Here is a 56,312-nt window from a genome sequence, read left to right as displayed (position 1 = left end):
TCTTGTCCTTATATTCCTCGGCGGTATCCACCAGCGTCTTGGCGACGAGAAGACCCTTGCCGCTCAGATATTTGCGCAGGATGTCGGTCACGCGGTTGTCGAAGTAGCCATTGACGTCGCGAGCCACCAGATATTCCAGCGTCTGCGGATTGCCGCCGCTCATGGCGTAGATCAATGCGGCATCGACGTTGCGATCGTCATCGAAGACAGCCGGATCGACGGCGCGCAGGCGCTTGTCGATGGTGCCGAGCATGAAGCGCTGCATCTCGCTGGCAGAATGGTCGCCAAGCACGACGGAATCCTGCACGAACTGCAGGGAGCGCAGCATCTTGTAGGGAACGGTGTCGCCGCCATCGTCCTGCGGCACAACAGGCAGCGCCTCGGCCGTCGATGTTGCAGCGCCATGCGCGGCGGCAGGGGCTTGCGCTTCGGCAGGTGCAGGCGTCTCGCCATGCCCTGCCGGCGCCTCGGCATGTCCAGCCGGCGCCTCGGCGTGGGCGGCGGGCGGCGCGGCTTCTTCCGCGCGCACAACGCCGCTCGCCGTCAGCGCAAGGCTGAAAGCGAGGGGCAGGAGATGCCTGTGCTGCCGGCGCTTCATCGATTATCCCTGATCGGCCTGGAGAAGAATTTCGATACGACGGTTGGACGCGTTGAACGGATCTGCGGCGTCCTTCAGCTTGCGGTCGGCGAAGCCGGAGACCTGAGAGACGCGCTTCTCATCGAGCCCGCCGCGTACCATCATGTAATAGGCGGCCTGGGCGCGATCCATCGAAAGACGCCAGTTCTCGTTCTCGCCCTTGTACTGACGGCCGTCGGTATGCCCGCGGATGGCCACGACGCCGTTCTTCGCCTTCAGCACCTCGCCGATCTTCTGCATCGCAAGGACCATTTCCCTGCGCGGCACGGCGGAGCCGACGTTGAACATGGAATCGTCGCTCTGGTCGGAGATGCTGACCAGGAGACCACCTTCAGCTGGCGTCACCGTCAGACCCTCGGCGAGCTTGCCGGCGATGCCGCCGATCTGCTGGGCGATCTGCTGCTGGAGATCCTTGGCTTCCTGCTGCTGCTCGACCGCCTTTTGCTCGGCGGTCTGCGTGTCAGGCGCTATGCCATCCTTGTCGGCGGTCTTGTCATTCGTCTGATCACTGGTCTTGTCCGCCGTTTCAGGGTTCGCGGCCTCAGCGGCCTTGGCTGCGGCCTGCTCAGCCTTCGCGTCTTCGGCCTTGGCTAGCTCGATTGCCTCCTTGGCCGGATCGTCCGGCTGCGTCTTGTCGGCGCGAGTCACCTCGATCTGCTTCGTCCAGAAATCGGGATCGAAAGGATCGCGATAGGCTTCACCGCCATCGGCGCCGGTCGCGGGGCCGGAGTCGGCCGCACCGCCCTCGCCCTTGGCGCTGACATTGGCCTGCTGGCCGACTTCCTGGGCGATTTCGGCGAGAACCGAATAAGGGTTCTCGAAGAAGTCCGCTTCGGAATAGTTCTTCTGGTCGCCCGATGTCGAGGTCTGGTCCTCACCGCTGGCGGCGGCGGCACCCTGGTTCGGCTGGTCTTCTTTTTCCTTCGACTTGTCGGCCTTTTCCTGCCCGTCGGCCTGATCGACCGGCTTCTTCAAGCCCTTCTCGGTCGGCTTTTCATCCGAGAGCTTGATCGGGTTGAAGTAGGTGGCGACGGAAGCCTTGGTCTCTTCGTTGGCGGCATTGACCAGCCACATGACGAGGAAGAACGCCATCAGCGCGGTCATAAAGTCGGCATAGGCGATTTTCCAGGCGCCACCATGAGCACCATCGTGATCGCCACCACCATGTCGCTTGATGATGATGACCTCGTTCTTGCCGTGGTGATGATTTTCGCTGTCGCTCATTCCAGAACTTTCTTGACGCTCGCCGCCCAGGCAGACATGCGGGTTACGAGTACCGAGTCATCAAACTCGGCGATCAGGTCGATGTCGTCGTTTTCATGATGGCGCAGCAGGTCCGCCTTCTCGCCGAGTTCGTTCTTCAATATATTGAAGAGCGTTTCCGGGCCCTTGACCGTGATCGTGCCGGTCTCGCCTTCCAGAACGGCATCGCGAAGCTGTGCGGCCAGTTCGACGGCGGCCTTTTCAGCCAAAGCCTCGGTCAGGACGGGAGCCAACGTGCGGGCGACCGTGGCGCTCACAAGATCGGCGACCTCGGTGGAGATTGCCTTGATCCGCGAGGCAACAAGCTCGGCGATCTCGGTCTCGTACTTGTTGCGAAGCTCTTCGATCTCGCGCTGGTGAACGAGTGCAACGGTCTGCGCTTCAGCCTCGAATTTCTCGGTGAGCTCGGCGGTCGCCTTGGCCTCGCCCATGGCGTTTGCATCACGGCGCTCCGCCTCGATATCAACCACCGGCTCGGGGGCGATGTCGTCGAAACCACCGAAACCGCCTAAATCGTCGGAAAACGATGTTTCGACCACGGATGGGGCGACGACGGCGGGTTCGCCAAAGTCTTTCAGACGAGACAGCAGCGCGCTCACTCAACCCACCTCTTATCAGCAGAAGCCTGCGACATGCCGCGCCTCACATTGCACCAAACAAATATTTCGCGCGGTTTCGCACCACGCCTGTTGTCCCTGACCCTAGGAGGCCAAACTTGTGCGAAGATGAAGGGCGCCGCCGGGCGGCGCGCAACCGTGGCCCGCAATCACTGCAGCAGCACGAGAACCTTGCTGGCGGCGGTATTGAGGATGGAAACCGCCTGCACGCCCATCTTCTGCTGGGTCTCCAGAGCCTTCTGGCGCACGGACGCCTCGTCCATATCCGTATCGACAAGCGCACCGACATTCTTCTCGATGATATCGGCCATGTTGGCGGTGTAGTCGATGCGGTCGTTGATGCGGGCGCTCATCGTGCCGAGGCCGGCCGCGGTCGTGGTCAGCGTCGAGAGAAGATTGTCGACGACAGCCATCATGTCATCGACCTGCTCGGTCGTGGTGTTGTTGTCGAGCTTGATCTCGTCGCCATCGGCGCCGGTGACCGATCCGGCACTGAGCAGATAGTAGTTGCGTGGCGCGGTCGAACCCGTGTCGTTCAAGGTGCTTGCGTCAACAGTCTTGGTCAGCAGGCCGCGATTGGCGTTGCTGGTGTCGATCATGACGGTCTGGTCAGCCGGGAAGGTGATGTTCTGTGGCTGATATTCGCCGGTCGGCGCCCGGGTGAAGCCGCCGATGACCGAGCGCGAGGTGGTCAGCGTCGCATCCTGGTTGAACAGCCAGTTTTCGCCGGCGATGCTCGTCGACTGAACCGTCGTCTGCATCTGCTGCTTGAGCTGCTCGATCGTCGTGTTGAGCTTTTCCTTGTCGACGCCGTCTTCCTTGGCGCTGACAAGCGTTGCGCGGATGCTGGTCAGCTGATCGATCAGGCTATCCATCGCGGTGTAGGCGGTGTCGACCTTCGAGGCACCAACGCCGAGTGCATCGTGGATGTTGGTCATGGAGCTGCCATCGGAGCGCAGAACGCTCGCGAACGACCAGTAGGTCGCGTCATCCGCCGCCGTTTCCACGCGCATGCCCGATGATACCTGCTGCTGGGTGGTCGCTGCTTCCTTGTTGATGATCCGCAATGCGGCGAGAGCGTTTACCTGGGCGGAGCTGGTGATTCGATAGGTCATTTTTTGGAGCTCTATGGTAGAGGAGAGGATAGACCGGACCGCCGGCAGCGACAGGCGTGGCTTCATGCCGCCAACCGGATTTTTCCGATCGGCTCGTCGCTAAACAAATCAATTCTTAAGAGAAGTTAACCAAGGCCTACAGCCAGCGCAAGTAGCCGACAAACGGTCTCGCAAGCCTCGCGCAACCTTAAATCTCTTTTCAAAAACAAAGAGAAAGCCGCGTCTTGCGAGACGGCTTTCAAGGCTTTCACGATTGTCTTCAGGGCGTTTGCAACGCCGCTTGACCAGCTTAGTTCTGGAACAGCGTAAGGACGTTCTGGGCGCTCGAATTGGCGATCGACAGCGACTGGATCGCCAGCTGCTGCTGGGTCTGGAGCGCCGTCAGCCTGCTCGATTCCTCTTCCATGTCGGCATCGACGAGACGGCCAACGCCTGAGTCGATCGAGTCACTGAGATTGGAAACGAAGCTGTCCTGAAGGTCGATGCGGGTCGAGATCGAGCCCAGCTGCGATGCCGCCTTGGTAAGCGCGCTAAGGCCGGTCTCGACGTTGCCAAGCGTGGTGTTCAGATCTTCAACGCTGAGCTGCGAGATGTCCATGTTGTAGATGGAGCCGTAGGTACCGAATTCCGAGCCGATGACGCCGGTGGTGGTGTCGATCTCGCCGGTTGCCTGCATGCCGAAGAGGACGTTGCCATCGGGGTTGTCATCGAGATTGTAGTCGGTCGTCTGAACCGAAACCTCGCCATTGGCGCCGCGAACGAAGGACGACACGACACTCTTCGTGCCGCTGCCGGCGACCCAGTTCTCGCCCGAGAAGGAGGCGGACTGCGCGACGCTCAACAGCTGCTGCTGGAGCTGGCCGATCTCGTCCTGGATCTTCGTCTTGTCGACGCCGTTTTCGGTGGCGGCGACGACCTTGGCCTTGATCTCGCTGACAATGTTGATGGCGTTGTCCATAGCCGCATAGGCGGTGTCGACCTTCGCCGCACCCAGACCGAGCGCGTCGGAAACGGCCGAGAGAGCCTTGTTGTCCGAGCGCATCGTTGTCGCGATCGACCAGTATGCGGCGTTGTCCTTGGCTTCGGCAACACGGTATCCGGAAGACACATTGCCCTGTGTCGTCTCGAGATTGGTGTTGATGCCGCGGAGTGTCTGAAGCGCGGCCATGGCCGCAACGTTGGTCAAAATGCTCGTCATGAAAAGAGCGCCCCTTGTTGGCAAACTTTTAAAAAGGGACATCCCGGTCTACCGCCGGGAACGGTTCATCAGCCTCATGCCTGCTAACCGCTTCTTAAGCTTGGTTAACATACCGTTTAATGATGGCCACAAGACATGAGTTTGGTTAACAAAAAGTTAACGGCAATAAAAAAGCCGCGCTCCGGAGAGCGCGGCTTTCGAAAACCACCCGCCGAAGCGGCGGCGTATTCCTTTGCGGGCGCCTGGCGCCTGCGATCTTAGCGGAACAGCGAGAGGATGTTCTGCGAAGAGGAGTTGGCGATCGACAGCGACTGAACAGCGAGCTGCTGCTGGGTCTGGAGTGCCGAAAGCTTGCTGGACTCTTCTTCCATGTCCGCATCGACCAGACGGCCAACGCCGGAGTCGATCGAGTCGGAGAGCTTCGAAACGAAGTCCGTCTGCAGGTCGATACCCTTCTGCAGCGAGCCGAGCTTGGAGCCGAGCGAGGTCATGCTCTTCAGAGCGCTTTCCGCGTCGGTGATCAGTTCATCGATCGCACCCTTGGTGTCGGTCGAGGTGATCGAGAACTCGGAGATCGAGTCGGTGATGAGCGTGCCGGAGCCCGGGCGATCCAGGATGCCGGTCTGGTCGTCGCTGAAGAGCAAATCGTCGGCCAGAGCGGAGTAGCCCGAGGTGCTGACGCTGACGCCGCCTGCAGTACGGATGAAGGAGGAGACGACCGACATGGTCTGGCCAACGGAGCTGGAAACCCAGTTTTCGCCGTTGAACGAAGCCGAAGCCGAGATGCTCTTCAGCTGCTGCTGAAGCTGCTTGATTTCGTCGTTGATCTTGCCCTTGTCGACGCCGTCTTCGGTCGCGGCAACGAGCTTGGCCTTGATTTCGGATACAACGTCGATCGAGCTCTGAACGGCGGTGTAGGCCGTGTCGACCTTGGCGGCGCCCATGCCCAGTGCGTCGGAAACGGCCGAAAGGGCGCCGTTGTCGGACTTCATGGTCGTTGCGATAGACCAGTAAGCAGCGTTGTCAGCTGCCTTGCCGACGCGGAGACCAGACGACACAGCGCTCTGGGTGTCCGAGAGGTTGTTGTTCACGCTACGCAGCGTCTGAAGAGCTGCCATTGCGGAATTGTTCGTGAGAATGCTGGTCATTTTAAAAAGCCCCTTTTTCGGCAATTTTTCATACGAAGGGACATTCCGGACTATTACCGGAAACGGCGGTCAGCGTCATGCCTGTTGACCGTGCATTTGCTGATCAACTCACCGTTTCGATGAGCCCATATGACGGCAACATGGTTAAGAAACACTAAACCCCGCGGGAAGAAATTTAAGAAATACCCGAGACTTAGCCGAAGCTACCGTACCGCAATAAAAAATGCGGCCGGGAAAGCCCGGCCGCACTGAATTTCAGATGTCTTGCGTTTTCCGCTATTAACGGAAGAGCGACAGGATGTTCTGCGAAGAGGAGTTCGCGATCGACAGCGACTGGATCGCCAGCTGCTGCTGGGTCTGCAGTGCCGAAAGCTTGCTGGACTCTTCTTCCATGTCCGCATCGACCAGACGGCCAACGCCGGAGTCGATCGAGTCGGAGAGCTTCGAAACGAAGTCGCTCTGCAGGTCGATACCCTTCTGCAGCGAACCGAGCTTGGAGCCGAGCGAGGTCATGCCCTTGAGAGCGGTTTCCGCGTCGGTGATCAGGCTGTCGATGTCGCCCTTGGTGTTGGAAGAGCTGATCGAGAATTCAGAGATCGACGCGCTGACCGTGCCGCTGCCGTCACGATCGAGAATGCCGGTGCCGCCAGCGAACAGCAGATCGTCTGCCGACGAGGTGTAGCCGGCCGTCGAGACGCTGACGCCGCCTGCGGTGCGGATGAAGGACGAAACAACCGACATGGTCTTGCCAGCGGCCGAGCTGGAAACCCAGTTCTCGCCGTTGAACGAAGCCGAAGCGGAAATGCTCGTCAGCTGCTGCTGGAGCTGCTTGATTTCGTCGTTGATCTTGCCCTTGTCGACGCCGTCTTCAGTCGCGGCAACGAGCTTGGCCTTGATTTCGGTTACGACGTCGATCGAGCTCTGAACGGCGGTGTAAGCCGTGTCGATCTTTGCCGCACCCATGCCCAGTGCGTCGGAAACGGCCGAAAGAGCGCCGTTGTCGGACTTCATGGTCGTTGCGATCGACCAGTAAGCAGCGTTGTCAGAAGCCTTGCCAACGCGCAGACCCGACGACACAGCGCTCTGGGTGTCAGAAAGGTTGTTGTTGACGTTACGCAGCGTCTGAAGAGCCGCCATTGCGGAGTTGTTGGTGTTAATGCTTGTCATGGATCCGTCCCCGAAATTCGATACCAATGGAGGACATTACCGGACTTATGTACCGGCAATGACGGTTCGGCTTCATGCCACTTGGTCATTCTGCATTGGGACCAAACCCGTCATGTCGAGGATGACTTTCGCAGCAAAACCTTGCGGACTAATTAATGGCACTCCGCCATTTTCCGAACGAATACAAATGGTTAACTAGTCGTTAAAGCAGGACTTAAACAGTTTAACGGCATTTTCGGGATTACTCATCCCCCTGTCGCTTCCTGCCTCAGGCAAGGTTCACGTGTCATTCTGCGCCATAATGGCCTCATTGGGTCCGCGGCAAACCGGCCGGCGGCACCTGGTGTTTGCCGCGTAAAGAACTGAACGAGGTTTGAACGTGAATCGTGTGGTTTCGTTTTCCGCAGCATCAAAAGACTATCAGAGCGGGCGCTATACCAAGTCGCTGGAAACGCTGAACGCGTTGCTCGAAACACAGCAGGATGCGAAGACCTACGCCCTTTTGGCCCGCACGCTGTTGCAGCTGGGAATGAAAGCCGATGCGGCAATGGCCTTCGCGGTGGCCGGCGAGAAGGCTGGACAAAGCGGATCGGAATTTTCCCGCAAGGCAGCACTGCTCTATTTCGAGGTCGGCAATCACGACGAGGCAATCAGGCTTGGCCTGCGGCATATGCTGAACCAGAGCCTCGATGCGGAGCTCGCCTATGCGCTGGCCTCGATCTACAAGAAGCGCGGCCAGGAAGAGTTGCTCAGCCCCTTCGTCAAGGTGCTCGCGGAAAGCAGCAACAGTGACCACACGCTGCTTGCCATCCGGTTGCTCAAGAACGACCCGAGCGACGAAACCCAGGCGCTGCTGATCCGCAACCTGTTCAAGCGCTTCCCGAAGCTGGTACCGCTGCGTTTCCTCTATCTGATGTTCGCCAGACATGTCAGCGATCTCACCAGTATCAAGCTGCACAAGCAGATCATCGACGAGTTGATCGCCAATGGCCAGACCGCGTTCCTGCACCATGAGAGCGAATTCTATAATCTCCAGTGGTGTGGCGACGAATCGCTCAATCGCATGACGTCGAGCATGAACAACGCCGTGACGGCCGAGCAGACCACCGCACGACGCACACGACCGCATCAGTGGGCGGACAAGATCCGCGTCGGCTACCTCTCCAACGACCTCTTCGAACAGCACGCGACCATGAAGCTGATGGGCCGTGTTCTGGAGCTGCACGACAGAGACCGCTTCGAGATCACGCTCTATTGCCATTCGCGCGCCTCGAACCTGGAGCACAATACATTCGACCGAAGCCTCTGGGGCCGGGTTGTCGAAGTGGGCGATCTATCCGACGCGGCGATGGCCGAGCGGATGCGGGCCGACGGGATCGATATTCTGGTCGATCTCAAGGGGCCGACATTCGAGACGCGCTATCACGTTTTGAACAAGGGGCCCGCCCCGATCCAGATTTCCTGGCTCGGCTTTCCGGGCAGCGCCACGAACACGGATGTCGACTATATCATCGGCGACCGGTTCGTTCTGCCCGATTCCTCGCGCCCGCATTATCATGAGAAATTCATCCGGCTGCCGGACACCTACCAGCCGAACGACCCCTTCCACCGGCCGACACCCGGCTTCGTGGACCGCGGCGAATTCGGCCTGCCCGACGACAAGTTCGTCTTCGCCTCCTTCAATGCCAGCCGCAAGATCACGCCGGAAACGGTTGACGTCTGGTGCAACGTGCTTCGCAGGGCGCCGAACAGCGTGCTTTGGATGATGGCGGTATCGAAGCAGACGGAAGCCAATCTTCGCGAATATTTCAAAAGCCGCGGAATTCCCGCCAAGCGTCTCGTCTTCTGCGGGCACGCGGACTATCGCAGCCACATCGACAGGCAGCAGGCGGCCGATCTGGCGCTCGACACCTGGCCCTATAACGGCCACACCACGACGTCGGAGCAGCTCTGGGGCGGCTTGCCCGTTCTGACGCTGAAGGGCACCAACTTCGCCTCGCGCGTAACCGAGAGCCTGCTGAACGCGATCGGGTTGCCCGAGCTGGTGGCCGACGATGCGCAAGGTTATGAGGACATGGCTGTCGCGCTCTACGAGAACCCCGAGCGCATCGCCGAATTCAAGCAGACGATCGACGACAACAAAATGATCAAGCCGCTGTTCGACGCGGAACGCTTCTGCCGGCACCTCGAGACGGCCTACGAGATGGCCGTCGAGCGCGCCAAGCAGGGGCTGGAGCCCGACCATCTGGACGTACCCGCCCTGCCCGCCAGAACCACGCCGTTCTGACCCAGCTTGCGGCGGGTTCGCGATCTCTTAAAACATCAAAACAAAAGGCTGGCGATCTGATCGCCGGCCTTTTGTTTTGAAAGCTTGGACGGTGTCGTCCTCGTGTATTGCGTCAGTTGAAGGATCGAACCAGGCTGCCGACGAGCAGATTCCAGCCGTCGATCAGGACGAAGAACAGGATCTTGAACGGCAGGGAGATCGATGTCGGCGGCAGCATCATCATGCCCATGGCCATGGTGATGGTGGCGACGATCAGGTCGATGACCAGAAACGGGAGCACGACGAGGAAGCCGATTTCGAAGCCGCGCCGAATTTCCGAGATCATGAAGGCGGGAACGAGCACGCGGTAGTCGATCGTGGCGCCGGTATCGACCGTCTGGCCGCGCTCACGGGCGAGATCGACGAAGAGCGCCAGATCCTTGTCGCGGGTGTTGCGGGTCATGAAGGTGCGGAAGGGCTCGGCGATCCGCTCCACCGCCTGCTGTTCGTTGATCTGGTTCGACAGGAGCGGCTGAACGCCATCTCGCCATGCCTGATCGAAGGTCGGCTGCATGACGTAGAAGGTCATGAACAGCGACAGCGACAAGAGGATCATGTTCGAGGGGGTGGAGGCGAGGCCGAGGCCGGTGCGCAAAATGGAGAAGGCGATGACGAAGCGAGGGAAGCTCGTCACCATGATCAGGATGCCAGGCGCGACCGACAGAACCGTCAAAAGACCGAAAGTGCGGATGATCCATGCCGCAACCGAACCGTCCACCGGCAGGTTGAGCAGGTTCGACGGGAGCTGCTGCGCATGCGCCAGCTCCGGGACCGCCATCATGGCAGCCAAGATCACTAGGAATCGAATCATTCGATGACGAAGGTCCTGAACATGACTTTCGATACGCGTCCCTGCGCCCGAAGGTCAACACGCTCCTGGATGTCATCCCTAAGATATTCGAAGCCGCGCGGGCCCTCGATCTGCTGCAGCGAAACCGTCCGGATATAGGCCATGATATCCTGGTGGATATCCTCGGCGAGCTTCACGTCCGGCGGGCCGGAGAACAGCAGCGCCACTTCGAGGCGCACCCAGTTCTCGGAGGGATAGGCGAGGTTCGAGGTGATCGGCTCGAGCTGGACGACGTTGTTGGCTTCCGTCGAGATCTTCTGGAGCCCGGTCTCGCCAGCCTTTGCCTGTTCGGCCGCCGCAGCGGGCTGTTCGGCCTCCTGCGCGGATTTCACGCTGGGCGCGATCATGCCGCCGACGACCCAGCCACCGCCGCCGCCAAGGAGGGTCAGGACGGCGAGGCCGATGATCGTCATCATCATCGCCGACTTCTTCTTCGGCTGGCCCTCGGTGCCTTCTGCGTCTGCCATTGTGCCGGACCTTAGAGTGGCGAGAGGATATCGACGGCCTGCTGGCCGCGCGGGGGCTGCTGCACTTCCATCAGGCGGCCGCGGCCGCCATAGGAGATGCGCGCTTCGGCGATCCTGTCGTAGGAGATTTCGTTGTCGGCGGTCACGTCCTGCGGACGCACGATACCGGCGACGTTCAAGATGCGCAGTTCCTGGTTCAGGCGCACTTCCTGCGAGCCGCTGACAACAAGGTTGCCGTTTTCGAGGATGCCGGTGACGACGGCCGCGACCATCAGGTTCAGCTTGTCGGTGCGCTCGATCTTGCCCTTGCCATCCGTGCTCGTGTCGGAACCATAGGTGACGTCGGTTTTCGACGACGGGTTCCAGCCGAGGATGTTGGCCTGCGCGTCCCAGTTCAGCCCGCTGCTGTTCTCGCGACTGCGCTTGCTGTTGTTTTCGAACGAACCCTTGTCGTTGATCGAGATGTTGACCGTCAGGATGTCGCCGACGTTGAGCGCGCGAGCATCCTTGAACAGAGCGGCCTTGGAATCACTCCAGAGCGAGTAGCCCTGGGCGACCTGGCGCGGCTGCTTCGGATACATCGACATCTGCTGCGTCTGGCCATAGGCAAGACCGCTGCCGATCGGGCTCATGGCAGGCGCACGGCCGATCTCGTTGATCGCCTGCGGGGATTGGCAGCCGGCCAGAATGGCTACTGCGGCAATCGCGACCGGGAAACGCTTGTTCATGAGGGGTCCTTCGACGTATTGGGATCGGACGCGCTGGCGATGATGTTGGCGATAACCGCAGCTCTCTGCGGATCCATCTCGTTCAGGATCAGGCTCGACTGGGTGGCGTTCAACCGCATGATCACGGCGGCCGCCACTTCGACCTTTACTTCCTGAAGCTGCAGCGCCGCGGCGTCCGGCTTCATCTTCTTGTAGATATCGGTCAGCCCGGCCTCGGCCTGCTTCAGGAAGTCGTTGCGACGCTTCAGCCAGTCCTGATACTCGTCGCGGCGCTTCGTCATTTCGGCCATGCGGCTATCGACGTCGGCCCGGAGCTTGTCGAGTTCCTGCTTCTGTAAAAGATAGCGCTGGTCGCGGGCGGGTTCGGCGATGTTGCTGCAGAACTGCTTGATTTCTTCCTCGGAGGTCAGCTCGCCGCCTGCCGAGGTGCGTGCTTCCTGCGCGAAGGCGCCGGGAATGGTCAGCATGACGACGGCAGCCGTGGGCAGGACCAGGCGTTTCGCCAGTTCCGAAACCGTCATGTTCGCGAAAGAGATCTTCGTCATTGCAGGACAAGCTCCGCTTGCAGCGCACCGGCCGATTTGATGCCCTGCAGAATGGCGATGATGCCATCCGGCTTGACGCCGATGTTGTTAAGGCCGGCCACGAGGGTCTTCAGGTCAGGCCCGTCGATGAGAGCGACATTGCCGCCCGTCTGTTGAGCCGTGATATCCGTCTGCGGCTGGACGGCGGTGACGCCGCGCGAGAAGGGCTCGGGCTGAATGACCTGAGGCGTTTCGCTGACCTGGACGGTGAGCGTGCCATAGCTGACGGCAACAGGTGAGACGCGGACATCCGCGCCGATGACGATCGTGCCCGTCCGCTCGTTGATGACGACCTTGGCGGGCGTATCGGTCTCGACGGCCAGATTTTCGATATCCGCCATCAGACGCGTAAGATCCGCTTCCCTTGGCTTCTGGACGATCACTTCCTGCGCGTCCTTCGCCTCGGCGACAGGGCCGCCAAAGCGGCCGCGCGCGTAGCCGTTGACCACGTCGGCGATGCGAACGGCGGTGGAGAAATCCGGATTGCGCAGTTGCAGGACGAGGTTGATCGAATCCTTGAAGCGCGACGGAAGCTCGCGCTCGATGATGGCGCCGCTCGGCACGCGACCGGACGTGGTGACACCTTCGGTCACGGTCGCGGCCTGGCCCTGCGCGGTGAAGCCGGAGACGACAACCGAGCCCTGGGCGACGGCGTAAATCTGGCCATCGGCGCCCGACAGCGACGTCATGATCAGCGTTCCGCCGCGCAGCGATGTGGCATCACCCAGCGAGCTGACGTTGACGTCGAGCCGGCTGCCGGGGCTTGCAAAGGGCGGCAGGTTGGCGGTGACCATGACGGCCGCGGTGTTCTTGGCGTTCGACTGACCACCCTGCGTGGAGATGCCGAGGTTCTGTAGCATCGCGCGCATCGACTGCTCGGTGAAGGGCGATGAACGGAAGCCATCGCCGGTCCCCTGGAGACCGACGATAAGGCCGTAGCCGATCAGCTGGTTGTCACGGCCTGATTGCAGCGACGCAATATCCTTGATGCGCGAGCTCATCGCCGACGCTGGCGTGACAGCCACGACGTTCGGCGCAAGCATTGCAAGTGCGATGAAAAGACGAAATAGGATCTTCATTTTGCAGCCACGTGTATGGTGCCGTTCGCGAGCACGGTGCCGCTAACGATCACGCCGGAGTCCATGTTGCGCACACGGATCATCTGGCCGGTCATGCCATCTTCAAGCGGAGAGCCGGCGGCCGAGATTGCCATGGCGCCGACCGTGAAGATCAGCCGGGTCGAGGAGCCGCGCGTGACCGTATAGGGCTCGCGCAGGGCCGAGATCGAAATCGACTGGCCGGGAAGCAACGTTCGCTTGGAAATCATGCCGTCCACCTGGCCGATGGATTTGGCGTAATCGCCCTGCAGATTGGGGTTGGTGACTTCGACTTCCTGCAGCTGGGCGCTGGAGATCGTTTCGCCGGGATAGATGATGGTGGTCGGAATGACCGCGTAACCCATGTCGGCGGCGGCAAAAGCCGTCGGCGCCGCAAGGGTCATGGCCGCAACCAGTGCGGCTTTCGCCCATCCACGAAGATGTTCTACCCGGCAAAACGTCATGTTTCGGCCCTTCCCTGTTACTTCAGGTTCTTGCTGACGATGGAGGCCATTTCGTCGGCGGTGGTGATGACTTTGGAGTTCATTTCGTAAGCGCGCTGTGCCGAGATCAGCTCGGTGATTTCCTTCACCGGGTCGACGTTGGACGATTCCAGATAGCTCTGCTTGAGATAGCCGTAACCCGGATCGTCGGGTGTGCCGACGACGGGCTGGCCGGAAGCCGGCGTTTCCTGGAAGAGGTTGTCACCGAGCGGCTTCAGACCGGCTTCGTTGACAAAGTCGGCGATCTGCAGCTGTCCGAGAGTCGTGGGCACTGTCTGGCCCGGCAGCATTGCCGTCACTTCACCGGAGCGGCTGATGGTAAGCTGCGTCGAACCGACTGGAATGGTGATGTTCGGCGCGACCGTGTAGCCGTCGACGGTGACGATCTGGCCGGTCTCGTTCTTGTTGAACGCGCCGGCACGGGTGTAGAGCGTCGTGCCGTCTGGCGCCTGGATCTGGAAGAAGCCACGGCCGATCAGGGCGACGTCGAGGTCGTTGCCGGTCTGGGCAAGTTCGCCCTGGATGTGCAGGTTGCGGACAGCTGATGTCTGGACACCGAGACCGATGTTCGCACCCTCGGGCACGATCGCCTGATTGGCGCGGTTGGAAACGCCCTGCGCGCGTTCGGTCTGGTAGAGCAGATCCGTGAACTCGGCGCGGGCGCGCTTGAAGCCTGTGGTGTTGATGTTCGCGATGTTGTTCGCGATGACCTCAAGATTGGTCTGCTGGGCATCCATGCCCGTTGCTGCAATGGCAAGCGCTCTCATGGCTCAATCCTTAAAATCAACTACATCTGCATCTTGGTTACTTCGAGGAAGGCCGAAACGACCTTGTCTCGAATGGCAATCGCGGTCTGAAGGGTCTGCTGCGCCTGCATCACGGCATCGACGACTTCACGCGTCGTCGCGGTGCCCTTGATGCCTTCGAAGGACATGTTTTCAGCGCCCTTGATCGAATTGACAGCGTTGGTGGCCGCATTGCCGAGGACAGATGCGAAGCTGGCGTCGTTGGTGGCACTTTGGGCGGACGACGAGGCCTGGGATTTGCCGAGATCGACGCCGCTCAGATCACGCGTTACCGACAGGGAGCTGAGGCTGTTTATGCTGTTAATCATTATTGGCTCTTCAGAAGGTCGATTGTCGATGAAACGAGATCGCGGGTTTGCTTGATGACCTGCAGATTGGCGTCGTAGGAGCGGTTTGCCTCGCGCATGTCGGCCATCTCGACCAGCATGTTGACGTTCGGAAGCTTGACCACGCCCTTGGCGTCCGCAGCAGGATTGTTGGGATCGAATTCGGTGCTGAACTTCGATTCATCGACGCCCAGTTTCTTGACGTTGACCGTCGTTACGCCCGTTGCGCGATCCATGGCTTCGCCGAAGGTTATGGTCTTGCGGCGGTAAGGATCAGCGCCAGGGGTATCCCCCGTGGAGCGAGAGTTTGCGATGTTTTCCGAGACGATGCGAAGACGCGTCGACTGCGCCTCCAGGCCGGAGGCTGCGATTTTGGAAGCGGCTGACAAAGGATCCATGTTTTTAGCTCTTCACCGTCATAAGCATCAATCGGTTGAAGGACCCCACGAGCGAGGTGTTCAGCTCATATTGGCGCTTGATTTCGCCAGCCTTGGAGAGCTCTTCGGCGAGACCAACCGTGTTGCCCGATTCCTGCACGCCCATTTCCTCGTCAAGCGCGGCATCCTTGACGTCGATGTCGTTCTTGGTGCTGAGATCGTTGCCGCTCAAATGTGCGGCGTTGGTCCGCGCCATCGCCACGTCCGAATTGTCGAGAACAGCCTGGAAAGGCGTGATGTCCTTGGCGCGATACTTTGGCGTGTTGGCGTTCGCGATGTTGCCGGCAACGACTTCCTGACGAATCGACAGCCATTCCGCCTGCCGCGAGGCCAAGTCGAACAGTTGAATCGGTTGCATGGAACTCTCCTTTTTACTGCCCCGAACCTAGGTCGGTAATCTTGCGTCAGACTTACGGAGAATGCGTTCTTGCTTCATAAGGGCGAGCTGGGATCGGCAGAGACGAAAAAGGCTCCTCCGCTGGGCGGAGGAGCCTTGAAAAGCCGATGCTGGCCCGACGTCCACGACGTCAGTAAACTTCACCCCTGGACGTGATGATCACCCATTTTCCATCGCGCTGCTCGAGCGTGGCGAGACGGCTCTCGTCCGGCAGGATCGAGCCGACGCGAACGACATACATGCCCGATGTATCCTCGATCAGCGCACGGCCGTTGGCGACATGCAGCAGTCGGAAGGCCGACTTGCCGGGGAACGGCTGATCTTCGGCGGGGGCGCCCTTGTTGTCTTCCTTGCCGATGGAGGAGACCGTTGCCGTCGTCAGCGGATCGACAGGGACCTCTGGCTTTACTTCCGGCGGGTTCCTGTTGGCCATCGCTAGCGGTGAAACGCTGAAGACATTGCGCGCCGGCCAGTTCGGCAGGTCGCGCGTGCGGTCGCCCTCGGCGACGTTGAGACCGAACTTGTTTTCGTTGAAGAACACGTACCACGGAAAGATCGCGGATGCGCCGGCGAGCAGCAGACCCGCGACCGTGAGAACGCGATCGTTGAACGTCGACCTCCGACGGCCCTGCGGCTTCAGCGGCGGAATCTTTTCGTCATCGTCGAAATCGGTCACATCTAGTCTTTCTATCTTCAAGCGTCGGCTATCTTCTAATTCGCTATCTGCGTACCGGCTGGTTGCCGATGCCGGCAGCCGCCTTCAGGGCTCCCGCCAGATCGGCGAAGGAATCCGGGGATGGCTGATCGCCGGGGGATTGCTTCAATACGTCGTAAATGACGGGCACCTGCTTGACCGCCATGTCGAGATCCGGATCGGCGCCCTGCCGGTAGCCGCCGATCAGGCGAAGATCGCGGGTTTCCTCGTAGCGATGCACAAGCGCCTTGAGGCGCGAGACGAGCTTCTCCTGATCCGGCGTCCAGGCCTTGCGGGCCAGACGCGAGATCGATGCGAGCGGATCGATCGGCGGATAGCGACCTTCGTCAGCGAGGCTGCGCTGGAGAACGAGGTGGCCGTCGAGAATGCCGCGGGTGGAGTCGGCGATCGGATCGTTGTGATTGTCGCCATCGACCAGGATCGAGATGATGGCGGTGATTGTGCCGGTGCTCTCGGGGCCGGGGCCGGCGCGCTCGAGCAGGCGCGGCAGTTCGGTGAAGACGGAGGCCGGATAGCCGCGCGCGATCGGCGGCTCGCCGGAAGCTGTCGCGACTTCGCGGATCGCGTGGGCGAAGCGCGTGACGCTGTCGACGATCAGGAGGACGTTGTCGCCCTGGTCGCGGAAATGCTCGGCGATGGTGATGGCCGTCAGCGGCGCCATCTTGCGCAGCATCGGGCTTTCGTCGCTGGTCGCAACCACCACGACCGATTTCTGCATGTCGGCACCGAGCGTATCCTCGATGAATTCGCGCACTTCGCGGCCACGTTCGCCAACGAGCGCGATCACGACCTTGTCGAAGGCGTCGGCGCGGGCAAGCATGGAGAGCAGCGTCGACTTGCCGACGCCCGAGCCGGCGAAAATGCCGAGGCGCTGGCCGAGGCATAGCGGTGAGAAGATGTCGATCGCGCGCACGCCGGTCTTGAAGCCCTTCTCGACGCGCTGGCGCGTCATCGACGGGGGCGCGGTGTTGGAGATAGAGCGGCGCTTCAGTCCCTCGACGACGGGGCCCTTGCCATCGATCGGCTCACAGAGCGAGCTGATGGTCCGGCCGCACCAGCTGTCAGACGGCGCGATGCGGAAGGCGCCCTTGCGGATGACGGTATCGTGAACGCCGATCGGCTCGCCCGGCTCAATGGGGCAGACATAGGCAAGATCCGGCTCGACGCGCACGACTTCACCGAGATGCACGCCGGTCGCCGACTTGTGGGCGACGAACTCTCCCAGACGCAGATGGCGCGACAGGCCCGTGACCGTGTAGTGACCGGTCGCGATGGTCTGCACATGGCCGCCGGGGGCGATCATGAAATCGGGATTGGCGTAGCGTGCGGAGAGCGCTTCGAGATGGGTGAGCTTCTTGGAAAGCGCCGCCTCGGTCAGCTGTTCATTGCCCATGGATCAAACCTTCCGCTTAGCGGCTACCGCCCAGCGTCTTGATGGCTTCGCCGAAGGAGGATTCGCTGTCCTTGGTGAGCGAGGTCATGCTTTCAAAGGCACGGTTGACCTCGATCAGCTGGGTGATTTCGCGCATCGCGTTGACGTTCGAATTTTCGAGATAGCCCTGCTGGACGCCGACATTGAAGCGGTCGACAACGGCGGTCGGCGTCTGGGTGGTCATGATGCCGCTGTTCTCATAGCGGAGATAACCCTTGGAGATATCCGCCTCGAAGAGGCCCAGCGCGGCGACCTGCCGGTTGTTCTGGTAGATCATGCCGTCGGCGCCGACCTTCGGCTCGCCAGCGGTTCTGTCGAGCATGATCGGCCCGCCGCCGGTGTCGAGCACCGGATACCCGCGCACGGAGACCAGCTCACCGTTATCGGTCAGCGTGAAGCGGCCATCCTTGGTGAGAACCCGGCCGGCCGGCGTGTCGAGCGAGAACCAGGCATCGCCCTTGATCGCGAAATCCAGCATGTTGCCGGTGTGGTTCATTTCACCGTTGTCGGCGGACAGGTAGTCATTGCCCTGCGAGACGTATGCGATCTTCGCGTTGAGCTTGTTATCGGTATCGCCAATCAGCTGGTTGAACTTGACCTCGGTGCCGCGGAAGCCTGTTGTGTTCACGTTTGCCAGGTTGTCAGCGATCGTGTCGAGGCGACGCATAAGTGCCATCTGCGACGACAGCGAAACATAAAGACCGGATTGCATCGGGGTAGGCTCCTGGCATTGGCGATGAACGTTACGAAACCAGGGCGTTTGCAGTGTGTTCGACCCCGATCCCGCTGAGGCGGCATCTCAGACATGGGCATGGTGGCCCATTCGTCACCAATAGATTGTCAGCAAATCCTTGCGCGAAGCTGGCATCTGGAATGCTTGGCAAAAAGCTTGCCGGAAAGCTTAATCGTCAAGGCAAGGATCAGCCTCACGCAAGCCAGCCCTCCTATCCCTTCGGTTGAAGATAACGATCAGGTTTGGACTGGCGATGAATATCATTATCGGATTTGTGATTGTCTGCGGCTGTATCGTCGGCAGCTTCATGGCCATGGGCGGTCACATCGACGCGCTCTGGCAGCCCTTCGAGCTCGTCATCATCGGCGGCGCCGGCATCGGCAGCTTCATCATGGCCAACCCGATGAAGGTCGTGAAAGACTCGGGCAAGGCGCTTGGAGAAGCCTTCAAGCATTCGGTTCCGAAGGAGCGCAACTATCTCGATACGCTCGGCGTTCTCTATTCGCTGATGCGCGACCTGCGCACGAAGTCGCGCAACGAGATCGAAGCCCACATCGACAATCCGGCCGAATCGTCGATCTTCCAGTCCGCGCCGACGATCCTGAAGAACAAGGAAATCACCGCGTTCATCTGTGACTACGTTCGCCTGATCATCATCGGCAACGCCCGCAGCCACGAGATCGAAGCGCTGATGGATGAAGAGATCAACACGATCCTTCACGACAAGATGAAGCCTTACCACGCCATCCAGACGATGGGCGACGCGTTCCCGGCAATCGGTATCGTCGCGGCCGTTCTCGGCGTCATCAAGGCCATGGCGCACATCAACGATTCGCCGGAAGTTCTCGGTCACCTGATCGGCTCGGCGCTCGTCGGCACCTTCCTCGGCATTCTGCTTTCCTATTGCGTGTGCTCGCCGATCACCTCGCAGATCAAGATCGTGCGCTCCAAGCAGCACCGCCTCTACGTCATCGTAAAGCAGACGCTGCTTGCCTACATGAACGGCTCCGTTCCTCAGGTCGCTCTCGAATACGGCCGCAAGACGATCTCGGCCTACGAGCGTCCTTCGATCGACGCCGTAGAGCAGGAAATGATGAACCCCGGTGGTGAGAACAAGGCGGCCTAAACGGACATGAACGCTCAACTCCAGAAACCATTGATGGACGACGCGCTGCTCGCGAAGCTGACAGGCCGGCTGGGCGACAAGGCGACGGTGGAAAAGCTCTGCGCCGCCTTCGGCGACGTCTACCGGGTATTTCTCCCCGATGTCATCAAGAGCGAGACCGACCTCGACGTGCAGGTCAACTATCTCGGCTGCCACGCCGGCTACAAGCACGACCTGGTCGCCGATCTTGGAGAGAGCGTCACGCTGGTCGACGGATCGCTTCGCAACTGGTCGCCCGACTTCACGCTGTCCTGCGGCAACGGTTTCGTCATCACGCTGATGGAGCATCTGCTCGGCGCATCACCCGAGACTGTCGAGCAGCCGGCGGACCGCCTGCTCTCGATCATCGAGCTGGAGCTGGCCGTCACGGTGTTCGAGAAGATCGCCAACGTCCTGCGCTCGGCTGTCAACGCGCCAGGCGGGTTCGAGCCCAGCCTCGAGCTGCCGCACGCTGCCGAGACGCGACCAAAGGCGCCGGACGACAAGCCGGATGAATTCGCCGCCGCGATCAACATGTCGATCACGCTGTCAGGCATCACATCGGAATTCTCGCTGATCGTTCCGCAGGCAGCGCTCTTGAAGACGACCGTTGTCGTGCCGCGCGCGAAGAACGCATCGGCCAATTCGTCGGAATGGACGGAGCAGATGAGCGAGCAGGTTCGACGCTCGCAGGTGACGCTGGAAGCAAAAGTCCGCCTTCAGGAGCTGACGCTGCGCACGATCTCCAAGCTCGCGGCCGGCGACGTCATTCCCTTCCTCGACAGCGGTGACGTCCGCGTCGATGTCAGTGCCAACAGCAAAGAGCTCTATGTGTGTGAGTTGGGGCGCTCGGGCGAGAATTATACCGTCCGGGTGAAGGATACGATCAACTCGGATGACGACCTCATCCGCTACTTAATGAATTAACCGATTTCGGCCCCTGCCCCTCAAGGCAGGTTGAGGCAAGTTTCAACTGGAATAGTGATTTCATGGCGACGAAAAAAACAAAGAGCACCGATCTCGAGCAACCAGGCAACGAAGCCGAGCTTGATCAGGCTATCGATGACCTGCGTGGCGTTTTGAAGACCGACGCGGACGGCGGCATGCCCGACTTCGGCGGCGGCGACCTCGACGCGTTTGGCGGCGGCACCGATCTGTCGGCCTTTGGTGGCGATCTGGACACCGGCACCGACACCGACTTTGGTGGCGGCGATTTCGGCGGCTCCTCCGACTTCGGCGGCGTTTCCGATTTTGGTGACAGCTCGGCGACCCCTGGTGTCGCAGCCCCGCTCGGCAGCGCGATGCAGTCGAACATGGACCTGATCATGGACATCCCGATCGATGTTCAGATCATGCTCGGCAGCAGCCGCATGCAGGTCTCGGGCCTGATGAACCTGAACGAAGGCGCGACGATCGCGCTGGACAAGAAGATCGGCGAGCCGGTCGAAATCATGGTGAATGGCCGCAAGATCGCGCGCGGCGAGATCACCGTTCTCGAAAATGACGACACACGTTTTGGCGTAAAACTGATAGAAGTTTTAGGTACTAAGAAAGCCTGATCCCGCTGTAGGGACGGAGAGGTTAGACCATGATGGACTTTGACGATTTCGGCGGCGCTCTTGCCGAGAAACCGTTGACCCAGGCTGAGAAAGCAGCGGCCGTTCTCCTCGCGATGGGGAAAGGGGTTGCTGGCAGACTGTTGAAGTATTTCACGCAGGCCGAACTGCAGACGATTATCGGATCCGCGCAGGCTCTGCGCGCGATCCCGCCGGATGAGCTGCTCGGCCTCGTGGCCGAGTTCGAGGATCTGTTCACCGAAGGTGCAGGTCTGATGGACAACGCCAAGGCGATCGAAAGCATCCTCGAAGAAGGGCTGACGCCCGACGAAGTCGACAGCCTGCTTGGCCGCCGCACGGCGTTCCAGGCCTACGAAACCTCCATCTGGGACCGGCTGGGCGAAGGCGATCCTGCCTTCATCGGCAAGTTCCTGCTGCGCGAACACCCGCAGACGGTCGCCTACATCCTGTCCATGATGCCGTCCTCCTTCGGCGCCAAGGTGCTGATGCAGATCCCCGACGGCCGCCGCGCCGACATCATGAACCGTACCGTCAACCTGAAATCCGTCAGCCCGAAGGCCGCGCAGATCATCGAAAAGCAGGTCATGACGCTGCTCGCCGAGATCGACGCCGAAAAGAATTCGATCGGCTCGACGAAGGTTGCCGAACTGATGAACGAGATGGACAAGCCGCAGGTCGATACCCTGCTGACGTCGCTCGAATCGATCAGCCGCGAATCGGTCAACAAGGTTCGTCCGAAGATCTTCCTCTTCGAAGACCTGATGATCATGCCGCAGCGCAGCCGCGTCATGCTCTTGAACGACATTTCCGCGGATATCCTGACCATGGCGCTGCGTGGCTCCTCGTCGGAGATGAAGGAAGCCGTTCTCGCCTCGATCAGCCCGCGTCAGCGCCGCATGATCGAATCCGACCTGCAGAGCGGCACGACGGGCATCAACCCGCGCGAGATCGCGATCGCACGCCGCGCCATCGCGCAGGAAGCGATTCGTTTGGCCAACTCCGGCCAGATCCAGCTCAAGGAAGGCGAAGCCGAAGGTGCGGCCGCCGCCTAAGCCGCTGTTACTGTGTACAGATAGGCCCGAGACGAACGCCGCGATTGATCGCGGCATTCCCGGGGACTACAAAAGCAAGGGTCGCGCGCTGGCGCGGCCTTTTCTTTTGAGTAGGAGTCGCGACCGTGGCGGACGACGACAAGGACAGTAAAACAGAAGCGCCTACCGCGAAAAAGCAAAGCGACGCGGCTGAGAAAGGCAATACCCCCTTCTCGCGCGAACTGCCCCTCTTCGCCACGGTTCTCGCCACTTACATCTATCTGATCTTCTTCCTGCCGAACGGGCTCAGCGCCGTCGGGGCTTCGCTGAAGGATATTTTCGAGCAGCCGGACCAGTGGAAGATCGACACCGGCCCTGATGTCCTTTCGCTCTTCGTCCACCTCGGCTGGGTCTGCGCGCAGTTGCTCGCGCCGGCGATGATTCTCTTCATGGTTTTCGGCGTTGCCGCTTCGATCGGCCAGAACCTGCCGGTGCCAATTCTCGAGCGGATCAGGCCGCAATGGTCGCGCATATCGCCGGCCAAGGGCTGGTCGCGGCTCTTCAGCCTGCAGGGCCTCATCGAGTTCGGCAAATCGCTGACGAAGATCGTCATCGTCGGCGTTGTCATGGTGCTCATGCTGCGCAGCGACTACTTCGCGTCGATCGATGCGATATTTTCCGACCCGACGACGATCTTCACCCGCATGATGTCTGCCATGCAGAAGATCACGCTGGTGGTTCTGGTCGCGACCGCGCTGGTGGCGATCGTCGACTTCTTCTGGACGCGCTATCACTGGTTCACCGAGTTGAAGATGTCGCGTCACGAAATCAAGGAAGAAAACAAGCAATCGCAGGGCGACCCATTCGTGAAGGGCCGCCAGCGCGCGCTGATGCGCGACCGCGCAAGGCGCCGCATGATCGCCAACGTGCCGCGCGCCACCATGGTCATCGCCAACCCGACCCACTTTGCCGTTGCGCTGCGCTATGTGCGCGAGGAAAACGACGCGCCGATCGTCGTTGCCAAGGGCCAGGACCTAATTGCGTTAAAAATCAGAGAGATCGCCGAGACGAACGGAATACCGGTTTTCGAAGATCCGCCGCTTGCGCGCTCCATGTTTGCGCAAGTCTCGGTGGATAGTGTCATCCCGTCAGTATTCTACAAGGCCGTCGCGGAGCTCATTCATCGGGTGTACGCGGCGCAGGCCAAGAACAACCGGGTAAGATAAACGAATGAAAAAATGCCCCTACTCTGCCCAGCGCGAGAAGATTCTTGCCGAAGCAATCAGCCCGGTCGCCACCGAATTGCGGCTGCTTGATGCTTCTGACCTGATTTCGATCCTGCGATTTGAGTATTACGGCAATCTTTCAGACCTCGTTTCCTCGGCAGCCGAGATGTTCTTTCATCCCGGCACGGTCAATTTCGGCCATGGCGGCAGCTATACGCTCGAATGGGGCGGCAAGCCCGAGGTTGTCATCGACCTGGAGATCAAGCCGCGCGGCGTGACCGTCTACGCGCAGCTGACGCTCGCCGCCGAGCATGCCGGCATCGAGATCAACCACATCGCTTTCGAGAACCCTTCGGCGAATCCGCACGAAAACACGGCGTTTCTCGAGCACAGCCTCAACCAGGCGCGCTACAATGTGCCGCCGCTTCAGGCGCTCGCGAGCTAACTATTCCGCAGAAAGCACGTCTCAGCTGATGTAGCCGAGCCGGATTGCCTTGGCGATCGCCTGGATGCGGTTGACCGAATCCAGCTTGATCGTCGCCGAGCCGAGATAGGCGTTGACGGTGTGCACCGACAGGCCGAGCTTGTCGGCGATTTCTTCGCTGATGCGACCGTCGCCGGCGAGCTGCAGGCAGGCGATCTCGCGTTCGCTGAGCGCTTCGGCGGCGGCGACGCGACGCTCGTCGAGCGACAGCAGGTCGATCATCACCTGGCAGGCGCGGCCGTGCAGCTCGACGACCATCTCGTTCGGCGGATCGAGATCATCGCCGGTGAAGACGACGAAGCCATTGCCGATCGCGCCGAGACGAACGGGGAAAGCCAAGCCCGAGAACGGCACGAGGCCATCTGGAAGACGCACGACGAATGGCGCCATGCCGATGGCGCCGGGGAAGCTGCGATCATGGCTGCCGGCCCAGGCGAGCGGCAGGAGCGACTTCTCGACGTGCTCGATCAGCGCGTCGCCATAGGCATCGACAAAGTTCTTGTGCAGCGAGGCATTGGCCGAACCCCAGTTCTCCAGCTCGCAGATCAGGCGCTGCTTGGCCGGGAGGCCGGAGCCCGACATGCGGTAGACCGCGAAGTTCTGCGCGTCGGCGAGCTTCTGCATGGCGACCAGACGCGGGAAGAGATCGGATCGGCTGCTGACCCTGTTGGCGCGCGTGGAGCGCGAGATGGTGTCGGAGCTGCTGATCGACCGGCCCGATGCATATGCCATGAGCGCGCCCTCCTTACACCAGGTTGTTTCTGACCGCGAAAGCGATGGCTTCGGAACGGGTCTTCGTCGCCGTCTTGCGCATGACGCTGGTAATGTAGTTGTTGATCGTGTTTCGCGAGATGCCGAGGATCATCGCGATTTCGTCGCTGGTCTTGCCTTCGGCGATCCAGAAGAGACACTCGAGCTCGCGATCGGTCAGTTCGAAATCGCGGTCCGATTTGGTGCCGCTATATTGCAGCAGGCTCGTGTAATAGGCCGTCAGCAGGCCAACATCCCTGAGGCGCTCCTGCGAGAGGATGAAGCCATCGTCGAACAGGAACATCAGCGCCAGGCGCGAGCGCCCGATATTGAACATCAGCGAGCAATATTGGCGGCTTGCACCATCGGGAACGTCAGCTGTGTCAGGCAAGACGGCGAAATGCGGCTGGAAGAGCTGCATGCACTTCTCAAGCTCGGTGGCGCGACCGAAACCGCCCACGAACGCCTCTGCGAGATTGGTGACGAGATCGAATGGCCAATCGGACGAGACCACGAAATCGAGGCCTGCTTCCTGCAGCAGATCAGCGCGCGCCAGGAGATAGTGCGAAGCCCCCACGTAATCGGTCAGGATGCGCAGCCCCGGCTGCAACCTTCCCGTGCCCGCTATCTCACACAGCTGGGCAATGAGTTCCGAGCGCGATGACAGGTTGGTCGCAGCAATCCCGACGAAGTTCCCTGTCCTCGTTTCGCTCTTGAGAGCTTGCAATATCTGCATGTCCATTGGCAATTCCTGAGGCTGAGAACCTATCACGAAAAAAGCTTGATCACGTCTGTCAGCAAAGAAATGCACCTTCCCCGCGAATCATCCAAGGTTACGTCAATGAAAGCAAATCACCATCTCCGAGTTCTGGGGATTTACTTTTGTCGCGAACTGTGCGGCGATTCGCACAAGGAATTCATCTCTTAGAAGTTATAGTAAGCTAAGATGATTCGAGGCCATATGGCAATACGATTCGCGTCAAACGCGAGTCATGCACCGTTTTCGTGCTTGCGATGTGCCAAAAAAGATAAGGGCCGGTTTCCCGGCCCTTTTGTTATGCGGCGTTGTCGACCGCCCATTTCCTGAGGATTTTCGCTGCGCGTTCCTCGTTGATCTCGACCATGCGGGCGAGCTTGCGCTCCGGCCCTTCCTTGACCCGGCGATTGAAGCTGCCGTCGTCGTCGCCGAGGCTGAGGAGATCTTCCGTGCTGTCGAAGCCGAAGTCCGAGCCGAAGCCGTCCATGAGGGCCCCGCCGCTGGCGTCGCCAGCAGGCGCGAAGTCCGGAAGTTCGAGGCCGGCGCTTTCGATCGAGGTATCGCCAGCGATTGCGGCACCGCCACCGTTCATGCTGCGGACCATCGGACGGACACCCATCCAGATGACCAGGAAGGCGACGACCACGAAGGCGAGCGAGTTGATGATGCCGGCGAGGTTGCGGCTCAGCATGTCCATGACACGGACGCCGGAACCGGTTTCCTCAAGAAGCTGGTTTTCGAGGAAGTCCATGGCCGTGACGGTGACCACGTCGCCGCGATCGGTGCGGATGCCGGAAGCGGACGCAACGATCTTCTGCATCTCGGCGAGATAGGCATCGATCTTGGCCTGGTCGACAGGCTCGCCGACCATCTTGGCGATACGGCCCTTGTTGACCACGACAGCGATCGACAGCTTCTCGACCTTGTAGCTGTTACGCGTGGTCGCCGTGGTCTTGCTATTGATCTCGTAGTTGGTCTGCTCTTCCTTCTTGTCGGACTTGTCCTGCGAGGCCGGTCCGCTTGAGCCACCAGTCGGAGGAGCGGCCTGCGGCACGTTCTGCTGGACGGTGGTGGCGTTGTCGTTGGCTGTCTGCTGCGACTGGGCCGCTTCCTTCGTGGAACGCACGGAGCGCTCGACCTTGGATTCCGGATCGTAGACGGTTTCCTGGATCTGCTGGGCGTCCGTGTTCAGGTCGGCGGTGACGCTGGAACGGAAGTTGTCCATGCCCAGGAACGGGGCGAGCGCCTTGTCGATGTTGGATTCGATCTCGGACTGAACGTTCTGGACGATGCCGAGCGAGCGGTTGAGGTTGCTGTTGCTGGCCTCGTCGCCAGAGGCGAGCAGCTGGCCGGCGGAATCGAGAATGGTCACGTCACCGACATCGAGCCCCGGCACGGCCGAGGCGACGAGGTGACGGATGGAGCTTGCCGCGGCGCGGCCGGTCGAGGCACTCGCTCGAAGCATGACGGATGCCGTCGGCTTCTGCTCGGCGCGGCGGAAATTGCCGACCTCTGGCATGACGATGTGAACGCGTGCCGCCGATACGCCGGAGATGGATTGGATCGTGCGGCCAATCTCACCTTCCAGCGCGCGAACGCGGGTGACTTCCTGCATGAAGGAGGTCAGGCCGAGCGAGCCGACCTTGTCGAAGAGTTCGTAGCCGGCATTGTTGCTGTTGGGCAGACCCTTTTCGGCGAGCAGCAGACGCGACTTCCCGGTCATGCCGGCAGGCACGGTGATGCTCGAACCGTCGGAACCGACCTGGAACGCAATGTTCGATTCTGCGAGCGCAATGCTGATCTGGTTCAAATCGGACGAATCAAGCCCGACATAGAGCGTTTCCTGAGCGGGTTTATTCACCAATAGAGCGGCGCCGAGAATAAGCGCCACGGAAACCACCCCGATGCCGGCCAACGCCAGCAGGCGATTCCGCCCAAGGGAACTGAAGTTCCTAATAACCGGAAGTAATTGATTTAACAGATTCATTCTGTTCTCGCACGATCTTTACAGACAAAGCAGGCCTATCGCCTAATTTGACCTATAGAAGCCGAAACTTGTGCGAGCGTTTCGTATTGACGTTTAAGTAAGAAGGCCGGCCAGAGCTTTCCCGATAGGCCTGAAGCCAACCAGGAAAGGCGCTAGAAGAAATCGAAGTCGCCGGCTGCCTTGTTGATCGGCTGGGAATGACCATGGCGCATGCCGCCACCGCCCAGTGCGCGCTGCATCTCGCTGAGCTTCACGAGGCTGAGCGCGGTTGCGACGTCGACCATCCATTCATTGGAGATCTCGCCGGTTATCGTGTCGATGAATTCGGCAATGCCGCGCGCCTTCTGCACGGCAAGATCGATCCCCTGCAGGACCTTCATGCTCTCAGGGGCGTTCAGCAGATTCTCGCCGCCGATTTCCAGAAGCTGAGGCTCGATCCGTTCAATCAGATAGGCGACATCGTGCAGCTCCGACACGACCCGCATCAGGATATCGGGCAGTGCTTCGACCGGCGACGGCTGATCCGCCTGCGCATTCACATTCATTAGGACCTCGGCTCAGAAGAATTCGATACTGGTTTCAACTGGCTTCTGCGGAGCAACCGGACGCTGTTCAAGCGCGACGGTCTTCTGGGTTTCGGCACCCGTCAGCGGGTACTGTCGAGCGCGACCGGACACCGGCCAGAACTCGAGTTTGCGCCCGTGGTCGCCGCCGGTGCTTGAACCGACGATGGGGATGCCTTCATCCTTCAGAAACTGCGTGGCAAAAGCGGCATTCTGTTCCCCGACATTCGAGAATGTCGAGATCGTCTTCGCTCCTCCGAAGATCTTGGCTTCCAGGCGGTCGCGACGCGCGCCCTGCTTCAAGAGACCGTTGATCAGCAGTTCCATGAGATGCACGCCATAGCGTGTGGCATCTCCCCCCGTCATAGGCGTCGTGGCGTTGCCCGGCAGAAGGAAGTGGTTCATCCCTCCCACGCCGGCCACAGGATCCCGTAGGCATGCAGCCACACACGAGCCAAGAATGGTCGTCAAGACCGCGTTCGGATCATTCAGGACCTTCCATTCGCCCTGAATGATATGAACACGGCGGGCCGCAACCTCGATCGTCATTTCAATGCTCCAAATACGGCCTCGATGGCCGCCTTCATCTTTTCGATCGTGAAGGGCTTGGCCAGGACGTTGTTGGCGCCGAGTGCTGCTGCCTTGGTGACCAGCGCGCGGTCGCCCTGCGCGGTCAAGATGATAAAGGCCGCCTTCTTGGTCGTCGGATTGCTACGAACAGCCTGCAAGAAGCCGAGACCATCCATGTTGGGCATGTTGAAGTCGGAGATGACCAGGTGATGCGGCTGCTGGGCCATGATCTTCATGCCCTGCACGCCATCGCCGGCGGCGGTGATCTGCTTGAAGCCGAGCTGGGTCAGCGCGTCGCTGAGCAGCAGGCGGCTGGTGACCTGATCGTCAACGATCAGAACTTTGATTTTCTCTGCGAGTGACATTAGTCAGTTCCTTCCTTACGGGCGGTCATCTTCAAGATTTCTTCGCCAATGGCGTTGAGTGGCAGCTGTTGTTCGACAGCCCCGAGTTCGAAAGCTACCCTCGGCATCCCGTAGACCACCGAGGTCTTTTCGTTCTGTCCGAGGGTACGGGCGCCTGCATGGCGCATTTTCAGGAGACCGGCGGCGCCGTCGCGGCCCATTCCGGTCAGGATCACGCCGACAGCATTGCGACCCGCAAGCTCGGCGACCGAATCAAAGAGAACATCGACCGAGGGGCGATGGCCGTTTACCGGCTCGCGCTCGACAAGGCGGCAGCAGGGCGCCGACGGATTGACCACCTGCAGATGCCGCTCGCCGCCGGGGGCCAGATAGATCTTGCCGATTTCGAGCCGAGCGCCATCCGTCGCTTCCTGCACGACAGGAGCGCAGAGGCGGTTCAGCCGCTCCGCGAAGCTCTTGGTGAACGTCGACGGCATGTGTTGCGTGATCACGGTCGGCGGGCAATTGGCCGGGAATTTCTGCAGCACGGTGATCAGCGCTTCCACGCCACCGGTCGAGGAACCGATCGCGACCACCTTGCGGCCGACGCGATAATCGGCAACCGCGGGCGGCGGTGTTACGGGCTGCGGGGCCATGATCGGGCGGCGCTGCGAGCGGGCGGCGGCCTTTACCTTTTCGGCGAGGTCTGCGAAGGGGCGCATGTCGCCCGGCTGTGGCTTGCTCACGCAATCGAACGCGCCTATCTCCAATGCCGCCAATGTGGCGTTGGTGCCGCGATGCGTCAGCGTCGAGACCATGATGACGGGCATCGGGCGCAGACGCATGATCTTCTCAAGAAAATCGAGGCCGTTCATGTTCGGCATCTCGATATCGAGCGTCACGACATCGGGATTGAGCTTCTTGATCGCTTCGCGCGCTTCCATGGCGTCGCCGGCCTGGCCGATAACGTCGACGTCAGGATCGGACTGCAGCACGGCGGTGATGAGACCGCGCATGGTGGGAGAATCGTCAACAACGAGAACACGTGCCGCCATGCTCATCCCCTCCTCCCAAGGCCTTTGGTCGTATAGCGGTACGTGGTGATACCGATATTGTCGAAGACATGCTTGGAATCGCCGGACACCCGCTCGGAGTGACCGATGTAGAGATGACCGCCCTCGGGCATGAGCTCGGCGAAGCGCGACCAGATCTTCATCTGGGTCGGTTCGTCGAAATAGATCACGACGTTGCGGCAGAAGATGATGTCGAACTTGCCCTTGAACGGCCACTGGGCCATCAGGTTCAGCTCGTTATAGGTGATCAGCCGCTTGACGCGGTCATCGACCTGGAACTTGCGGCGCCCGTCGATATTGACTTCGCTGAACCACTGCTTGCGCATGGCGGGCGAAACGGTTTCGAGCGCGTTTTCGTCGTAGGCGCCGGCGCGGGCGATGGCGAGGATCTTCGGATCGATGTCGGTCGCGAGGATCTTGAAATCGTAGTCGGCGACATTCGGCATCATCGACAGCACCGTCAGCGCGATCGAATAGGGCTCCTGGCCATCCGACGAGGCCGCGGACCAGATGCGGACGCGGCCGCCCGACTTGGCACGCTGCAAAAGCTCCGGCAGCACGTGATCGCGCATATGCTCGAAGTGATGGTTTTCACGGAAGAAGCGCGTGAAATTGGTCGTCAGATGCGACAGCATTTCGCGGCGCGGCCCAGCACCCGCCTGCGAAGACACCAGCGAACAGTATTCGCGGAAGCCGGACAGGCCGAGATTGCGAATGTGCTTGGAAAGACGCGAATAGACCAGCGATGCCTTGGTCTCGTTGAGGAAGATGCCCGCATCCGAGTAGATCATCGCGGCGATTTCCGTGAGGTCGCGGCGCGTCAGCGGGTATTCGCCGCTCGCCAGAACCTCGTCGGGGCTCCCCGGTCTTACATCTTTTGCACTCAAGACACTCATGCAGCTTCGCTTTCCGCGTCAGGGAATATGGCTTCCAGTTCCAACAGGCAGATCAGACGTTTTTCGATCGCCATGATCCCGCGCGCGAACTGACGCTGCAGTTCGGACGCGATCTCGGGCGTTGGCTGTACGTTGTCTTCACTAACAGTCAGTATATCCGACACCGCATCTACAAGCAGACCAACTACTTTTCGGTGAACTTGGGCCACAATAATGACATGGCGCTGCGTCGGCTCGGTCGGCTTCATGCCGAGACGGGCCGATAGATCGATGATCGGCAGCACCGCGCCACGCAGGTTGATGACCCCTTTCATGTAGGAAGGCGAGTGCGGCATGGCCGTTGCCGGCGTCCAGCCGCGGATCTCGCGAACCGACATGACATTGACGCAAAACTCCTGATCGCCGACGCGGAACGCGATCAGCTCGCGGTGCCCTTCGCTCAGATTTTTCACGATATAGGACATGACTTAACCCGCCGCCGCCAGGGATACTTCCTGTCTCAGCGCCTGGCCGCGCGAAGCGCCCACGACTGCGTCGACATCGAGAATGAGCGCGACGCGACCGTCGCCCAGGATGGTTGCCGCAGCAATGCCCGGAACGTGGGTGTAGTTCGCCTCGAGGCTCTTGATGACGACCTGACGCTGACCCTGGATCGCATCGACCATCAGCGCGCGCTGACCGCCGCCTTCGGATTCGACGAGCAGGGCAACACCTTCGACCGGATTGGCCTGGGTGGCGCGGAAGTTCAGGATGCGACCGACATCGACCAGCGGGCAGAAGGAGTTGCGGATCGAGATCAGGCGATGGCTGGCGCCGAAGGAGTGGATGGCCGAAGCCTCCGGCTGCAGCGTTTCAACAATCGCCGTCAGCGGTACGACGAGTGTCTGGCCAGCGACCGTGACGACCATGCCGTCGAGAACGGCGAGCGTCAGCGGCAGGCTCATGGTGAAGACGGAGCCCTGGCCCGGCTTCGATGTGATGCTGATGCGACCACCGAGCGCCTGAATCGAACGCTTGACGACGTCCATGCCGACACCGCGACCGGAGATGTCCGAGATTTGGTCTGCGGTCGAGAAGCCCGGCGCGAAGATCAGGTTGTCGATCTCCTCGTCCGTCAGATTGGCATCCGGCGAGATCAGGTCATTGTCGATGGCCTTCTGCTTGACGCGTTCGCGGTTGATGCCGCCGCCGTCGTCCTGCAGTTCGATCAGGATGCGGCCCGAACGATGCTTCGCGGTGAGCTTGATCGTACCCTCGGGATCCTTGCCGGCGGCGGTGCGCTTTTCAGGGCTTTCGATGCCGTGGTCGACGGCATTGCGGATCATGTGCGTCAGCGGCTCGGCAATCTTGTCGATAACCGTCTTGTCGACTTCGGTGTTTTCACCTTCGGTGACGAGGCGGATCGACTTGCCGACCATGTCGGCGACTTCGCGGACGATACGCGACATGCGCTGGAAGACGGGCTTCACCGGCTGCGCGCGGATCGCCATGACCGAATCCTGGATCTCGCGGGTGAGCTGCTGCAGCTCCTCGAGGCCCATGTTGATTGAGGACGTGCCGGTCGTGTCGTTTTCGATCACGCTCTGGGAGAGCATCGCCTGGTTGATGACGAGCTCGCCGACGAGGTTGATCAGGCGGTCGACGCGATCGAGATCGACGCGGATGGTCTGGCCGGCGCTGTTGGCGGCGGCATTGTTCTGGGCGGCGGCGGCAGCAGCAGCGTTGGCTGCAGCGGCCGATTCCTTCTTTTCGACGCGGGCAGCGGCGGACGCGATCTGCGTCACGTTCGAAGCCGTTTCGGCAGCAGCAACTGCAGCAACTGCATCGTTCTTTTCAGCGGCCGGAGCTTCCGGGCCGTCATCCAGCGCCGAGAGGTCGAAGGGCACGGGCACCATCGGCAATTCCTCGGCCGGAGCGGCTTCGGTTTCGGCGGCGACGGTCGTGATGGTCAGCTCGCAATCCCACTCGGCGAATTCGAAGACCGCGCGGATCGCTTCTTCGCCCTTGTCGGTCTTGAGCGTGATGTTCCAGTAGAAATAGGCGGCTTCGGGATCGAGCTCGTCGACACCCGGCAGCGCATCCATGTTGCAATAGATGCTCATCTCGCCGAGGCGGCTCAGATCGCGCAACAGCAGTGTCGCGTCGTTGCCCTTGGAATAAAGCTCGAAGCGCGGCTTGAAGGTGATCTCGAAGGTCTCGTCGTCGCTGAAGTCGTCGAACGAGAACGGGATCGGCTCGAAGCCGCTCTCGTCGGTCGGCTTGACGGGTGCTGCGGCGACCGGTGCCGGAGCTGCTGCAGGCGCTTCGGAAGCGGCCGACGGCGATGGGAGTTCGCCGTTGGCAAGCGCTTCCAGCTCCTTGACGAGGCCGCGGCTGCGGCTTTCGTCGACGCTGCCGCCGTCGCGGGCGGCGTTCGTCAGGTCCGCGAGCACGTCGGCCGACTTGAGCATGACCTTCAAGACGTCCTGGGTCGGCTCTAGCTTGTTGGAACGAACGCAATCAAGTGTGGTCTCGAACACATGGGCGAAGGCGACGAGATCGTCCAGACCGAAGGCGCCAGCACCGCCCTTGATCGAGTGAACGGCGCGAAATACCGCGTTGACGGTTTCCGGATCACGATCGCCATCATTCATTTTCAGAAGACCGGATTCCAGTTCCGCGAGCTGTTCCTCGCATTCCTGGAAAAAGATCTCTTTGATTTCGTTCATATCCATAAAAGAAATTCCTGAGTTTAAGCGGTTACGCGCTCAATGGCATCGATCAGCTTGGCAGGGTCGAAAGGCTTGACGATCCAGCCGGTGGCGCCGGCCTGGCGTGCGCGATTCTTCTTCTCGGCATCGCTTTCGGTCGTCAGGACCAGGATCGGAATGGCGCGGTACTTGTCGTTGCGGCGAACGCCTTCGATGAAGCCGAAGCCATCCAGGCGCGGCATGTTGATGTCGGTGACGATGACGTCGGGGTGGGATGTCTCCAGAACCTCGAGACCTTCGACGCCGTCTTCCGCCTGGATCGTCTCGAAGCCCGCATTGTTGAGGGTCACGAGAAGCATGTTGCGGATCGTCCGTGAATCATCCACGGTCAGCACTCTTTTCTTCATTACTAAATCTCCTTGGCGAGCAGCGGTTGGACGTCCACACCGATCAGCTGCATGGTTTTTTGAAACGCGTCCGAAACCTTGGTGAAGGTGAACGCATGCTTGTCTTGATCCCAGGTCTTGGCGGCGGACATCAGCACCTGTGCGCCGAGGGCGCCGATGCGCTCGACGGCCGATGCGTCGATCGACACGGCGCTACCGCGCATCGACAGGAACTTGTCGCGCAGAGCCGACGCTTCATTGAGGTCAATGGTCGCCGCCAGATTCAGCGTCTTCCCACTCTTTTTTGCTGCCATCAGACTTTTCCTATCTGCTGATTGGCGCCCAACGAATGTGAGCCGCCGTCATAATTCAGTGCTTCAGTAAGCATTTCGTCCGCCTCCGAGACTTGCGAGCGGAGGGTTGAAATCAAATGCCGCGTCGCTTTCCTCGACAGCCCGGCGGGTGGGCTGGACATCGACGGCGCGCACAGGGCGACGCTCGGCTGCCTCGGCGCGATTGCGGGCAATGCGGAATTCGCGGACCGTGCGGCCAAGCTCGACGATGACGGTATGGAGATCGTCTGCGCCATCGGCTGCATGCGATGCGGCGCCTGCGCTTTCGGCAACGCGCGCGCCAAGACCCTTGACGTCGGTGGTGACCGCGTCGAGCACCGAGGCGTTGTCGCTGGTCTGGCTGGCGACCGAGGCGATGGCGGCGTTGATATCGGTGACCTGGCGCACGATGCTGCCGATCGAATCCTGCGTACGGCCGACCATCTGCACGCCGGCATCCACCTGCGACTTGGTGGTGGTGACCAGCGTCTTGATTTCACGGGCAGCATCGGCCGAGCGTTGTGCTAGCGCGCGGACTTCCTGCGCGACAACAGCAAAACCACGGCCGGAATCGCCGGCGCGGGCCGCTTCGATGCCGGCGTTGAGCGCCAGCAGGTTGGTCTGGAAGGCGATCTCGTCGATAGCACCGATGATCTGGCCGATGCGCTCGGCGGACTGCTCGATATCGGCCATGGCGGAGATGGCGCGGCCGACGACTTCACCGCTTGCTTCGGCTGCCGCGCGCGTGGATGCGGCTGCGTCCTCGGCCGCGCGGCTGCCCGCGACGCTGCGCCGCACGTTTTCGGAGAGATCGGCGAGTGTCGCGGCTGAGGCCAGAAGCTGCTCGGCGTGACCGGTGGCGTGGCCGGAGAGATTGCGGGCGGACTGGCCAAGCACCTGCACCGACGCCTCGGCCTTCAGGGTCCGTTCGCTGATCGCGCCGAATTCGGTCTGCAATGCTTCCAGCGCGCCGTTTAGCGCCAGGGCGACATCATTGTGCGGACCGTCCTCGGTGACGACGGCGCGGACCGTCAGGTCGCGGGCGGCGAGACCTTCGATAACGTCGGAGAAGACACGGGCTACTTCGGCCTTGTCGCTGTTTCGCTGATCTGCGATCTGGCGCTGCTGCGAGGCCCGCAGGGAATTGAAGCGCAGCGACACGGCAATCTCGACATCGACCATCACGAGGCGGATGAGCGCGGTCATGAGATCGGCGATCTCGCGCTTGCGGCGCTTGACGCTCGGCAGGAAAGAGGAGCCGGCGAGCTCATCGGCGAGGCCGGCGATGACATGCTCAAGGACGACGCCGTGGCCGGCGACATGCCAGCGAGGGTCCAGTCCCATCTTGCTTTCGGAATCCGACAGGACCTTGACGCGCTCGGCGTAGAGGCTGTCGAAGCGCGCATCGGTCAGCACATCCCAGTGGGACGTCTGCAGATCATGGAGCCGATCGACCTGACGCTCGCTCTCGAAATTGCGGGCGGCATCGGGGAAAGACTGGAAACGCTGAAAAAGATCGCGAAGGCCTGAGGTCAGGTGCTGCTGAAGCGCCGGGCGATAGCGCCGCACCATCTCGCACTGCTCGGCATCGAGGCCGGCAAAGCGCAGGCGGTCACGCAGGCTGCCCGCCTGCGCTCCACGATCCTGATCCGATGGCATATTCTGCCCCACGCCTGTCCCCAACCAATGCCCGGGCCTATCGCCCGAAGAGAAATCAAGCCTCCTGACATCGACACGGATAACGATCGGACCTGACGCGGGCTAACGCCGGCGCTCAGACCTGTCGCGATCAGTGCGGACTATCTTAGAGCTACTTGAGAGATCGATACCGGATTAAGCCGGTACGGCGGTTCGGCGTCATGCCTGCTAGGAACGCTACAATTTTCCCATTCCGACGTGTATTGCAATGTTTATGGTTAATTCCTTGCCTGAAGGTTAATACCCATTTTATGAATGTCGGCTTTCGGAGCAACGCGAATAACCATCCATGAAATACTGGTGTGACGTTGCGTCGCTGCTACAAGTTCGAAGCAAGCTTCGTGTTATATCCCCGGCAAATCACGACATGACGTCATAGGGATTGAGCAATGATTGTTCTGGGTTTGGGTGCATGTTTTCTTGCTGTGTCTGTTCTCACAGCCGTCGCACTTCTCGACCGTATTGAAGCGGGCCGCGTTGCCATGCCTCTGCGGGTGCTTTGAATTCCCGTCATAAAACAACAGTAATGGGCGTGTTTAACCACTGAGCCGGCGAAGCGTTGCGCATCGGCCGGAGGTAGTTTGTCCAGCTTACGGAATCAGACGCATGTCCCCACGCCTCGGTATCCTCATCATTATCGGCGTGACGCTTTGGCGCATCGTCACCTTGCACTTCGACACGACGGATCTGTTCGTCGACGAGGCGCAATATTGGTTCTGGTCGCAAAATCTTGACTTCGGCTATTATTCAAAGCCGCCGATGATCGCCTGGGTGATCCGCGCGATGACCGAGCTTTCGGGATCGACCGCGATCTTCTGGATCCGGCTCTGCGGCCCCCTTGTTCACATGGCGACCGCTTTCGTGCTGATGAAGATCGCCAAGCGCTTCGTCAGCCCTGAGATCGAGGGCTGGACGGGGGTGACCTACATAACGCTGCCCGGCGTCGCGCTGTCTTCCGTCTTCTTCTCGACCGACGTCATCCTGCTCTTGTTCCTGGCTGTCGCGCTGTTTGCCTATTTCGGCCTGACGCGCCAGCGCTCGATCAACCTTGCGCTGCTGATGGGCGTGGCCTTCGGCTGCGCCTTCCTGTCGAAATACGCGATCCTGTTCGTCGTGCCCGGCGGCCTGATCGCCCTGCTGCTTTTGCCGATGGCGCGGATCGGCTGGCGCGACTTCTTCATTTCGGCCGTGACGGCCATTGTGGTGGCGGCGCCGAACCTCTGGTGGAACGCCACCCATGACGCAACGACGATCAAGCACACGACCAGCATCGCCCACTGGAGCGGGCTGAGCCTCAATATCGGGCACGGGATCGAGTTCTTCGCCGCGCAGTTCGGCGTTGTCGGCCCTATCGTGTTCTTCGCGATCCTCTGGGCGGTCTACCGGGCTTTGAGAGGGCAAGGCAGCCCGATCGAGAAATTGCTGATCTGGCTTTCCGTGCCTGTCGTGCTCCTGATCACCTTCCAGGCGCTGATCGCCAAGGCCTATGCCAACTGGGCGGTGACGGCCTATGTGGCCGGCACGATCCTCGCCGTCTGGCTGCTTCATCGCGTCTGGCCCAAGGGGCTTCGCGTGTCGTTCGCCATCAACGGCACGGCCAGCCTGCTCTTTCCGCTCGCTGCCATCTTCGCGCACCAGCTCGTGCTGCCGAATGGAAACGAGGTGATGAAGCGCTATCTCGGCCGCAGCGTTATCAGCCGCGAAGCCGGCGACCTGGCGCGGCAGGCGGGTACCGCGATCATCGTCAGCGACAGCCGCGATATCGTGGCGGACATGTACCATACGCTCAGAAACGAGCCCTTGAAGATCTATGCGCGGCCGCCGACGGAAGCGCCCGACAACTATTATGAGCAGACCTTCGCGCTGCCCAATACTGTCAGCGACGACGTGCTGTTCGTGACCACGCAGCCCTTCGAGTGCGCCGAGACGCCGCAGACCATCAAGTCATGGCAGCCGAGCGAAGGTTATTATCGCGGAAATATGATCTATGCCTACAAGGTGAAGGCCAGCTGCCTGGCCGCGGCGAAGTAGCGTATCATTCGCTTGCGGGCCGCAGGCAGATACAGGTGCCCTTGCCTTCGACCTCGATGAAGGCGACGCCGCCATTTTCGAAGGCCAGCCGCAGCTGCGCTTCGGTGGCGCGATGCAGCTCGTGGTGCTTGCCTTCATAGTCGCGGATCGTGCTGCGGGAAACGGCGGCATGGTCGGCGAGGTCGACCTGCGTCCAATCCAGCAGACCCCTGGCCGCACGGCACAAAGCGGGGGTGAGAATTGTTTCCTTCGCGCCTTGACCCATAGTGCCAAACCACCCATATTGGTTGATATTAGCCATATATGTCATAATTTAATCAGGATTTCCAGTCGGGGAGACCGCGTATGCCGCACGATACACCTTTGATTTCGACAATCGTCGGGGGTCTCGTGCTTGCGTTCATCCTCGGGGCTTTCGCCAACCGGCTGAAATTGCCGCCCCTGGTCGGCTATCTCATCGCCGGTATTCTGGTGGGCCCGCATACGCCAGGCTATGTGGCGGATCAGAACCTCGCGCCCGAGCTTGCCGAGATCGGCGTTATCCTGCTGATGTTCGGCGTCGGCCTGCACTTCTCCTTGAAAGATCTCCTCTCCGTGCGCGGAATCGCGGTGCCGGGCGCGATCGTGCAGATCGGCTTCGCCACCCTGCTCGGCTGGGGCCTGGGCGCGCTGATGGGGTGGCCGACGGGCGGGAGCCTCGTCTTCGGGCTCGCTCTCTCCGTCGCGTCGACCGTTGTGCTCCTGAAGGCTTTGCAGGAGCGGCGGCTCGTCGAGACGGAGCGCGGCAAGATCGCGGTCGGCTGGCTGATCGTCGAGGACCTTGCCATGGTGCTGGCGCTCGTCCTCATTCCGGCAGCCGCCAGCATCGGCAGCGGCCACGGAGCCGTCGAGCCGCTCTCGGCGGCGGTGAACCGCATATTCGGGCTCGACATGGGCATCGGCGGCATCATCGGCATGACGCTGGTCAAGGTGGCACTCTTCGTCGGCGTGATGCTGATCTTCGGCCGGCGCGTCATTCCCTGGACGATGCACCGCATCGCCCACACCGGGTCTCGCGAACTCTTCCGCCTCGGCGTCCTGGCAATCGCGCTCGGCGTCGCCTTTGGCGCATCGAAGCTCTTCGGCGTGTCGCTGGCGCTCGGCGCTTTCTTCGCCGGCATGGTTCTCGCCGAAAGCGAGCTCAGCCATCGGGCGGCGCAGGAAAGCCTGCCGCTTCGCGACGCCTTCGCGGTGCTGTTCTTCGTTTCCGTCGGCATGCTGTTTGATCCGAACATCCTGATCGAAAAGCCGATCCCGCTAATCGCCACCATCTTCATCATCGTCATCGGCAAGTCGGTCGCCGCCTTCCTCATCGTGCAGCTGTTCCGCAAGCCCGTGGGAACGGCGCTGACGATTTCGGCGAGCCTTGGCCAGATCGGTGAATTCTCCTTCATTCTCGCCGCTCTCGGCGTCGATCTCGGACTGTTACCGGAAGAAGGCCGCGACCTGATCCTTGCCGGCGCCATCATATCGATCATTCTCAACCCGCTTCTCTTCTATGCCTGCGACAAACTGCGGCCGCTGCTGGAGCCGAAGCGCGAGGAGCCCCAGCCCGAGCCGGCGGCCGAGACCGAAGTGGTGGAAGAGCCGCCGGTCGTGGCGGACGAAGTGCATGCGACCAAGCTTTCGGGCCACGCCATTCTCGTCGGCTACGGCCGGGTTGGCAGCATTGTCGGGCAGAACCTGAAATCCTCGGGCACGCCCTTCCTCGTCGTCGAGGATTCCGACCACAGGATCGCAGCACTTCGCGACCAGGGCATCGAAGTGATCGGTGGCAACGCCGTCACGCGCGAGGTGCTCGATCTCGCCAATCTCAAGGGCGCGCGAAGTCTGGTGATTGCCATTCCCAACGCATTCGAGGCTTGCCGCGTGGCCGAACAGGGGCGCGAGGTCAATCCCGGCGTGCTGATCGTTGCGCGTGCGCATTCGGATGCCGAGGTCGAGGAACTCAAGCAATATGGTGCTGATACCGTCATCATGGGCGAGCGCGAAATCGCCATGGGCATGCTTGACCGTCTCTCTCAAGTGCATCATGACAGTTCACCCTATGAAGTCGAGACCGAGGCTGGTATAAGCGCGGCCGAGGAAACGCCTTCTCCCGAGAAGCAATGAGAGAACTTTGCGCCGTTGAGCCGGTTCGAGATTGAAAATCCGCAGGACGACCAGATGAGGTTCGATACGCGCCGCATGACCGGTCGCGTTGCCGTCTCGCTGGCCGTTGCGATCTTCGCCTATCTCGGCCTGTTGTTCGGCGGCAATCTCGTGCTCGGCCCCACGCGCGGCCCCAATAACGCATTTTCTTCTTCGAGCAAGGATAGCCAGCCGCTGCAGCTAAGCGCACGCGACGTCGTGCGCGGCGTGCTGGCAGCCGACCGGAAGGTCGCGCAGAAATACGCGACCTATGCTTCCGGCGATGCGGCTACCGCTGACCTGCAAGTCTTCGAGCGCTCGTCGCTCGGCTTCCTCCGGCTTTCGCAGTCCACTTCGCCCGCCTTCTACGCGGCTGACGCGAAGCCCTACGATTCGCATGGACCGCCCGCTTTCGCGGCCTGACGACACGCGCCTCGGCGCCTTCCATTGCATTTACGACACGCCTGCCTGCGCCTGAAGCGCAGGTTCAAGCGTTATCAAGGATAGACAACACAATGCGCACCTCACCATGGCTGGTGGCCACCTATACGGTGATCATTCTCCTCGGCATTCTGATCGCACTGCCGAATGCCCTGCCGCAATCCACATTGCAGCGCCTTCCCTCGTGGCTCCCGCACCAGCAGGTCTCGCTCGGCCTCGACCTTCGCGGCGGCTCGCACCTCGTTCTCGAAGTCGATGAAGCCGACCTGACGCGCGAGCGTCTGCAGTCGCTTCTGCAGGACGCGCGCCGCGTACTGCGCGAAAAGAACATCCAGCCGAAGTCGGTGGTTCGCAACCAGAACCAGATCGTCGTGACGCTGAACGACCAGGCGCAGACTGACGAAGCCGTGACGCAGCTGCGCACGCTGGGCAACACGATCGCAACAGGCATTTCCGCCGGCCAGTCGGACCTTTCGGTCACGACCAGCGGCGGCAACATCATCGTTGCCTTCTCGGCCGCCGGCATCTCCAGCAACGTCGACAGCGCCGTCCAGCAGAGCCTTGAAGTCATTCGCCAGCGCGTCGACCAGGTCGGCGTCGCCGAACCGACGATCCAGCGCATCGGCGGCAACCGCGTTCTCGTGCAGCTTCCGGGCGCGCAGGATCCGACCCGCCTTCGCCAGCTCCTCGGCTCGACCGCCAAGATGTCCTTCCACATGCTCGCGCCGAACAATGCTCCCGGCCCCGGCGTGACGATGCTGAAGGACGATGAAGGCAACACCTATCCGGTTCTCGACCGCGTCGAAATCTCTGGTGACCGTCTTTCCGACGCCCGCGTCAGCTTCGACCAGAGCCAGCAGCCCGTCGTCAGCTTCCGCTTCGATAGCGCCGGCGCGACCCGCTTCGCGGACATCACACGCCAGAATGTCGGCAATCCCTTCGCCATCGTTCTCGACGACAAGGTGCTGAGCGCTCCCGTCATTCGCGAGCCGATCACCGGTGGTTCCGGCCAGATCTCCGGCAACTTCTCGACGGATACGGCCAACACGCTTGCCGCCATGCTGCGCGCCGGCGCCCTGCCCGCCAAGCTCACCGTCATCGAAGAACGCACTGTTGGTGCCGACCTCGGCGCCGATGCGATCCAGATGGGTATCTATTCCGGTCTCGTCGGCTTCGTCCTCGTCGCGGCCTTCATCTTCCTGCTCTACGGAACCTGGGGCATTCTCGCCAACGTCGCGCTTCTGATCCACACGATCCTGACCTTCTCGGCACTGACGCTTGTCGGCGCCACGCTGACGCTGCCCGGCATCGCCGGCGTCGTGCTCGGCATTGGTCTGGCGGTTGACGCCAACGTTCTGATCAACGAGCGTATCCGTGAAGAAACCCGCAAGGGCAAGGGCTCGTTCGCGGCCATCGACACCGGCTTCCGCCGCGCCTACTCGACCATCATCGACGGCAACATGACGGCGCTGATTGCCGCCGCCATCCTGTTCTGGTTCGGCACCGGCCCGGTTCGCGGCTTCGCCGTCACCATGGCGCTCGGCCTGATCATCTCGATGTTCACCTCGGTCGCCTTCGTTCGTGTTTCGATGATCGAGATCACCCGTCGCTTCAAGCTGAAGACCATCAACATCAAGCCGCTGCTGCCGGTCTTCTACCCCTACGACAAGCACATCCAGTTCATGAAGGCGCGCTTCTTCGGCGTGACCGTCTCGGCGCTGCTGTCGGTCGCATCGGTCGTGCTCTTCTTCCACCCTGGCCTCAACTACGGCGTCGACTTCCGTGGTGGTATCCAGATGTCGGTGAAGACGCAGGAAGCAGCCGATCTCGCCAAGTTCCGCGAAGGCCTGAACAGCCTCGGTCTCGGCGAAGTCTCGCTGCAGTCCTATGGCGACAACAACACCATGGCCGTTCGCGCTCAGCGCCAGGACGGCGGTGAAGAGGCGCAGACGGCTGCCGTCACCAAGCTGAAGGACGAGATCGTCAAGATCGATCCGTCGGCAACCGTGACCGGCACCGATGTCATCGGCCCGAAGGTCAGCGGCGAGCTTGCATGGGCGGGTATCCTGTCCGTCGTGATCGCCAGCCTCGCGATGCTGCTCTACATCTGGTATCGCTTCGAATGGCCGTTCGCGGTCGGCGCCATCGTCACGCTCATTCTCGACGTGACGAAGTGCATCGGCTTCTTCGCTCTCACCGGGCTCGACTTCAACCTGACCGCCATCGCGGCGATCCTGACACTGGTCGGCTACTCGGTGAACGACAAGGTCGTCGTCTACGACCGCATGCGTGAAAACATGCGCCTCTACAAGTCGATGCCGCTGCGCGAACTGATCGACAAGTCGATCAACGAAACGCTCGCCCGAAGCATCTACACCAACGTCACCGCCTTCCTCGCCCTGCTGCCGATGGCAATCTGGGGCGGCAGCGCGGTCGAAAGCTTCGCGATCCCGATGGTGTTCGGCATTCTCGTCGCCGCCGCATCGTCGGTGTTCATCGCGGCGCCGATCCTGCTCTTCCTTGGCGACTGGCGTACGCGCCACCGCGCCGCTGTTTCGAGCAACGACGACAAGGTCGACATCATTCCGCCGAGCTCGCGCAAGTCGGCAGGCTGATAAAGGATCGACCTTTTCAGGTTGTTTCGTGAAATTGATGCGGGCGCCGGTTGCAGAACCGGCGCCCGCTTTCTATTCTCCGACCGGGCTTAAATCCGGCGGACGAGACATGTCACCATCAACGACAGAGACCGACGAAACGCGCATCAAGCGCTTTCTCGCCATTGCCTCACACGACCTGCAATCGCCGCTCAGGCACATCGCGATGTATGCGGAGATCCTGATCGACGAGATCGGCGACAGGATCGATGCCGAGCACCTGGAATATCTGAACACCATTCTTGCCAAGACACAGGCCGCCCAGGAGCTGACGAAGGGGCTGATCAACTTCGCTTCCGGCGCGCCGAGACTTGTGATCAGCGATGTCGATACCAAGCTGCTGGTTGCGCAGATCTGGGCCGAGCTGCGCTTCGAGGTCGACGCACCGAAGGCCACGATCGAGACAGGCGACCTGCCGGGCGTCCGGACGGATGCGGGAATCCTTGGGCTGGTGCTGAAGAACGTGATGGCGAACGGCCTTATGCACCGCACGGATGCCGACGAGGCATGCCGCCTGACGGTCGAGGCGGAAGTCGATGCCACGCATTGGACGATCCATATTTCAGACAACGGGCCGGGCATCGCGCCGGAGCATCAGGAGAGCGTGTTCACCGCCTTCTGGAGCCTGCTGCCGGAAGGTGCTGCGAAGAGGCCGGGCCTCGGGCTGGCGGCCGCTCGGGAACTGGTGACAGCGCTTGGCGGCACGATTTCACTCACATCACCGACTGAGACGGGAAGCAGGTTCACGATCCGGCTGCCGGTTTGATTGCACGTCAGATGTTGTAATCGTCCTTCCAGACGTCGGGCATGTCATAGCGAACATATTCGCGGATGATGTGCTGCAGCGTTTCGACGTCGATCTCATCCTTGCCGATCCTGAAATCGACACCATACTCCTGGAACTGCTGGAAGTAGCTGTCCGACACATCCATCGATATCACGCCGATCGGGCCGGTGTAGCTCGCGGCGCGCAGCTTCGGCACGGTCTCGCGAAAATCCGCATTCGGCAGGAGGCGGTTGTCGAGAAGGATCAGATCGAACCTGTCGCCGTCGAGCTTTGCCAGCGCATCGCTGACCGATTGCGCGTAGTCCATCTCCACCTTCGGCTCGGTGAGCGACGCGACGGTCTTCTTCAGGGCGCGAAATTCGATGAATTCGTCATCGACGAACAGGATCTTGACGGCCTCGCCGCGAGCCGTCTCTGGTTTCACTTCAGCGTTTTCGGTCACGAAACAAGTCCCATGCGCAACGCCATCGCCACCATGTGCACGCGATTGACCGCGCCGAGCTTCCTGACCGATGCCGCGATGTGCGAATTGACGGTGTGTTCCGACAGGCCGAGGATGATGGCGATTTCCGCCGATGTCTTGCCTTCACTGGTCCAGCGAACCACTTCACTCTCCCGTTGGGTCAAACGCCCGGACATTTCGTTGACCAGGATTTCCTCGTAGAACTTGTCGAATATCCGCATCGTGTCGAGCAGGATATCGGCGACCTCGCCCTGGTCCGGCTGCTGGCGCTTGCCGCTGAAGGCGACACAGTAGCGGCGCCCCTCGGGCGTGAAAAGCGGGATGAGCAGAAAGCTGTTTGTGTCGAACTCGTTGAGAACGAGATCGGGAGGATAGCCCTCAAGATTGCTGGCCTTGCCGCTCATGGGGGTCGCCAGGAACTGCGCGGCCTTGGATTTAATGAAGCCGAGCGCGCGGCCCATGGCATAGACGAAGAAGCCGGTCTGGCGCTCGGCGACATTGGTGATGATGATATCGCGCGCGCCGAAGGGCTGCGACGCCTCGGAGATGCGGGCAAGCGCGAAGCTATCGAAGCCATAGTGATGCGCGGCCGCCTTCAGAAGTCGAAAGAAATCCGTGCGGTTGATCGCCCGCCCCAGTTCCGGGCCGGCGTGAAATGGAAGTGCCATCGCGCTACTCATTCCGCATTCCTGCTTGGCTCCTACGTGCCTGTGGTTACCGGTTGAGCGGCATCCCCGAACTCTGGAGACGCGCGCCAGACTGATACAGTTAATGACCGAGTGCGGAGTTTCGAGGGAAACCGCCGCCACACGCCGATCACAAAATCGGCATGCGGCCTCCGTTTCCGCCCCCTACCCTCGGCATTCGCCTGTCCTACGCCGCCGGCGACGCGCTTCGCGCGTCAGCGGGACGACAGACTTCATTCACGGATTTTGCCGGGTTGTTTTCGTCAACAAAGTCAAACGGCTCTCCCCAGCATCGTCTCACACTGCTTCATGCGTATAGTGTGAAATGTAGCCAAAGTCGTGTCAATGAGACTTGCAACCATTGCGTCATAAATACCTAAGAAAGTCGATTGTCTTTGATGGACTATTGCCCGAGACGCACGAGTGCACTGAGGTCGATCGGTTTTTCGACGTATAGATCCGCCCCGCAGGCCAAGGCCCGCTCCCGATCCGCCGTCGCGTCCGAACCGGAACAGACAGCGATTCGCATCGAGGCGAAGCGTTGATCGGCGCGCAGGCGCGTGACGAGACCGATGCCGCTATCGACAGGCATATAGAGATCGACGACCAGGAGCGCGGGCAGCGTCGCGCCTTCCGCGGCGCATAGACAGAGCGCTTCGAAGGCGGCATCGGCGGCCTGGAAGCAGGAAAGAGCGATGTCGGGGCGTTCCTTGCGGCAGACATATTGCGCGTAGAACAGGTCGTCGCGGCTGTCGTCCACATAAAATACCGCCGGCATTGCCACCCTCCCGTGCTCGCGCCGGCGCTCCGTTCGACCGCAGAGCACAGCATCCGTAACAGGCATATTGCCGGTCGGCGCCGAAGCCGCAACTATCGCGGCAGATGTATATTGAATAATTTTCAATTCTGGAAATAGTAACCGCCGGACGGGAGAGCAACGCGTGGTGAAGCCGATCATTGGTCGAAGGACGAGTGCCCCCTGGCGCCAGGAACGACACCGTTTGACGACGATCGTGCTCGGCGTGCTGCTGCTCATGCTGGGCGCCGTGATCCTTCTCGCCTGGGTGCGGCAGATCGAGCCTCTTCTTTTCCTGATCCCGGATTCGCCTGCGATGGCGATCAACACGGCGATCTGCTTCTGCCTCACCGGGATCGCGCTCGTCATTTCGGTCTACACCAGCGCCAACGCGCGGCTCGCGGCTTTCCTGCTGTTCTCGCTCGCCGCCGCGATGAGCGGTGTCCGGCTCATCGAACTGACATTCGTCGGACGGCAGCCGCAGATCATGGAGCGCTTCCTGGCCGGCATTTTCGTCGATCCGGCATTCTTTGCCCGCATCGGCGGCGGCATGGCGCTCAATACCGCCGTGATCATGTTCTTCTCCAACCTCGCTCTCGCGCTCACCCCGCCGGACCAAAAGGGCAAGGCGCGACTGTTCGAGGAGCTCGTCGGTTATGTGGTGATCGGCCTTGGCATCGCGGCACTTGCCGGATACGCGATGCATACCGAGCATATCTATCGCTGGGGATCGAACATCGGCATGGCGGTGCACACCGCGGCCGGCGTGACGCTGCTCGGCTCGGCGATGCTGGTGCGGTCCTGGTGGCTGCAGCCGGATCATCATGGCGGCATGCCCGTCTGGCTGCCGGGTGCGCTGTGCTTCATCGGGCTGATGATCGATCTCTACACCCCGCTCGGGGTGGTGAACGGCATGATCTATGTGCCGCTGATCCTGACCTCGCTGTGGTTCAACAGCCGCACTGCGCCCTTCAACCTGGCCTTCGTCTGCTCCATCCTGATCCTGCTCGGCTTTCTCGCGGTCGACCGGCATGGCGAAGGCTATGGCTACGAGGCGACGAACCGCGCCATCACCGTCGGTATGCTCTGGCTGGTTGCGACCTTCGTGTTCTTCTTCCAGCGCAAGAGCGACAGCCTGGATGCCGAGCGTATCCGTTTCGACACGGTGACGCGCAACACGCCGAACGCGATCGTCGCCATGGACCCGCAGGGCAAGATTTCGCTGTTCAATCCGGCAGCCGAGGAGATGTTCGGCCGGACGTCGAGGGAGGCGATCGGAGAGAGCGTCCATATCCTGCTGCCGGAGACCTTCCATGCGGGCCTCGACGACTATTTCCGGCGATCGCTGCTCTTGAGCGAGGAAGGCGGGACCGGGACAACGGGTACGATCTCCGGCATCAGGCGCAATGGTGAGACCTTCCCGCTCGACGTATCGCTCAGCGCCTTCCGGACCGGGACAACGGTCACCTTCGTCGCCATTCTGCGCGACATCAGCCTGCGGGTGCAGCAGGAGGAACAGCTGCGGACGATGTTCCGCCAGCTTCAGGCCTACACGGCTGATCTGGAACGCAGCAATTCCGACCTCGACGAGTTCGCCTATATCGCCTCGCATGACCTGAAGGAGCCGCTGCGCGGGATGCACAACCATTCCCGCTTTCTGCTTGAGGACTACGAGACGGTGCTCGACGAGGACGGCGTGCGTCGCATCAACCGCATTGTCCGGCTCAGCCAGCGCATGGAGAAGCTGGTCAACGACCTGCTCTATTTCTCGCGCATCGGGCGGCAGCAGCTGGCGGTGAAGCGCACCGACGTCCATGCCATCGTCAAGGACGTGGTCTCGACCATGGAGCTTTATCTGGAAGAGCGGCGGGCGAAGGTGCTGGTCGAGGGCCAGCTTCCCGACGTCGTCTGCGATTCGCTGCGGCTGACTGAGGTCTACCGCAACCTGATCACCAACGCGGTGAAATACAACGACAAGGCCGAGCCGGTCGTGACCGTCGGCCACCTCGCCGAGTTTACCGGCGAAGACGGGCGCCGGACGAGCGACGTCTATTTCGTGCGCGACAACGGCAAGGGCATTCCCCGCGAGTTTCACGAGGATATCTTCCGCATCTTCAAGCGGCTGGAAAAGACGCAGGAATCGGACGACGGCACCGGCGCCGGGCTGACCTTCGTGCGCAAGATCATCGGCCGTCACGAGGGCGACGTCTGGCTGGAGTCAGAGGTTGGCCAAGGCACAACCTTCTATTTTACATTGGGTCACAAGCGCGAGGGGCAGCATGCAGCACCGTGAGTCACAGCCGATCCTGATCGTCGAGGACAGCGAGGACGATTACGAAGCAACGATCCGCGCCTTCAAGCGCGCCAAGCTCAAGAACCCGGTGCAATGGGCACCGTCGGGCCAGCAGGCGCTGGATCTGCTGGCGACGATGGAAACGCGGCCGGGCCTCATCCTGCTCGACCTCAACATGCCAGGGCTCGATGGCCGCAAGACGCTGGAGGCGATCAAGTCCAACCCGGCCTGGCGAAAGATCCCGGTGGTCATCCTGACCACGTCGGACGACGAGCGCGATATCGAGGGCTGCTACGCGCTCGGCGCCAACACCTATGTCCAGAAGCCGGTCGATCTCGATGGTCTGTTCGCGGCGATCCAGAGGCTTAAAGAATACTGGTTCGAGATCGCCATATTGCCTCTGGAGGGGTGATCATGGCCGAGGGCAGCGCGGTACTTATTATCGACGACAATATCGACGACCGCGAGGTTTACCGGCGAATGCTGGCGCGCGTGCCGGGCGCGAATTACGTGGTTTACGAGGCTGAGAACGGCGACGAGGGCATAGCGCTCAACGCGCAGAAGCGGCCGGATTGCGTGTTGCTCGACTACTCGCTGCCGGGCCGCGACGGCGTCGGTGTGCTCGAGGAGATCTTGAAGCTCGATCCTTCCGCCAACGTGATCATGCTGACGGGCCAAGGCAGCGAGACGATCGCGGTCGAGGTGATGAAGGGCGGCGCGCGGGATTATCTGACCAAGGACACGCTTTCGCCGGAGACGCTGCACCGCTGCATCCAGAGCGCCATCATGCACGGCGATCTCGCCGCCAAGCTGGAGCAGAAGCAGCAATCGCTCGAGATCTTCACCCGCGCCATGGCTCATGACCTGAAGGAGCCGCTGCGGACGATCAAGTCGTTCAGCCGGCTGCTGCAGGCATCGCCCTCGCTGGCGCATGACGATCACGATCTGCTCGGCTACGTGCTCAGTGCGGCCGACCATATGGAGGAGCTGATCGTCAAGGTGTCGGGCTTCTCCAAGCTCGAGGCCTCCGGCGATCTCGAGGCCAAGCCGGTGTCGCTGTCGGCGATCGTCGACCAGGTGGAGCGCAATCTGCGCGAACAGATCAGCAGCCGTGGCGCCGAGATCGAGCGCGGCCCCTTGCCCCAGGTGATGGGCGATGGGACGCTTCTGGTGCAGATGCTGCAGAACATCATCTCCAATGCCATCAAATATTGCGAGGCCGGGGTGCCGCGCGTGCGGATCTCGGCACAAGGCGAAGGCACGCTCTGCCGGATCGCCGTCAGCGACAACGGGCCCGGCATCGCGCGCGATCATCGCGAACTGATCTTCCAGCCCTTCAAGCGGCTGGTTGGGCGGGGCATCGAGGGAACCGGCCTCGGGCTGGCGATCTGCCGGCGGATCGCGCAGCTGCATGGCGGCGCCATCTGGTGCGAGGATGCCGATGGCGGCGGCACGACATTCATCATGGAGCTGCCGCTGGCCTCGAGTGAGACGGACAGGGCGCCCAAGGGCACGGCAAGCCCGCGGCAAGAAGAGCAGCGCGCCGATAGGATCGGCCGGGTGGCCGAGGTTCTGCTGGTCGAGGACAGCCCGGCCGATGTGCAGCTTTTGAAGATCAAGCTGATGAGGCGCGAGAAGGTGACGTTCAACCTGCATCTCGCTTCGAACGGCCGCGAAGCGATGCGGCTTCTTCAGGAGCGGGCAACCGGTGGTCACGATCCTTTGATCGACCTCATCCTGCTCGATATCAACATGCCGATCATGGATGGGTTCGAGGTTCTGGAGGCACTTTCGCGCGACGCGCGGCTGAAGACGATACCGGCCTTCATCCTAAGCACATCAAGCGATGAGGACGACATGGAGCGCGCCAAGAGGCTTGGCGCGCGGGCTTACATGATCAAGCCGCCGACGCGGCAGCAGCTGGAACTTGCGCTGCGGGATGTTCAGACTTTGGATTTGCAGCCTTGCGGAGATGCCCTAATTCTTTATGGAGAGCAAACAAGGCACCAAGCAAACGCAACGATATGACTGTTATCCTCACCTTCATCTCCGCGCTTCTTCTTTACCCAATGCAATCCGGGCTCCCGTCTATGGCTTCAGGCATACACCACATCACGCTGCTGACCCGAAAGGTACAGGCGAACGTCGACTTCTACGCTGGCTTTCTCGGCATGCGGCTGGTCAAGCAGACCGCCGGTTTCGAAGACGCGACGCAGCTGCACCTCTTCTATGGTGACGCGGAAGCCACACCAGGCTCGCTCGTGACATTCCTTGTCTGGGAAGACGGCGCGCCTGGCCGTGCCGGCTTCGGGCAGCTCAGCGAACTGGCGCTGGCGATCGACCCTTCCAGCATCGGCTACTGGCTGACGCGGGCGATGAGCTTCGGCGTCCGCACGGAAGGTCCGGCCGACGAGTTTGGCGAGCCGGTGCTGCGCCTCAAGGATCCCGACAACATCATCGTCAAGCTTGCCGGCACGCCGGCTTTGAAATCGCCGGCCCCCTGGCATGGCGCCGGCATTCCGGTCGAGCACTCCGTGCAGCGGGTGCGCGGGACGACGATGCTCACCGAAGAGCCGGAGAAGAGCCGTGCCTTCGTCGAGAGCCATTTCGGCTACCGCTTCCAGGAGAACCGCGGCAACATCGACCGGCTGGTCTCGCAGTCCGGCGACATCGTCGACATCAGAAACGCCAAGGGGTTCTGGTCGAGCGCGCCGGGGACCGGCACCTTTGACCACGTGGCCTTCCGCGCGGAGGATGATGCGGCGCTGTCGAAGGTTCATGACGCGCTGAAGAGCGAGGGCGCAAGCGCGTCTGATATCAACGTGCACGATCGCAAGTATTTCCGCTCGCTCTATGTGCGCGAACCGGGCGGCACGCTGATCGAGCTTGCGACCGACAAGCCGGGCATGACGGTGGACGAGCCGGCGGCGACGCTTGGTGAAAAGCTGTTCGTGCCGAAGGACCCGATCACCGATCTGAAAGACCTGAAGGTGGTTCTGCCGCAGTTCTCGATGCCGGGCGAACCCCGGATCAATTATCGCGAGCTGCCCTTCGTGCATCGTTTCTATACGCCGCCGAACCCTGACGGCACGGTTCTGGTGCTGCTGCATGGCTCGGGTGGCAACGAGACGACGCTGATGCCGCTGCTACACAAGGTGGCGCCGCGCGCGACGCTGCTCGGTGTCCGCGGGCGCGCGACAGAGGAAGGCATTCCGCGCTGGTACAAGCGCATCACGCCGTTCTCCTTCGACCAGCAGGACATCAAGAACGAGGCGGAGGCTTTCGCCGCCTTCATCGACGGCGCTGTCAAATCCTATGGGCTCGATCCGAAGAAGCTCGTCTATGTCGGCTATTCCAACGGCGCCAATCTCCTGAACTCGCTTCTCTACCTGCACCCGAACTTGGTGCACAAAGCGGTTCTGCTGCGCTCCATGCCTGTGCTCAGCGAGTTTCCGCATGCGGACCTGAAGGGCACCGATCTGCTTGTCATCAGCGGCAAGACGGACGCCTATGGGAAATATGCGAGCGACCTCGAAACGCGGCTGAAGACCTCGGGCGCAACCGTCGATTCGACCGTCATTCCGACGGGTCACCTGCTTGGCGATGACGATGTTCCGGTCATTCAGAAGTGGCTGACGCACGAGGAGTAGCGCGTAGGCGGCTAGGCCAGCGGAGCTTCATCCACTGCCGCCAGGACACACCCGCTGGTCGTATTCTGCAATTTCTACTCGGACCCGTCGCATTCTCCCAAGTCATGCGGCGGGTTTTTCTCTGGCAAAAACGTCCGATCCGGCCGGTCTTCTTGGTCGATATTGGTCCGGCGAGAACAGCTGTCTTTTACCTCTCAGCCATTTCGCCAGTGCGAAGAAGCGCAATGCGGCCATGAGAAAACGACGCAAGCAACGTTATTGCACTTCCATATATTTTTATATTCGCAATGCTTAAATCGGATTTATTTCGACAATAATCAGAAGCAAACAAACAGAATTGAGACTTCGTTAATATTAAATAAACACGAATTATTACAATTACTTTTCTTCATTCCGGAAATAATATCGCATTAATATCACCCGTCTGCGATTAATAATATACCAGCAAGAAATCACCACATTGTTTTGGTTTTTCAACAAACTGTATTGGTTTGCTGCAACGCAAAATGTTTCTTGCCGAGGTTGGGGGAGCGCCCTACCCTTCCCCCGACATCGACTGCAGAAGGGAACCCGAATGCCTCCTCAGCCCGTGGACATCAGCCTGATCATCTCGTCGAGAAATCGGGCTTATGGACTGACGAACTGCCTGGATGCCGTATCGAATGCCGCGCGCCAGGCCAGCGATCTGAGCCTGGAACTCGTCTTCGTCGACAATGGTTCCAACGACAACACGTCCGCGATCGTCAGCGAATGGGCAAAGACGGCGCCGATCAGCACAAATCTCGTCTACGAAGCGAAGCCCGGTCTTTCGGTTGCGCGCAATAGCGGGCTGGCTGCCGCCACGGGCCGGATCATCGCTTTCACGGATGATGATTGTGAAGTGTTTCCCGATTATTTCACGGTCATTGCAGCACTGTTTGCCGCCGACACCGACATCGTCATGCGCGGTGGCCGCATCGAGCTTGGCGACGCGCGCGATCTGCCGGTCACGATCAAGCCAGAGCTTGAGCCTGCCGTGTTGACGAGCGAGCTGCATGCCGGCGGGTTCATTCATGGCGCCAACATGGCGTTTCCACGCGCGCTGATCGACAAGGTCGGTCTGTTCGACACGCGCTTTGGCGCCGGCTCGCCCTTCCGCTCCGGCGAGGACACAGATTACGTGCACCGCGCCTTCAATTCCGGCATCCGCGTCGAATACATTCCGGATTTCGCGGTGAAGCATTTCCATGGACGACGTGAACTGGGCGACGTGAAGAAGCTGCAGAGCGGCTATGCCTTCGGCAACGGCGCGCTCTACGCCAAATACCTCTTCGACCGTCGGTCGAACATGCGCGGCATGCTGCGCTGGGACATTCGCCAGGCAGTGCTGGAGGCAATGGGCCGCCGCAAGCTCAGCGACGAGCTGGGGCTGACCTATCGCAGCCAGCTCAGAGACAATTTCACCGGCATGGTCGCCTATTGGCGCGGCCAGAAGACGGGCCGGGCCGCTTGAGCGGTCCCGAGCCCCGGAAGCATTGCGCCTCAGCGCCCAATCGATTGGATACTGAATGACAGATACGGCAATTGGCCACGCCGAGCTGAAGAAGAAGACCGCGCTTTCCGTCCTCTGGTCGGTCATCCGCGTGGCGTGGAGCACGGTTGCGACCTTCGTGATCTTCGTCATTCTCGCGCGCATTCTCGGCCCCGGTGACTTCGGCACCTTCGCGCTCGCGAGCCTGTTCGTCGAGATCGGCAGGGTGCTTGCCTATGCCGGTCTCGGTGACGCGGTCACGCGGCAGCTCGATCTGGACGAGGAACTGGCCGATACCGCCTTCTGGGCGACCATTGCCTTCAGCGCCATTGTCGCCGCCGTCGTCTTCGTCTTCGCGCCCTATTACGGCGATCTGGTCCGCGACCCGAAAGTCGCCGAGATCCTGCGCTGGCTGGCGCCGCTGCTGCCGGTGTCGTCGCTTGCCGTCATCCACAATGCGCGTCTGGCACGGGAATTCGGCCACAAGAACCTTGCAGCCCAGGCGATCGCTGCCAGCCTGCTTTCCGGCATTACCGCCGTCGCCTGCGCCTTCATGGGCTGGGGCGTGTGGGCGCTGGTCGCCCAGACAGCCGTCAACGCCGTGGTCACGGTGCTGCTCGGCTGGGTCGCCTATCCCTGGATGCCGAAGTTCCGTTTCAACGTGCCGCTGTTCCGCTCGGTCTTCCTGTTCAGCATCAGCCTTGTCGTCACGCAGCTGATGTGGATGCTGCTTGCCCGCGTGCAGGACATCTTCATTTCGCGCTGGTACGGCCCGGTCGAAGTCGGCCGCTACCGTATTGCCTGGCGGCTGATCGAGCTGATCGGACAGGCGGTGCTGGCCCCGATCGGCAGTGTCGCGCTGGTGACGCTGTCGCGGCTGCAGAACGACCGCGTCGCCTTCCGCAACGCCTATAACAAGATCGTCGGTGCAGCCGCACTCGGCACAATTCCGCTGCTGCTCGGCTTCGGCGCTCTGTCCAACGACATGATCGCCATGCTGTTCGGCGACAAGTGGGGCAATGCCGGCGACATCGCGACGGTGCTTGTGCTGATGGCCGTGCCCTTCGTCATGAACTTCTTTGCCTCGTCGGCGCTGTCGGCTGTCAACCGCGCCGAATCGATTCTCTCGGTGGCTGCCCTGCAGCTTGCCGCGACGCTGGTGCTCACCTGGCTGCTCGTGCCCTACGGCGTGGTTGCCGTTGCGGCCGGCTATACGCTGCGCGCCTGGCTGACGCTGCCCTACCAGCAATATGTGCTGGCACGTTTCGCCAACATCGATGCGATGAGCACGCTGAAGGCCGTGGCGCTGCCGCTCTGCGGTTCGCTGCTGATGGCCGCCGGCGTCTGGCTCGCCCATCCTGTCATCGTCGAGCATGTCCAGAACCGCTGGCTTTCGCTCGGCCTCAGCATTGGCCTCGGCGCGGTGATCTACCTCGCCTTCCTGCCGATCTTCGGCCGGTCGGTCATCCGCCCCTACATCGCGCTTGCAATGTCGCTCAACCCGTTTCGCAAACACGCGCAGGCCTGAGCCCGCGCAATAACTTTCGGACCTCTTGTCCCTAAAACAAGGAGCCTTCAATGGAATCTAACCTGACGATCATCAACCGCCTGCAGGGCGTGATCGAGAAGAATCTGTCTGACGTTTTCGACCCGTCGGAGCGTTATGCGCTTCTCGACTTTCCGAACCACTACAATATCGGCGACAGCGCGATCTGGCTGGGCGAGCTTGCATACTTCGACAAGAAGCGCTCGCGCCCTTCCTACGTGACCGAAATCCCGACCTTCGACGAGGACCGCATGCTCGGCGCCATTGGCGACGGCCGGATCTTCCTGCACGGCGGCGGCAATTTCGGCGACATCTGGGCGGGCTACCGCCAGTTCCGCGAAAACATGCTGGAGCGGCACAAGGGACGGCCGATCGTGCAGCTGCCGCAGACCATCCATTTCAAGGATCAGGCCAACGTCGACAGCACGGCGCGGGCGATCGAGAAGCACGGCCAGTTCACGCTTCTGGTACGCGACAAGAAGAGCCTTGCGTTTGCCCAGCGCTGGTTCCAGTGCGAGACGCGCCTGTGCCCCGACATGGCCTTCTGCATCGGCCCGGTCGCAAAGCCGGTGCCGCAGCACGAGCTGCTGTTGAACCTGCGCGAAGACCAGGAAGTCGGCACGCCGCAGGACCTGACGGCGGCGACACAGCGTCCGGGGACAGTGAAGTCGGATTGGCCGGATGAGCCCGCCGATTTCCAGAAGCAGACCAAGCACGCGGCCATTCTGAAGGGGCTGCTGTCAGGCAAGATCGGCGGCCGCGCCCGCATGACGGAACTCGCCTACCGTGAGCGCGCGCAGCAGCGTTTCGACCGCGGCGTGGCGCTCTTGGGCTCGGCACGGCAGGTCATCACTGACCGCATGCACGGGCACATCATGTGCGTGCTGATCGGCGCCGACCATTGCGTGCTCGACAACAGCTACGGCAAGACCAGCAGCTTCATCGAGGCCTGGAACACCTGCAACACGGAAAAGGCGGAACTGGCAGCGACCGTCGACGAGGCGCTTGATATTCTCGACGCACGGCGCATGCAGAAACAGGCCGCTGTCGCCTAAGGCAATCAGCCTCGCCGGGCGATCATGATCCCGGCGAGGACCACCAGACCACCGACGGCCTGCATGGGGCCGATCGGCTCGCTGAGCAGGATCCATGCGAGGATGGCGGCCACGACCGGCTGCAGGAGCAGCGTCAGCGACGAGAAGGCGGCCGGCAGATAGGCCAGCGCATAGGTG

Annotated in this window: 57 protein-coding genes (2 of these 57 only partly in view); 19 read left to right on the top strand and 38 right to left on the bottom strand. The window is 61.1% G+C overall.

Annotated elements, in window-relative coordinates; all coding sequences use genetic code 11:
* From motC to ACVTFQ_RS01390, 7 genes are all read right to left on the bottom strand, one after another.
* Positions 1-598: the beginning of a chemotaxis protein MotC gene (gene motC, locus ACVTFQ_RS01420; protein ID WP_111561710.1), read on the bottom strand. Its footprint begins 848 nt before the window's first position; only the first 598 of its 1,446 coding nucleotides appear in the window; its start codon is at positions 596-598; the stop codon falls past the left edge of the window.
* A 3-nt stretch (positions 599-601) separates the two neighbouring features.
* Positions 602-1,861, bottom strand: a complete 1,260-nt coding sequence (locus tag ACVTFQ_RS01415) for a MotB family protein (RefSeq protein WP_111561709.1) — start codon at positions 1,859-1,861, stop codon at positions 602-604.
* Complete coding sequence (locus ACVTFQ_RS01410) at positions 1,858-2,499, bottom strand: hypothetical protein (RefSeq protein ID WP_111561708.1); 642 nt, start codon at positions 2,497-2,499, stop codon at positions 1,858-1,860. Before ACVTFQ_RS01410 ends, ACVTFQ_RS01415 begins: the two co-directional genes overlap by 4 nt.
* Before the next feature lie 167 nt (positions 2,500-2,666).
* Positions 2,667-3,632, bottom strand: a complete 966-nt coding sequence (locus ACVTFQ_RS01405) for a flagellin N-terminal helical domain-containing protein (protein ID WP_181459214.1) — start codon at positions 3,630-3,632, stop codon at positions 2,667-2,669.
* 289 nt (positions 3,633-3,921) lie between these two features.
* A complete protein-coding gene (locus ACVTFQ_RS01400) occupies positions 3,922-4,830 on the bottom strand; it encodes a flagellin N-terminal helical domain-containing protein (protein ID WP_047507430.1) in 909 nt (302 codons plus the stop codon).
* Positions 4,831-5,087: 257 nt separating this feature from the next.
* The gene (locus ACVTFQ_RS01395; protein WP_047507428.1) at positions 5,088-5,978 is read right to left on the bottom strand and encodes a flagellin N-terminal helical domain-containing protein; all 891 of its coding nucleotides are present in this window, start codon (positions 5,976-5,978) and stop codon (positions 5,088-5,090) included.
* 279 nt (positions 5,979-6,257) lie between these two features.
* Positions 6,258-7,145: a flagellin N-terminal helical domain-containing protein gene (locus ACVTFQ_RS01390; RefSeq protein WP_047507425.1), complete on the bottom strand. Its 888-nt coding sequence runs from the start codon at positions 7,143-7,145 to the stop codon at positions 6,258-6,260.
* A 379-nt stretch (positions 7,146-7,524) separates the two neighbouring features.
* On the opposite strand from ACVTFQ_RS01390, the gene ACVTFQ_RS01385 reads away from it, so the two are divergent.
* A complete protein-coding gene (locus tag ACVTFQ_RS01385) occupies positions 7,525-9,432 on the top strand; it encodes a tetratricopeptide repeat protein (RefSeq protein ID WP_111561937.1) in 1,908 nt (635 codons plus the stop codon).
* 112 nt (positions 9,433-9,544) lie between these two features.
* Here ACVTFQ_RS01385 and fliP read toward each other — a convergent pair whose 3' ends face one another.
* From fliP to flgF, 13 genes are all read right to left on the bottom strand, one after another.
* Positions 9,545-10,282: a flagellar type III secretion system pore protein FliP gene (fliP, locus tag ACVTFQ_RS01380; RefSeq protein ID WP_047507422.1), complete on the bottom strand. Its 738-nt coding sequence runs from the start codon at positions 10,280-10,282 to the stop codon at positions 9,545-9,547.
* Positions 10,279-10,788, bottom strand: a complete 510-nt coding sequence (locus tag ACVTFQ_RS01375) for a flagellar basal body-associated FliL family protein (protein ID WP_047507419.1) — start codon at positions 10,786-10,788, stop codon at positions 10,279-10,281. Before ACVTFQ_RS01375 ends, fliP begins: the two co-directional genes overlap by 4 nt.
* Before the next feature lie 11 nt (positions 10,789-10,799).
* Positions 10,800-11,516 carry a flagellar basal body L-ring protein FlgH gene (flgH, locus tag ACVTFQ_RS01370; protein WP_047507417.1) on the bottom strand — a complete coding sequence of 239 codons (717 nt, stop codon included), beginning with the start codon at positions 11,514-11,516 and terminating at the stop codon, positions 10,800-10,802.
* A complete protein-coding gene (locus tag ACVTFQ_RS01365; protein WP_047507413.1) occupies positions 11,513-12,061 on the bottom strand; it encodes a MotE family protein in 549 nt (182 codons plus the stop codon). Before ACVTFQ_RS01365 ends, flgH begins: the two co-directional genes overlap by 4 nt.
* The gene (locus tag ACVTFQ_RS01360; protein ID WP_111561707.1) at positions 12,058-13,179 is read right to left on the bottom strand and encodes a flagellar basal body P-ring protein FlgI; all 1,122 of its coding nucleotides are present in this window, start codon (positions 13,177-13,179) and stop codon (positions 12,058-12,060) included. The genes ACVTFQ_RS01365 and ACVTFQ_RS01360 overlap by 4 nt, the downstream gene beginning before the upstream one ends.
* Positions 13,176-13,661, bottom strand: coding sequence for a flagellar basal body P-ring formation chaperone FlgA (gene flgA / locus ACVTFQ_RS01355; RefSeq protein ID WP_047507408.1), 486 nt, complete (start codon positions 13,659-13,661; stop codon positions 13,176-13,178). Before flgA ends, ACVTFQ_RS01360 begins: the two co-directional genes overlap by 4 nt.
* 17 nt (positions 13,662-13,678) lie before the next feature.
* Positions 13,679-14,467, bottom strand: coding sequence for a flagellar basal-body rod protein FlgG (gene flgG, locus ACVTFQ_RS01350; RefSeq protein WP_047507406.1), 789 nt, complete (start codon positions 14,465-14,467; stop codon positions 13,679-13,681).
* 20 nt (positions 14,468-14,487) lie between these two features.
* Positions 14,488-14,814 (bottom strand): flagellar hook-basal body complex protein FliE, encoded by a 327-nt coding sequence (fliE, locus tag ACVTFQ_RS01345; protein ID WP_047507403.1) that lies wholly within the window; start codon positions 14,812-14,814, stop codon positions 14,488-14,490.
* Positions 14,814-15,230, bottom strand: a complete 417-nt coding sequence (gene flgC, locus ACVTFQ_RS01340; protein WP_047507401.1) for a flagellar basal body rod protein FlgC — start codon at positions 15,228-15,230, stop codon at positions 14,814-14,816. Before flgC ends, fliE begins: the two co-directional genes overlap by 1 nt.
* 4 nt (positions 15,231-15,234) lie before the next feature.
* A complete protein-coding gene (flgB, locus tag ACVTFQ_RS01335) occupies positions 15,235-15,627 on the bottom strand; it encodes a flagellar basal body rod protein FlgB (RefSeq protein ID WP_047507399.1) in 393 nt (130 codons plus the stop codon).
* A 169-nt stretch (positions 15,628-15,796) separates the two neighbouring features.
* On the bottom strand, positions 15,797-16,342 hold the full coding sequence (locus ACVTFQ_RS01330) for a hypothetical protein (protein ID WP_047507398.1): 546 nt from the start codon (positions 16,340-16,342) through the stop codon (positions 15,797-15,799).
* A gap of 43 nt (positions 16,343-16,385) precedes the next feature.
* Positions 16,386-17,774 (bottom strand): flagellar protein export ATPase FliI, encoded by a 1,389-nt coding sequence (fliI, locus tag ACVTFQ_RS01325; protein ID WP_111561706.1) that lies wholly within the window; start codon positions 17,772-17,774, stop codon positions 16,386-16,388.
* A 16-nt stretch (positions 17,775-17,790) separates the two neighbouring features.
* Positions 17,791-18,525, bottom strand: a complete 735-nt coding sequence (gene flgF / locus ACVTFQ_RS01320) for a flagellar basal-body rod protein FlgF (RefSeq protein ID WP_047507394.1) — start codon at positions 18,523-18,525, stop codon at positions 17,791-17,793.
* A gap of 274 nt (positions 18,526-18,799) precedes the next feature.
* Here flgF and motA point away from each other — a divergent pair, with 274 nt between their 5' ends.
* From motA to ACVTFQ_RS01290, 6 genes are all read left to right on the top strand, one after another.
* Entirely contained in the window at positions 18,800-19,672 is an 873-nt protein-coding gene (gene motA, locus ACVTFQ_RS01315; RefSeq protein ID WP_018898423.1) for a flagellar motor stator protein MotA, read from the top strand.
* Positions 19,673-19,678: 6 nt separating this feature from the next.
* On the top strand, positions 19,679-20,617 hold the full coding sequence (locus ACVTFQ_RS01310; protein ID WP_047507392.1) for a FliM/FliN family flagellar motor switch protein: 939 nt from the start codon (positions 19,679-19,681) through the stop codon (positions 20,615-20,617).
* A 62-nt stretch (positions 20,618-20,679) separates the two neighbouring features.
* The gene (fliN, locus tag ACVTFQ_RS01305; protein WP_112436306.1) at positions 20,680-21,249 is read left to right on the top strand and encodes a flagellar motor switch protein FliN; all 570 of its coding nucleotides are present in this window, start codon (positions 20,680-20,682) and stop codon (positions 21,247-21,249) included.
* 29 nt (positions 21,250-21,278) lie between these two features.
* Positions 21,279-22,319, top strand: coding sequence for a flagellar motor switch protein FliG (fliG, locus tag ACVTFQ_RS01300; protein ID WP_018898420.1), 1,041 nt, complete (start codon positions 21,279-21,281; stop codon positions 22,317-22,319).
* Between the two features lie 125 nt (positions 22,320-22,444).
* Positions 22,445-23,524, top strand: a complete 1,080-nt coding sequence (gene flhB / locus ACVTFQ_RS01295; RefSeq protein WP_111561704.1) for a flagellar biosynthesis protein FlhB — start codon at positions 22,445-22,447, stop codon at positions 23,522-23,524.
* Positions 23,525-23,528: 4 nt separating this feature from the next.
* Positions 23,529-23,969 (top strand): hypothetical protein, encoded by a 441-nt coding sequence (locus ACVTFQ_RS01290; RefSeq protein WP_047507383.1) that lies wholly within the window; start codon positions 23,529-23,531, stop codon positions 23,967-23,969.
* Positions 23,970-23,990: 21 nt separating this feature from the next.
* Here the strand turns inward: ACVTFQ_RS01290 and visR are convergent, their stop codons facing one another.
* The 13 genes from visR to ACVTFQ_RS01225 form a co-directional block, all read right to left on the bottom strand.
* A complete protein-coding gene (gene visR, locus ACVTFQ_RS01285; RefSeq protein ID WP_047507381.1) occupies positions 23,991-24,740 on the bottom strand; it encodes a transcriptional regulator VisR in 750 nt (249 codons plus the stop codon).
* Positions 24,741-24,753: 13 nt separating this feature from the next.
* Positions 24,754-25,500 carry a transcriptional regulator VisN gene (gene visN, locus ACVTFQ_RS01280; RefSeq protein WP_047507379.1) on the bottom strand — a complete coding sequence of 249 codons (747 nt, stop codon included), beginning with the start codon at positions 25,498-25,500 and terminating at the stop codon, positions 24,754-24,756.
* Positions 25,501-25,813: 313 nt separating this feature from the next.
* Positions 25,814-27,502 carry a flagellar basal-body MS-ring/collar protein FliF gene (gene fliF / locus ACVTFQ_RS01275; protein ID WP_111561703.1) on the bottom strand — a complete coding sequence of 563 codons (1,689 nt, stop codon included), beginning with the start codon at positions 27,500-27,502 and terminating at the stop codon, positions 25,814-25,816.
* A gap of 152 nt (positions 27,503-27,654) precedes the next feature.
* Positions 27,655-28,047 carry a chemotaxis protein CheT gene (cheT, locus tag ACVTFQ_RS01270; RefSeq protein WP_047507374.1) on the bottom strand — a complete coding sequence of 131 codons (393 nt, stop codon included), beginning with the start codon at positions 28,045-28,047 and terminating at the stop codon, positions 27,655-27,657.
* A gap of 12 nt (positions 28,048-28,059) precedes the next feature.
* Complete coding sequence (cheD, locus tag ACVTFQ_RS01265) at positions 28,060-28,614, bottom strand: chemoreceptor glutamine deamidase CheD (protein ID WP_047507372.1); 555 nt, start codon at positions 28,612-28,614, stop codon at positions 28,060-28,062.
* Entirely contained in the window at positions 28,611-29,000 is a 390-nt protein-coding gene (locus tag ACVTFQ_RS01260; RefSeq protein WP_018898412.1) for a response regulator, read from the bottom strand. The genes cheD and ACVTFQ_RS01260 overlap by 4 nt, the downstream gene beginning before the upstream one ends.
* Positions 29,000-30,040 (bottom strand): protein-glutamate O-methylesterase CheB, encoded by a 1,041-nt coding sequence (cheB, locus tag ACVTFQ_RS01255; protein WP_047507370.1) that lies wholly within the window; start codon positions 30,038-30,040, stop codon positions 29,000-29,002. The genes ACVTFQ_RS01260 and cheB overlap by 1 nt, the downstream gene beginning before the upstream one ends.
* Positions 30,037-30,948 (bottom strand): protein-glutamate O-methyltransferase CheR, encoded by a 912-nt coding sequence (gene cheR / locus ACVTFQ_RS01250; RefSeq protein WP_111561702.1) that lies wholly within the window; start codon positions 30,946-30,948, stop codon positions 30,037-30,039. The genes cheB and cheR overlap by 4 nt, the downstream gene beginning before the upstream one ends.
* On the bottom strand, positions 30,945-31,412 hold the full coding sequence (locus ACVTFQ_RS01245; protein WP_018898409.1) for a chemotaxis protein CheW: 468 nt from the start codon (positions 31,410-31,412) through the stop codon (positions 30,945-30,947). The genes cheR and ACVTFQ_RS01245 overlap by 4 nt, the downstream gene beginning before the upstream one ends.
* A gap of 3 nt (positions 31,413-31,415) precedes the next feature.
* Positions 31,416-33,662: a chemotaxis protein CheA gene (locus ACVTFQ_RS01240; protein WP_111561701.1), complete on the bottom strand. Its 2,247-nt coding sequence runs from the start codon at positions 33,660-33,662 to the stop codon at positions 31,416-31,418.
* 17 nt (positions 33,663-33,679) lie between these two features.
* Complete coding sequence (cheY1, locus tag ACVTFQ_RS01235; protein ID WP_018898407.1) at positions 33,680-34,045, bottom strand: chemotaxis response regulator CheY1; 366 nt, start codon at positions 34,043-34,045, stop codon at positions 33,680-33,682.
* Positions 34,046-34,047: 2 nt separating this feature from the next.
* On the bottom strand, positions 34,048-34,338 hold the full coding sequence (locus tag ACVTFQ_RS01230; protein WP_111561700.1) for an STAS domain-containing protein: 291 nt from the start codon (positions 34,336-34,338) through the stop codon (positions 34,048-34,050).
* A 63-nt stretch (positions 34,339-34,401) separates the two neighbouring features.
* Complete coding sequence (locus ACVTFQ_RS01225; protein ID WP_111561699.1) at positions 34,402-36,015, bottom strand: globin-coupled sensor protein; 1,614 nt, start codon at positions 36,013-36,015, stop codon at positions 34,402-34,404.
* Positions 36,016-36,660: 645 nt separating this feature from the next.
* Here ACVTFQ_RS01225 and ACVTFQ_RS01220 point away from each other — a divergent pair.
* Positions 36,661-38,085 (top strand): ArnT family glycosyltransferase, encoded by a 1,425-nt coding sequence (locus ACVTFQ_RS01220; RefSeq protein WP_111561698.1) that lies wholly within the window; start codon positions 36,661-36,663, stop codon positions 38,083-38,085.
* A 4-nt stretch (positions 38,086-38,089) separates the two neighbouring features.
* On the opposite strand, the gene ACVTFQ_RS01215 is transcribed toward ACVTFQ_RS01220, so the two are convergent.
* Positions 38,090-38,395, bottom strand: a complete 306-nt coding sequence (locus ACVTFQ_RS01215; protein ID WP_111561697.1) for a helix-turn-helix domain-containing protein — start codon at positions 38,393-38,395, stop codon at positions 38,090-38,092.
* Between the two features lie 35 nt (positions 38,396-38,430).
* Between ACVTFQ_RS01215 and ybaL the strand changes: the two genes are divergently transcribed.
* The 4 genes from ybaL (at position 38,431) to ACVTFQ_RS01195 (ending at position 44,115) form a co-directional block, all read left to right on the top strand.
* Positions 38,431-40,236 carry a YbaL family putative K(+) efflux transporter gene (ybaL, locus tag ACVTFQ_RS01210; protein WP_112950160.1) on the top strand — a complete coding sequence of 602 codons (1,806 nt, stop codon included), beginning with the start codon at positions 38,431-38,433 and terminating at the stop codon, positions 40,234-40,236.
* Positions 40,237-40,290: 54 nt separating this feature from the next.
* Complete coding sequence (locus tag ACVTFQ_RS01205) at positions 40,291-40,677, top strand: hypothetical protein (protein WP_111561936.1); 387 nt, start codon at positions 40,291-40,293, stop codon at positions 40,675-40,677.
* 92 nt (positions 40,678-40,769) lie between these two features.
* Positions 40,770-43,310: a protein translocase subunit SecD gene (gene secD, locus ACVTFQ_RS01200; RefSeq protein ID WP_111561695.1), complete on the top strand. Its 2,541-nt coding sequence runs from the start codon at positions 40,770-40,772 to the stop codon at positions 43,308-43,310.
* A 109-nt stretch (positions 43,311-43,419) separates the two neighbouring features.
* On the top strand, positions 43,420-44,115 hold the full coding sequence (locus tag ACVTFQ_RS01195) for a sensor histidine kinase (protein WP_111561694.1): 696 nt from the start codon (positions 43,420-43,422) through the stop codon (positions 44,113-44,115).
* 7 nt (positions 44,116-44,122) lie between these two features.
* Here the strand turns inward: ACVTFQ_RS01195 and ACVTFQ_RS01190 are convergent, their stop codons facing one another.
* The 3 genes from ACVTFQ_RS01190 to ACVTFQ_RS01180 form a co-directional block, all read right to left on the bottom strand.
* A complete protein-coding gene (locus tag ACVTFQ_RS01190) occupies positions 44,123-44,560 on the bottom strand; it encodes a response regulator (protein ID WP_111561935.1) in 438 nt (145 codons plus the stop codon).
* Between the two features lie 14 nt (positions 44,561-44,574).
* Positions 44,575-45,279, bottom strand: coding sequence for a response regulator transcription factor (locus ACVTFQ_RS01185; protein ID WP_111561693.1), 705 nt, complete (start codon positions 45,277-45,279; stop codon positions 44,575-44,577).
* Between the two features lie 409 nt (positions 45,280-45,688).
* On the bottom strand, positions 45,689-46,063 hold the full coding sequence (locus tag ACVTFQ_RS01180) for a response regulator (RefSeq protein WP_111561692.1): 375 nt from the start codon (positions 46,061-46,063) through the stop codon (positions 45,689-45,691).
* 256 nt (positions 46,064-46,319) lie between these two features.
* Between ACVTFQ_RS01180 and ACVTFQ_RS01175 the strand changes: the two genes are divergently transcribed.
* The 7 genes from ACVTFQ_RS01175 (at position 46,320) to ACVTFQ_RS01145 (ending at position 56,135) form a co-directional block, all read left to right on the top strand.
* Positions 46,320-48,374 (top strand): sensor histidine kinase, encoded by a 2,055-nt coding sequence (locus ACVTFQ_RS01175; RefSeq protein ID WP_409527912.1) that lies wholly within the window; start codon positions 46,320-46,322, stop codon positions 48,372-48,374.
* On the top strand, positions 48,361-48,786 hold the full coding sequence (locus ACVTFQ_RS01170) for a response regulator (RefSeq protein ID WP_018898394.1): 426 nt from the start codon (positions 48,361-48,363) through the stop codon (positions 48,784-48,786). Before ACVTFQ_RS01175 ends, ACVTFQ_RS01170 begins: the two co-directional genes overlap by 14 nt.
* Before the next feature lie 2 nt (positions 48,787-48,788).
* The gene (locus ACVTFQ_RS01165; protein ID WP_111561690.1) at positions 48,789-50,402 is read left to right on the top strand and encodes a response regulator; all 1,614 of its coding nucleotides are present in this window, start codon (positions 48,789-48,791) and stop codon (positions 50,400-50,402) included.
* A gap of 62 nt (positions 50,403-50,464) precedes the next feature.
* Positions 50,465-52,024 (top strand): VOC family protein, encoded by a 1,560-nt coding sequence (locus tag ACVTFQ_RS01160; RefSeq protein ID WP_111561934.1) that lies wholly within the window; start codon positions 50,465-50,467, stop codon positions 52,022-52,024.
* A 574-nt stretch (positions 52,025-52,598) separates the two neighbouring features.
* The gene (locus tag ACVTFQ_RS01155) at positions 52,599-53,516 is read left to right on the top strand and encodes a glycosyltransferase family 2 protein (protein WP_111561689.1); all 918 of its coding nucleotides are present in this window, start codon (positions 52,599-52,601) and stop codon (positions 53,514-53,516) included.
* Positions 53,517-53,571: 55 nt separating this feature from the next.
* The gene (locus ACVTFQ_RS01150; protein ID WP_018898390.1) at positions 53,572-55,062 is read left to right on the top strand and encodes a lipopolysaccharide biosynthesis protein; all 1,491 of its coding nucleotides are present in this window, start codon (positions 53,572-53,574) and stop codon (positions 55,060-55,062) included.
* A gap of 50 nt (positions 55,063-55,112) precedes the next feature.
* Positions 55,113-56,135 (top strand): polysaccharide pyruvyl transferase family protein, encoded by a 1,023-nt coding sequence (locus ACVTFQ_RS01145; protein ID WP_047507341.1) that lies wholly within the window; start codon positions 55,113-55,115, stop codon positions 56,133-56,135.
* A 5-nt stretch (positions 56,136-56,140) separates the two neighbouring features.
* Here ACVTFQ_RS01145 and ACVTFQ_RS01140 read toward each other — a convergent pair whose 3' ends face one another.
* Positions 56,141-56,312, bottom strand: the 3' portion of a protein-coding gene (locus ACVTFQ_RS01140; RefSeq protein WP_111561688.1) for a DMT family transporter. The gene runs 725 nt beyond the window's last position; 172 of the gene's 897 nt are visible here — the last part of the coding sequence; the start codon falls outside the window, past its right edge — the gene reads right to left on this strand; it ends in the stop codon at positions 56,141-56,143.

It is taken from the genome of Rhizobium sp. O111, from assembly GCF_055616315.1.
Note: the sequence above shows the minus strand (reverse complement) of the source record. Positions and strands in the feature narration are given on the sequence as shown.

Bases quoted from the DNA above. Each gene is read 5' to 3' on its own strand.
- visN (WP_047507379.1), bottom strand. From the start codon at position 25,500: ATGGACATGCAGATATTGCAAGCTCTCAAGAGCGAAACGAGGACAGGG.
- ACVTFQ_RS01240 (WP_111561701.1), bottom strand. From the start codon at position 33,662: ATGGATATGAACGAAATCAAAGAGATCTTTTTCCAGGAATGCGAGGAA.
- visR (WP_047507381.1), bottom strand. From the start codon at position 24,740: ATGGCATATGCATCGGGCCGGTCGATCAGCAGCTCCGACACCATCTCG.
- ACVTFQ_RS01215 (WP_111561697.1), bottom strand. From the start codon at position 38,395: ATGACATATATGGCTAATATCAACCAATATGGGTGGTTTGGCACTATG.
- cheD (WP_047507372.1), bottom strand. From the start codon at position 28,614: ATGACGATCGAGGTTGCGGCCCGCCGTGTTCATATCATTCAGGGCGAA.
- ACVTFQ_RS01365 (WP_047507413.1), bottom strand. From the start codon at position 12,061: ATGACGAAGATCTCTTTCGCGAACATGACGGTTTCGGAACTGGCGAAA.
- ACVTFQ_RS01395 (WP_047507428.1), bottom strand. From the start codon at position 5,978: ATGACCAGCATTCTCACGAACAATTCCGCAATGGCAGCTCTTCAGACG.
- motA (WP_018898423.1), top strand. From the start codon at position 18,800: ATGAATATCATTATCGGATTTGTGATTGTCTGCGGCTGTATCGTCGGC.
- ACVTFQ_RS01360 (WP_111561707.1), bottom strand. From the start codon at position 13,179: ATGAAGATCCTATTTCGTCTTTTCATCGCACTTGCAATGCTTGCGCCG.
- fliF (WP_111561703.1), bottom strand. From the start codon at position 27,502: ATGAATCTGTTAAATCAATTACTTCCGGTTATTAGGAACTTCAGTTCC.
- fliE (WP_047507403.1), bottom strand. From the start codon at position 14,814: ATGATTAACAGCATAAACAGCCTCAGCTCCCTGTCGGTAACGCGTGAT.
- cheY1 (WP_018898407.1), bottom strand. From the start codon at position 34,045: ATGAAGAAAAGAGTGCTGACCGTGGATGATTCACGGACGATCCGCAAC.
- ACVTFQ_RS01145 (WP_047507341.1), top strand. From the start codon at position 55,113: ATGGAATCTAACCTGACGATCATCAACCGCCTGCAGGGCGTGATCGAG.
- ACVTFQ_RS01170 (WP_018898394.1), top strand. From the start codon at position 48,361: ATGCAGCACCGTGAGTCACAGCCGATCCTGATCGTCGAGGACAGCGAG.
- ACVTFQ_RS01260 (WP_018898412.1), bottom strand. From the start codon at position 29,000: ATGTCACTCGCAGAGAAAATCAAAGTTCTGATCGTTGACGATCAGGTC.
- ACVTFQ_RS01310 (WP_047507392.1), top strand. From the start codon at position 19,679: ATGAACGCTCAACTCCAGAAACCATTGATGGACGACGCGCTGCTCGCG.
- ACVTFQ_RS01415 (WP_111561709.1), bottom strand. From the start codon at position 1,861: ATGAGCGACAGCGAAAATCATCACCACGGCAAGAACGAGGTCATCATC.
- ACVTFQ_RS01375 (WP_047507419.1), bottom strand. From the start codon at position 10,788: ATGGCAGACGCAGAAGGCACCGAGGGCCAGCCGAAGAAGAAGTCGGCG.
- ACVTFQ_RS01400 (WP_047507430.1), bottom strand. From the start codon at position 4,830: ATGACGAGCATTTTGACCAACGTTGCGGCCATGGCCGCGCTTCAGACA.
- ACVTFQ_RS01405 (WP_181459214.1), bottom strand. From the start codon at position 3,632: ATGACCTATCGAATCACCAGCTCCGCCCAGGTAAACGCTCTCGCCGCA.
- ACVTFQ_RS01185 (WP_111561693.1), bottom strand. From the start codon at position 45,279: ATGAGTAGCGCGATGGCACTTCCATTTCACGCCGGCCCGGAACTGGGG.
- flgH (WP_047507417.1), bottom strand. From the start codon at position 11,516: ATGAACAAGCGTTTCCCGGTCGCGATTGCCGCAGTAGCCATTCTGGCC.
- ACVTFQ_RS01195 (WP_111561694.1), top strand. From the start codon at position 43,420: ATGTCACCATCAACGACAGAGACCGACGAAACGCGCATCAAGCGCTTT.
- ACVTFQ_RS01150 (WP_018898390.1), top strand. From the start codon at position 53,572: ATGACAGATACGGCAATTGGCCACGCCGAGCTGAAGAAGAAGACCGCG.
- fliG (WP_018898420.1), top strand. From the start codon at position 21,279: ATGATGGACTTTGACGATTTCGGCGGCGCTCTTGCCGAGAAACCGTTG.
- ACVTFQ_RS01155 (WP_111561689.1), top strand. From the start codon at position 52,599: ATGCCTCCTCAGCCCGTGGACATCAGCCTGATCATCTCGTCGAGAAAT.
- cheR (WP_111561702.1), bottom strand. From the start codon at position 30,948: ATGAGTGTCTTGAGTGCAAAAGATGTAAGACCGGGGAGCCCCGACGAG.
- ACVTFQ_RS01160 (WP_111561934.1), top strand. From the start codon at position 50,465: ATGGCTTCAGGCATACACCACATCACGCTGCTGACCCGAAAGGTACAG.
- ACVTFQ_RS01230 (WP_111561700.1), bottom strand. From the start codon at position 34,338: ATGGCAGCAAAAAAGAGTGGGAAGACGCTGAATCTGGCGGCGACCATT.
- ACVTFQ_RS01290 (WP_047507383.1), top strand. From the start codon at position 23,529: ATGAAAAAATGCCCCTACTCTGCCCAGCGCGAGAAGATTCTTGCCGAA.
- ACVTFQ_RS01205 (WP_111561936.1), top strand. From the start codon at position 40,291: ATGAGGTTCGATACGCGCCGCATGACCGGTCGCGTTGCCGTCTCGCTG.
- flgF (WP_047507394.1), bottom strand. From the start codon at position 18,525: ATGCAATCCGGTCTTTATGTTTCGCTGTCGTCGCAGATGGCACTTATG.
- cheB (WP_047507370.1), bottom strand. From the start codon at position 30,040: ATGAGCATGGCGGCACGTGTTCTCGTTGTTGACGATTCTCCCACCATG.
- ACVTFQ_RS01220 (WP_111561698.1), top strand. From the start codon at position 36,661: ATGTCCCCACGCCTCGGTATCCTCATCATTATCGGCGTGACGCTTTGG.
- ybaL (WP_112950160.1), top strand. From the start codon at position 38,431: ATGCCGCACGATACACCTTTGATTTCGACAATCGTCGGGGGTCTCGTG.
- flgA (WP_047507408.1), bottom strand. From the start codon at position 13,661: ATGACGTTTTGCCGGGTAGAACATCTTCGTGGATGGGCGAAAGCCGCA.
- ACVTFQ_RS01225 (WP_111561699.1), bottom strand. From the start codon at position 36,015: ATGCCATCGGATCAGGATCGTGGAGCGCAGGCGGGCAGCCTGCGTGAC.
- ACVTFQ_RS01165 (WP_111561690.1), top strand. From the start codon at position 48,789: ATGGCCGAGGGCAGCGCGGTACTTATTATCGACGACAATATCGACGAC.
- flgG (WP_047507406.1), bottom strand. From the start codon at position 14,467: ATGAGAGCGCTTGCCATTGCAGCAACGGGCATGGATGCCCAGCAGACC.
- fliI (WP_111561706.1), bottom strand. From the start codon at position 17,774: ATGGGCAATGAACAGCTGACCGAGGCGGCGCTTTCCAAGAAGCTCACC.
- ACVTFQ_RS01180 (WP_111561692.1), bottom strand. From the start codon at position 46,063: ATGCCGGCGGTATTTTATGTGGACGACAGCCGCGACGACCTGTTCTAC.
- fliN (WP_112436306.1), top strand. From the start codon at position 20,680: ATGGCGACGAAAAAAACAAAGAGCACCGATCTCGAGCAACCAGGCAAC.
- ACVTFQ_RS01390 (WP_047507425.1), bottom strand. From the start codon at position 7,145: ATGACAAGCATTAACACCAACAACTCCGCAATGGCGGCTCTTCAGACG.
- cheT (WP_047507374.1), bottom strand. From the start codon at position 28,047: ATGAATGTGAATGCGCAGGCGGATCAGCCGTCGCCGGTCGAAGCACTG.
- secD (WP_111561695.1), top strand. From the start codon at position 40,770: ATGCGCACCTCACCATGGCTGGTGGCCACCTATACGGTGATCATTCTC.
- fliP (WP_047507422.1), bottom strand. From the start codon at position 10,282: ATGATTCGATTCCTAGTGATCTTGGCTGCCATGATGGCGGTCCCGGAG.
- flgC (WP_047507401.1), bottom strand. From the start codon at position 15,230: ATGGATCCTTTGTCAGCCGCTTCCAAAATCGCAGCCTCCGGCCTGGAG.
- ACVTFQ_RS01245 (WP_018898409.1), bottom strand. From the start codon at position 31,412: ATGTCCTATATCGTGAAAAATCTGAGCGAAGGGCACCGCGAGCTGATC.
- ACVTFQ_RS01175 (WP_409527912.1), top strand. From the start codon at position 46,320: ATGCTGGGCGCCGTGATCCTTCTCGCCTGGGTGCGGCAGATCGAGCCT.
- flgB (WP_047507399.1), bottom strand. From the start codon at position 15,627: ATGCAACCGATTCAACTGTTCGACTTGGCCTCGCGGCAGGCGGAATGG.